The sequence below is a fragment of the Modestobacter caceresii genome, assembly GCF_000761485.1.
GTDB classification, from domain to species: domain Bacteria; phylum Actinomycetota; class Actinomycetes; order Mycobacteriales; family Geodermatophilaceae; genus Modestobacter; species Modestobacter caceresii.
Genome location: NZ_JPMX01000091.1, coordinates 155,275 through 212,945, shown reverse-complemented (window position 1 = coordinate 212,945; position 57,671 = coordinate 155,275). Strand labels below are relative to the sequence as shown.

The window sequence follows — 57,671 nt, the reverse complement described above, 5'->3', positions numbered from 1 at the left end:
CCGACCGGCTCGGCGACCGACCTCACCGTCACGCTGTCCCGCGAGGTCACTCTCGAGGAGGTCGACGAGGCCTACAAGGCGGCTGCCGCCGGCCCGCTGGCGCCGTACCTGGTCTACACCGACGCGCCGATCGTCTCTTCCGACATCGTCACCGACCCGGCCTCGTGCATCTACGACGCGGGTCTGACCAAGGTGTTCGGCAACCAGGTCAAGGTCGTCGGCTGGTACGACAACGAGTGGGGCTACTCCAACCGCCTCGTCGACTCCGTCGTGCTGGTGGGCAGCAAGCTCTGATGCGGTCCGTCGACGAGCTCATCGCCGACGGGGTGTCGGGTCGGCGCGTGCTGCTGCGCGCCGACCTGAACGTCCCGTTGGACTCAGACAGCGGCGCGATCACCGACGACGGCCGGATCCGGGCCAGCCTGCCCACGATCTCGGCGCTCCGCGAGGCCGGCGCCCGGGTCGTCGTCGCCGCGCACCTGGGCCGCCCCAAGGGCGAGCCCGACCCGCGGTACTCCCTGGCGCCGGTCGCCGCACGGCTCGGTGAGCTGCTCGGCACCGAGGTGCCGCTGGCCGCCGACGTCGCCGGCCCCGACGCCACGGCGAAGGTCGCGGCGCTCGCCGACGGCCAGGTGCTCATGCTGGAGAACGTCCGCTTCGAGGCCGCCGAGACCGGCAAGGACGGTGCCGCTCGCGGCGAGCTGGCCGACCGGCTCGCCGGGCTGGCCGACCTCTACGTCGACGACGCGTTCGGTGCCGTGCACCGCAAGCACGCCTCGGTCTACGACGTGGCCGAGCGGCTCCCGCACGCGGCCGGCCGGCTGGTCGCCCGCGAGCTGGAGGTGCTCACCCGGCTCACCGAGAGCCCGGAGCGGCCCTACGTCGTCGTGCTCGGCGGCTCCAAGGTCAGCGACAAGCTCGGCGTGATCGAGGCGCTGCTGCCCAAGGTCGACCGGCTGCTGGTCGGCGGGGGGATGACCTACACCTTCCTGGCCGCGCAGGGCCACGAGGTCGGGACGTCGCTGCTGGAGGCCGACCAGGTCGACAGCTGCCGGCGGCTGCTGGCCGAGGCCGGCGACCGGATCGTGCTGCCGGTCGACGTGGTCTGCACCCCGGAGTTCAGCGCGGACGCGCCGACCACCGTGCTGCCGGCCACCGAGATCCCGGCCGACCAGATGAGCCTGGACATCGGGCCGAAGAGCGTCGAGCTCTTCGCCGAGGCCCTGGCCGGCGCACGCACGGTGTTCTGGAACGGGCCGATGGGCGTGTTCGAGCTCGCTCCCTTCCAGGGCGGCACCCGGGGCGTGGCGCAGGCCGTCGGCGCGATCGACGGGCTCTCCGTCGTCGGCGGCGGCGACTCCGCGGCCTCCGTGCGCCAGCTCGGGCTGGACGAGGCGGCCTACGGGCACATCAGCACCGGCGGCGGCGCGTCGCTGGAGTACCTCGAGGGCCGGGAGCTCCCCGGGCTCGCGGTGCTCGCGGACTGAGGGGCGACGATGGCACGCACGAAGCCCAGGCCGCCCCGGGAGGGCCGCCGTCCGCTCATCGCGGGCAACTGGAAGATGAACCTGACCCACCTCGAGGCGATCGGGCTGGTGCAGAAGCTGGCCTTCTCGCTGACCGAGCCGCAGCTGGAGGACGCCGAGGTCGTCGTCGTCCCGCCGTTCACCGCGCTGCGCAGCGTGCAGACGCTGGTGGCCGGCGACAAGCTGGAGATCGGGTACGGCGCGCAGGACGTCTCGGCGCAGGACTCCGGCGCCTACACCGGGGAGGTCAGCGGGGCGATGCTCGCCGCGCTCGCCTGCCGTTACGTCCTGGTCGGCCACTCCGAGCGGCGCACGCTGCACGGTGAGGACGACGCGGTGGTCGCGGCCAAGGTGCAGGCGGCGCTGCGGCACGGGCTGGTCCCGCTGCTGTGCGTGGGGGAGGGGCTCGACGTCCGTCGGGCAGGCACCCACGTCGCGCACTGCACCGACCAGCTGGACCGGGCCCTGGACGGCGTCCCCACCGAGCAGCTCCAGGAGCTGGTGGTCGCCTACGAGCCGGTGTGGGCGATCGGCACCGGTGAGGTGGCGACGCCGGATGATGCGCAAGAGGTCTGTGCGGCGCTGCGGGCACGGCTCGCCGAGCGTCACGGCGCGGACACGGCCCCCGCGGTCCGTATCCTCTACGGCGGATCGGTCAAGGCCGGCAACACCGCCGGCATCCTCGCCGGGCCGGACGTCGACGGTGCACTCGTCGGCGGGGCGAGCCTGGACGCCGACGAGTTCGTACAGATCTGTCGTACCGCTGCCGGTGGGAGCTGACCGCCGCCGGCACTGACCGGGCGGAGCAGCACCCACGTTGACGCACAGCACGGAACGGCGACCGGCCGCCCAGCGCACCCCTCGGGGAGCGGGGCGGTCGGTCGTCGTCGTGTTCCTGGCCGCCGCCCTGGCCGTGCTGACCGGCTGTGGCAGCGAGAACAGCGGGCTGGCCGGGGTGCCGACCGTGGCGGCGGAGCCCGACAGCGGGGTCGAGGGGGTGCGCGCACCCTCGGAGGAGCCCGGCGGGACGCTGCGGCTGGTCACCGGCGAGATCGACAGCTTGGACCCGCAGCGCTCCTACATGCCGTCGGTGTGGAACCTGATGCGGCTGTACACCCGCACCCTGGTCACCTACTCCGCCGAGCCGGGCAGCACCGACGAACTGGTCCCCGACCTCGCCACCGACCTCGGCACCAGCACCGACGGCGGCCGCACCTGGACCTTCACCCTGCGCGAGGGCGTGCGGTTCGAGGACGGCCGGCCGATCACCTCGCGCGACGTGAAGTACGGGATCGAACGCTCCTTCGCCTCCGACGTGGTCGTCGGCGGCCCCACCTACGTCGTCGACCTGCTCGACGACCCGGCGGACCCCTACGCCGGGCCCTACCAGGACGAGACCGCCGACCGGCTGGGGCTGGCCTCGATCGAGACCCCCGACGACCGGACGATCGTCTTCCGGCTCACCAGTCCGGCGCCGGACTTCCCCTTCGTCATGGCCCTGCCCTCGAGCAGCCCGGTGCCGGCGGAGAGCGACACCGGCGGCGACTACGGTGCCCGTCCGGTCAGCTCCGGCCCCTACCTGATCACCTCCGTGGACCCGGTGGCCGGCATCGTGCTGTCCCGCAACCCGCAGTGGGACCCGGCCACCGACGACGTCCGCACCGCCCTGCCGGACGAGGTGGTGGTGCGCACCGGTCTCTCCGGCGTCGCCCGCGACCAGGCCCTGCTGGCCGGGTCGGCCGACGCGGACCTCTCCGGGACCGGCGTGCAGCAGGCCACCACCAGCCGGCTGGACGACGAGGACCTGGCCGCGCGGATCGACGACGTCACCACCGGCACGGTCCGGCTGCTGGCCCTGCCCACGACGGTGGCCCCGATGGACGACCCGTCCTGCCGGGCTGCCGTGGCTGCCGCGGTCGACCGGTCGGCCGTGCAGCAGGCCCTGCTGGGGGCCGGCAACGCCGTGCGGACGTCGGTGCTCTGGCCGCGCGCGGTCGCCGGAGCCCCCGAGGAGTCCGACCCCCAGCCGGATCTGGCCGCTGCACGGGCGGCGCTGGCCGCCTGCGGTCAGCCCGACGGCTTCAGCACGGTGCTGGCCGTCCCGGACGTGCCGTCCAGCGTCGAGGTGGCCGAGGCCATCGCTGCAGACCTCGCGGAGGTGCGGATCGCCGTCGAGGTGCGCCCGCTGGACCCGGCCACCTACTACGCCACGGACGTCGGCAACCCCGATGCGGTGACCGCCGCGGGATACGGGATGGTGCTCGCCACCTGGACCGCGGACTTCCCGACCTCGGCGTCCTTCCTGCTCCCACTGGTCGACGGGCGCTCGATCCGCAAGGTCGGCAACACCAACTACGCGTACCTGGACGACCCGGCCGTCAACGGGCTGGTGGACGCCGCCCGGGCAGCGACCGAGCCGGCCGCGGCTGCCGACGCCTGGCGCCAGGTCGGGTACGCGGTGCAGGAGACGTCGGCCTACGTCCCGCTGGTGGAGAACCGGGTGCAGTTGCTGGCCGGCCAGCGGCTGCGCAACGGCGTGGTCATGCAGCCCTACGGGGGCTACGACGTCGCGACGGCCGGCGTCCGCTGACCGGCCCTGGCTGAGCGGATGCCCTGGCCCCGTCGGTTAGGCTGGACCGTCGAGAGCCCCCGACCCGACGGGTGCGAGCCCACCCACCCCGTTGTGTACGGGACAGGAGACCAAGAACGATGGAGTTGTTCCTCAACGTCCTGCTGGTGCTCACCAGCCTGCTGCTGATCGTGCTCATCCTGCTGCACCGCGGCAAGGGCGGCGGTCTGTCCTCGATGTTCGGTGGTGCGGTGTCCTCGCAGCTGTCCGGCAGCTCGGTGGTGGAGAAGAACCTCAACCGGCTGACCGTCTTCGCCGGTCTGCTGTGGGCCGTCTGCATCGTGGCGCTCGGGATCCTGCTCAAGGTCTGACGAACGACCCTCTCCTCACGAGCCCGGCGCGGGCCCCCGGGAGAGGGCCGCTGTGCGGGCCGGCCCGTGCGATCGTTCCCATCGGTGCAAGGGCGCGTGGCGGCACACAGGGTGTTCACATCGTGACCCTGAACGGGCTGGTCAGGCCCTAGACTGCCCCCGCGGTGATCAACTCAGTCACCGCGACGTGGCAGCGATCAGGGGGGCCTCTCGTGGCTGGTGGGAACGCGATCCGGGGGAGCCGGGTCGGTGCGGGACCGATGGGTGAGGCCGAACGTGGCGAGGCAGCGCCTCGGAACCGGATCGGCTTCTGGTGCGCGAACAACCACGAGTCGCGGGTCGCCTTCGCGACGGACGTCGACGTCCCGGAGACCTGGGACTGTCCTCGGTGCGGGCTCCCGGCCGGGACCGATCAGCAGAACCCGCCGCCGGCGCCGCGGACGGAGCCGTACAAGACGCACCTCGCCTACGTCCGGGAGCGCCGGTCGGATGCGGACGGTGACGCTCTGCTGGAAGAGGCCCTGAGCCGCCTGCGCGCCCGTCGCGGCGCCTGATCAAGGACCCCGCTGCCCCCCGCCACTCGCGCGCTCGCGGCGGGACCCTGCAGCGGGGCCGTTCCAGCACGTCACCGGGCCCGGTCACCCCATGAGCAGCTGGGGTGACCGGGCCTTCGGCTGTCCTGGGCTCAGGCGCGGGGGAGCTGGCCGGCCGCTGCGGTGTCCAGCAGCCAGCGGGTGGCCTGCTTGCCCTGCGCCCCGGCCGCCGGGAGCTGGACCGGGTCGGCGCCGGACAGCGCCCGGGCGACGGCCTCGGCCTTGCCCTCGCCGCTGACCAGCAGCCAGACCTCCTCCGCCGCGGTGATCGCCGTGAACCCGAGGCTCACCCGGGTCGGCGGCGGCTTCGGACAGTCGCGGACCGCGACCACCGGACGGTCGTCGGTGGCCGCCGGGGACTCCGGGAAGATCGAGGCGACGTGGCCCTCCGGCCCCATGCCCAGCAGCAACACGTCGATCCGGGGCATCGTCTCGCCGTCACCAGCGACTGCGGCGAGCTGGTCGGCGTACCAGGCCGCTGCCTCCTCCGGCTCGTCGAAGCCCGCGTCGGAGGAGGGGATCGGGTGCACCCGCTCCGGGTCCAGCGCCACCTTGGTCAGCAGCGACTCGCGGGCCCCGAGCTCGTTGCGGTCCGGGTGGTCGACCGGCACGAAGCGCTCGTCACCCCACCACACGTCCACCAGGCCCCAGTCGACGACGGCGTGCTCGGGCTCGGCGGCCAGTGCGGCGACCCGCTCGAGCACCGCCGTCCCGATGCCCCCGCCGGTGAGCACGACCGACGCCGTCCCGTGCACGGCCTGGGCGGCGGCCAGCCGGGCGACCAGCGCGGAGGCCACGGAGCGGGCCAGGTGGTCGGCGTCGGGCAGCACGACCACGTCGGGCGTCTGGTCCTCCTGCTGGCTCATCGCGTGCGCGCCTTCCTGGCCGGTGCCTTGCCGCCTGCCGCCGACGGTGCGTCGGGGGCCTGGACGGCCCCCTGCTCGGCGGAGTCGTCGGCGGGGGAGTCGGGCTCGCCGGCCTCGGCCACCTCGTCGGCGTCGGCCGAGTCGTCGGGCACCGTGGGGGCCGGCGTCGCGGCCGATGCCCCGTTGCCGTTGCCGTTGCCGTTGACCGGCTCGGAGGTCTGCTGTGGCCGCATGGGGTCGTACCAGACGTGGTCACGGCAGGCCGGCCGGTCGGAGAGACCGGCCGCCCCGGTCACCGCCTCCAGGGCCTCGCTGTACGGCTCGTCGGAGTCCAGCCGGCGGAGCTCCTCACCGATCAGCTCACCGAGACTGCGGTCGGGCAGTGCGACGATCGCCTCCGGGCGGAACGGCTGGTTGATGACCGCGCCGCCCTTGCGGTCGTCCTGCACCCGGACCACCTCGTCCTGGTCCAGTCGCAGCTCGACGCTGTCGATGCCGGCGGACCCGGGCACCCGTGCCGTGCCGACCACCGGGATGTCGCAGCCGCACCGGGCGGACAGCCAGCCGGCGACCAACTGGGCGGTCGCGCTCTCCGGGTCTCCCTCGACCTGCCCACCCCGGACGCGCACCGAGTCGCCACGGCGACCGGAGACCGAGTCCAGCGTCGAGGCCAAGGTCGCCCGCCACGGGGTGCTGCGGGTCCACGCCAGGTCGGTGTCACCGGGCGCGTAGTCGTGCGCCCGGGTCCGCAGCGCGGCCACCGGGTCGGCGCTCATGGCGGAGTCGGTGATCCGGCGGTCGGCGATGACGCCGAGCGCGTCCCGGGCGATCTGCTCCGGCGGCGCCTCGTGCCACCAGGTGACGACGGGGGCGTCGGCGGCCAGCAGCGGCAGCACGACGGACTCCGCGTGCAGACCCAGCCGGCCGTACATCCGCATGACGACGGCCTCGCCCGGGCCCAGCCGGCCACCGATGAGCACCTCGGCGTCCAGCCGCGGCACCGGCGCCTCGACCTGACGGCGGACCACGATCAGCAGCCGGCAGGGGTGCACCTCGGCCGCGGCCGACGCGGCCTGCTCGGCCTCCGCCACCCGGCCCTCGTCGGCGACGACGACCAGGGTGAGTGCCACCCCGCTCATCACGGCGCCGCCGGTGCGGCGCTGGGCGGCCAGTTCCTTGACCACCGCGGATCCGGTGGTGTCCCACAGCGTGGTCATGAGGTCCCCTCCTGGGGAGTCGCGCGGGCGGTGGGTGGGTGGCCGCTCACGGTCGGCGCCACTGGCGGCCGTCGGCCTCGAGCATGGCGTCGGCGGCCCGCGGACCCCACTCGCCTGCCCGGTACGGGTGCGGCTCGGTGGACGCCCAGTACGCCTCGAGCGGGTCGATGACCGCCCAGGAGGCCTCCACCTCGGCGTTCCGGGGGAACAGCGTGGCGTCGCCGAGCAGCACGTCGAGCAGCAGCCGCTCGTAGGCCTCGGGGCTCGCCTCGGTGAACTGCTCGCCGTAGAGGAAGTCCATCGCGACGTCGCGGACCTCCATCACGCTGCCGGGCACCTTGGAGCCGAACTTCAGCGTCATGCCCTCGTCGGGCTGCACCCGGATGACGAGCTGGTTGTGGCCGAGCTCCTCGGTGTCGGTGGGCGCGAAGGGCAGGTGCGGAGCCCGCTTGAAGACCAGGGCGATCTCGGTGACCCGGCGGGGCAGCCGCTTGCCGGTGCGCAGGTAGAACGGGACGCCGGCCCAGCGCCGGGTCTCCACGCCGAGCCGGACGGCGGCGTAGGTCTCGGTGGTGGAGTCGGTGGCCACGCCCTCCTCCTGGCGGTAGCCGAACGCACGCTGACCGGCGAGCCAGCCCTGCTCGTACTGGCCGCGGATGGCGAACTGGACCATGTCGTCGTCCGCGGGGACGGAGACCGCCCGGAGGACCTTGAGCTTCTCGGTGCGGATCTCCTCCGCGGAGAACTCGACCGGCTCCTCCATGGCGGTCAGGGCCAGGAGCTGGAGCAGGTGGTTCTGCAGGACGTCGCGAGCCGCGCCGGTCTTCTCGTAGAACCCGGCCCGCCCGCCGATGCCGACGTCCTCAGCCATGGTGATCTGCACCGAGTCGACGTGGTGGCCGTTCCAGATCGGCTCGAACATCGAGTTCGCGAAGCGGAGGGCCAGCAGGTTCTGGACCGTCTCCTTGCCCAGGTAGTGGTCGATCCGGAAGACGTCGTCGGCGGTGAACACCGAGTCGACCAGCTCGTTCAGCTCGCGGCTGGAGGCCAGGTCGGTGCCGAAGGGCTTCTCCACCACGACGCGGCGCCAGCGGTCCATGCTGCTCTCGGCCATCCCGGTGCGCTGCATCTGCTTCAGCACGGTCGGGAACAGCGCCGGCGGGATGGACAGGTAGAACGCGGCGTTGCCGCCGATGCCGTGGCTGCCCTCGAGCTCGGCCAGGTTGCTGGCCAGCTCGTCGAAGGCGTCGTCGTCGTCGAAGGAGCCCTGGACGAACCGGACGCTGTTCGCCAGCCGCTCCCAGACCTCCTCGCGCCACGGGGTGCGGGCGTGCTCACGCGCGGCCGAACGCGCCAGCTCGGAGAACTCCACGTCACCCCAGTCGCGGCGGGCGAAGCCCAGCAGCGCGAAGTTGGTGGGCAGCAGCCCCCGGTTCGCCAGGTCGTAGACGGCGGGGAGGAGCTTCTTGCGCGAGAGGTCCCCGGTGATCCCGAAGACGACCAGGGCGCAGGGCTCGGGGACCCGGGGCAGCCGCCGGTCCCGTGGGTCGCGCAACGGGTTGGTGGGCATCGTGTCCGTCCTCGATCAGCTCGCAGGGTGCCGCCGTCCGGTGCGGCGCCGGACCGGACGGCGGACGGTGTCCAGAGGGTGGTGCACAGGCGGACCTGCGCGGGGCCCGGGCGACGGGTGTGCCGCCCCCCGGGCCCCGGCGGGTCAGGCCTTGTCCTGCAGCTGTTCCTGCACCGAGCCGGTCAGCTCGTCCCAGGCGTCGACGAACTTCTGCACGGCCTCGTCCTCGAGGACGCGGAACACGTCGTCGAGGTCGACGCCGGCGTCGGCCACCGCCTGCATGACCTTCTCGGCGTCCGCGTAGGCCGACTGCACCGGGGTGCCGGCCTGGCCGTGGTCGGCGTAGGCCTGCATCGTCTTCTCCGGCATGGTGTTCACCGTGTCCGGGGCGATGAGCTCGGACAGGTACAGGGTGTCGGAGTAGTCGGGGTTCTTGACCCCGGTGGAGGCCCACAGCGGGCGCTGCTTGCTCGCACCCTTGGCCTCCAGCGCCTTCCAGCGGTCGGAGGAGAAGACCTCCTCGTAGGCCTGGTAGGCCAGCTGGGCGTTGGCCACGCCGGCCTTGCCCTTGAGCGAGGCGTCCGCTCCGCTGGCGTCCAGCCGCTTGTCGATCTCGCTGTCCACCCGGGACACGAAGAACGACGCCACCGACTCGATGCCCTCGAAGGAGGCCTCCGGGTCCTCGGCCAGCCGCTGCTCCAGGCCGGAGAGGTAGGCGTCCATGACGGCCTTGTAGCGGTCGAGGCTGAAGATCAGCGTCACGTTGACGCTGATGCCCTTGGCGATCGAGGTGGTGATCGCCGGGAGGCTCGCCTGCGTCGCCGGGATCTTGATGAAGAGGTTCGGCCGGTCGACGAGCCACCACAGGTGGGCGGCCTCGGCGGCGGTGGCGTCCTCGTCGTGCGCCAGGCCCGGCGCGACCTCGAGGGAGACCCGGCCGTCGCGGCCGGTCCGGGCCGCGACCGGCGCGAGCAGGTCGCAGGCGTCGCGGACGTCGGCGGCCGTGATGGTCCGCAGGGCCTCCTCGACGCTGACCTTCCGGACGGCGAGCGCGTGCAGCTGGTCGTCGTAGGACTTCGAGCCGCTGATCGCCGCGGCGAAGATGCTCGGGTTGGTGGTGACGCCGACGACGCTCTGCTCGTCGACCAGCGACTGCAGGTTGCCGCTGCGGATGCGGTCCCGGGAGAGGTCGTCGAGCCAGACGGCGACCCCCGCCTTCGACAGCTGTGCCAGGTTCTCGTTCTGGGCCATGTCATGCCCTCCTGTCGGTGTGGTCAGGCCCCTCGGTGGGGGGCCCGTTCGGGAGTTGTCGACGGGTGGTGGACCCGGCCCGGGTCCCGCCTCGAGTGTGCGGCGGTGGGACCCGGGGCGGGGTCACGTGCTCAGTGGTCGGCGGTGGCGTCGGAGCCGAAGACCCCGCCGCGGGAGACGCCGCCACCGCTCGGCGGGTTGGCGCCGGAGGCAGCGGCCTGGATGCTCTCCCGTGCAGCTGCGACGACGGCGTCCTCGGTCAGCCCGAACTCCTCGTACAGCTTCGAGTAGGACGCGCTGGCGCCGTAGTGGTTGAGCCCGACGATCCGCCCGGCGTCGCCGACGAACTCCCGCCAGCCCATCGGCACCCCGGCCTCGACGCTGACCCGCGCCTTGACCGACGGGGGCAGCACCTGCTCACGGTAGGCCTGGTCCTGCTCGGCGAACCACTCCCAGCAGGGCAGGGACACGACCCGGGTGGGCACGCCCTGCGCCTCGAGCTGCTCCCGCGCGGCCACCGCGATCTGCACCTCGGAGCCGGTGCCCATGAGCACCACCTCCGGCTGGCCGTTGGACGCCTCGGCCAGCACGTAGCCGCCCTTGGCGGTGCCCTCCGCCGAGGCGAACTGGGTGCGGTCGAACACCGGCAGGTTCTGCCGGGACAGCGCCAGACCGGCGGGCCGGTCGTTGTGCTCGAGGATCGTGCGCCAGGCCACCGCGGTCTCGTTGGCGTCGGCCGGTCGGACGAAGTCCAAGCCCGGGATGGCGCGCAGCGCGGCGTAGTGCTCGATCGGCTGGTGGGTCGGGCCGTCCTCGCCCAGGCCGATCGAGTCGTGGGTCCACACGTAGGTGACCGGCAGCTGCATGAGGGCGGCCAGCCGCACCGCGCCACGCATGTAGTCGGAGAACGTGAGGAAGGTGCCGCCGTAGACGCGGGTGCCACCGTGCAGCGCGATGCCGTTCATGACCGCGCCCATGGCGTGCTCACGCACACCGAAGTGCAGCGTGCGGCCGTAGGGGCCACCGGACCACATCTTGGTCTGGCGGCTGGCCGGCAGGAACGAGGGCTCGCCCTTGACCGCGGTGTTGTTGCTCTCGGCCAGGTCGGCCGACCCGCCCCACAGCTCGGGCAGCTCGGGGTAGAGGGCGGCGAGGACCTCACCGGAGGCCTTGCGGGTGGCGACGCCCTTGGGGTCGGCGTCCCAGGACGGCAGCTTCTCCGCCCAGCCCTCGGGGAGGGTGCGGGTGCTCATCCGCTCCAGCAGGGCGGCGCCCTCGGGGTTGGCCGCGGTCCAGGCGTCGAACCGCTGCTGCCACTCGGCGTGTGCCTGCTGGCCGCGGGTGACGGCCTTGCGGGTGTGCTCGATGACCTCGGGGGCGACGTCGAAGGACTTCTCCAGGTCGAACCCGAGGATCTCCTTGGTCGCCTTGACCTCGTCGTCGCCGAGCGCCGAGCCGTGCACGGCGCCGGTGTTCTGCTTGTTCGGCGCCGGCCAGCCGATGACCGTGCGGAGCACGATGATCGACGGGCGGGTGGTCTCGGCCTTGGCGGCGGCGAAGGCGGCGTCGACGGCCGCGAGGTCCTCGCCGTCGTCGACGTGCTGGACTTGCCAGCCGTAGGCGGCGTAGCGGGCGCCGACGTCCTCGGTGAAGGCGACGGTGGTGTCGTCCTCGATCGAGATCTTGTTGTCGTCGTAGACCAGGACGAGGTTGCCCAGCTGCTGGGTGCCGGCCAGCGAGGAGGCCTCGCCGCTGACGCCCTCCTCCAGGTCACCGTCGGAGGCGAAGGCCCAGATGGTGTGGTCGAACAGGCTCTCGCCCTCGGCGGCGTCAGGGTCCAGCATGCCGCGCTCGCGGCGGGCGGCCATGGCCATGCCGACCGCGTTGCCGACGCCCTGGCCCAGCGGGCCGGTGGTGGTCTCGACGCCGGCGGTGTGGCCGACCTCGGGGTGGCCCGGGGTCTTCGAGCCCCAGGTGCGCAGCGCCTGCAGGTCCTCCAGCTCCAGGCCGTAACCGGCGAGGTAGAGCTGGACGTAGAGGGTCAGGCTGGAGTGGCCCATGGAGAGCACGAAGCGGTCGCGGGCGGCCCAGTTCGGGTCGCTGGGGTCGTGCTCGAGCCACTTCTGGAACAGCAGGTAGGCGACCGGGGCCATGCTCATCGCGGTGCCGGGGTGGCCGTTGCCGACCTTCTGCACTGCGTCCATGGCCAGGACGCGCGCGGTGTCGATGGCCGCGCGGTCCAGGTCACCGAAGCCCTCGGGGAGGGTCGGGCTGGGCTGGCGGGGCGAGCCGGTCGAGGAGTCGGTGGCGGCCTCGGCGGGGGCCTCGGCTGCGGTGCTCTTGGTTCCGTTGTCGCTGGTCATGTGGCGCTCGGAGCTCCCTCGGGGATCGGTCGGTGTCGGACCCGCCCGGGGGCGCGGGGGGCAGTTCACCCCGGGCGGACGACGATGCGCACCACGGCCGCCCCGGTCGGCGCGGTCGGAGGTCGTGAGCGTGGGCGCGCCGTCGTCCTCGACGTCCGCCCTACCCGCATCACGCGCAGAGTCAACGTGATCAAACCCTAGTGGTGTCCGGCCATTCCCCGTAGGTGGGCCGGGCTACAGTGGGCGGGCTACCCCATCCCCGGCGGAGAAGGACCTCGTGGTGCCCTGCTGCCCGCGCGACGCTGCGCTCCTGGGCCCCCGGTGACGGCGATCGCCGACCGCTCCGTCGGTCGCGCCCGGCCGGTGCGTTCCGCCCGCGCGACGGTGGCGGCCTACGTGTCGCTGACCAAGCCGAAGCTGGTCGAGCTGCTGCTGGTCACCACGCTGCCGGCGATGATGCTCGCGGCCGGGGGCTGGCCGGGCACCGGCCTGGTCGTGGCCACCCTGGTCGGCGGCATGCTCGCCGCCGGGGCCGCCAACACGATCAACTGCTGGTACGACCGGGACATCGACCGGCTGATGTCGCGCACCCGCGACCGACCGATCCCCAGCGGGGTGATCGCGCCCCGCAACGCGCTGGTCTTCGGTGTGCTGCTGGCGTGGGTCTCCCTGGTCCTGCTCGGGCTGTTCACCACTCCGCTGGCCACGGCCCTCGCGGCGGCCGCGGTGCTCGCCTACTCGGTGCTCTACACGATGGTGCTCAAGCGCCGCACCAGGCACAACACCGTGTTCGGTGGCCTGCCGGGTGCCGCTCCGGTGCTCATCGGCTGGGCCGCGGTCACCGGTTCGCTGGACTGGCCCGCCTTCGTCTTCTTCGGGATCGTCTTCTGCTGGCAGATGCCGCACTTCTGGGCGCTGGCCAGCCGTTTCCGCTTCGACTACTTCCGGGCCGGCGTGCCCATGCTCTCGGTGGTCGCCGGGCCGGTCACCGTCGGGCGCCAGTCCGTCGCCTGGGCCTGGGGCACGCTGGGCACGTCGCTGCTCATGGTCCCGGCGACGCCGCAGCTGGGTTGGGTCACCGGCGTCGCCACCCTGGGCCTGGGCGCCTGGTACGTCGCGGAGTCGCACGCCTGGCTGCGGCGGATCAAGGCCGACGTCCCGGACCGTCCGATGCGGCTGTTCTCGGTGTCGATCACCTACATGACGCTGCTGTCGATCGCCTTGGTCGCCGACGTCCTCGTCTGACGGAGGACGCACCCACCCACCGCGCGGCCAGCGGTGGCGTGCCCAGCGGGTGAGGCGATGTGCACCCACGGCCGGTTCTGGCCACTGGACCAGCCGCAGCTGCACATCACCGGAGCCGAGGGCCGAGCACGCGCGGGTGTGGGCGGGGCCGGGCTCGCTCCGTCGCGCCCGCTCGGCGCCTGCTCGACGCCGAGCTGGCCCCGTCAGTGGGTGGCGGCGGCGCGCTCCAGCGAGGCCTCGACCGGCAGCTCGGAGGCGGGACCACGCACCGACCACACCAGCCGGGCGGCGTAGGCGGAGGTCAGCACCGCGCCGGCCATGTGCAGCAGCACCAGCAGGATGGGCAGCTGGGTGAAGTACTGCACGTAGCCGACGACCCCCTGGGCCAGCAGGACGGTCAGCAGGTCGCGGGCGGCCCGGCGGACCCGGCCGGGGGAGTCGGTGGCGTACAGCGCCACCAGCAGCGCGATCGTCAGCCCGAGCAGCAGGAAGACGGCGTCGGCGTGCAGCTGGCTCATCAGCGCCGGGTCGAAGCCGGTGCGGCCGGCCTCGGGGTCGCCGCTGTGCGGGCCGCTGCCGGTGACCACGGTGCCGAGCACCAGGACCACCGCCGTCGTGGCCGCGATGCCGTACACCAGCAGGGCGAAGGGGCGGCGCACGACCAGCTGACCCACCCCCGGCTCCCGGGACCGCAGCCACATGACGGTCGTCAGGGCCACGAGAGCGGTGGAGACCAGGAAGTGTGCGGCGACCGTGTACGGGTTCAGGCCGGTGAGCACGGTGATCCCGCCCACCACGCCCTGTGCGGGGATGCCCAGGAACGCCAGCACGGCCAGCAGACGGAGGTCGCGGCGGGCGGACCGGAGGACCGCGATCAACGTGGCCGCGGCGATGGCCACCAGGACGAACGTCAGCAGCCGGTTGCCGAACTCGATGACGCCGTGGGCGGCGAGCTCCGGCGTCGTGGTGAAGCTGTCCTCGGTGCACCGGGGCCAGGTCGGGCAGCCCAGCCCCGAGCCGGTCAGCCGGACGAACCCGCCGGTGAGGACGATCAGGCCGTTGGCGACGACGCTGGCCAGCGCCAGCCGGGAGACCGTCGAGTTGCGCACCCGCGAGGGAAGGACCGACACGGCACCGATGCTACTGACCGTGGGGCCCCTCGCCGCTGGTCCGATCGATCCGGCAGCGGCCCCCCTGGGCGGTTCCGCCGCCGTGTGACGCGCCTCTCCGGCAGCCCGCAGGTAAGGCCGACCTTCCTTGCGGGCTCGCCGATTAAGCACACAATCGTGTTGTGGAATCCGCTGCGGCCCGAGCCGCCGTCCCCTCCGCCGGTGCGCCGGCCGAGGACGGGCGCACCCGTGACCGGGTGAGCAGCCTCCTCCTCGAGCACGGCCCGCAGACCGCCGCCGAGCTGGCCGGCCGGCTGGGCATCTCCCCGGCCGCGGTGCGCCGGCACCTCGACGGCCTGGTCGCCGCCGGCCACGTGGCTGAGCTGGCGAAGCCACGCAGTGGACAGGGCACCTTGGGAGTCGCGGTGGCCGAGCGCCAGCGAGGACGCCGTGACACCGAGCGCGAGGCGCCCGGCGGTCAGCGGGGGAGGGGCCGGCCTGCCCGCCGGTTCGCCCTCACCGACGCCGGACGGGAGTCCTTCCCGCACGCCTACGACGACCTGGCGCTCACCGCCCTGCGGTTCGTCGCCGAGCACGGCGGGCCGGACGCCGTCCGCGCCGTCGCCGAGCAGCAGCTCTCCGGGCTGGCGCAGCGGTGCTCCACCGCCGTCGAGTCCGCGCTCGAGGAGGCCGCACCGGGCGCCGGTGAGGTCGACCGGGCACAGGTGCTCGCCGTCGCGCTGACCGCCGAGGGCTACGCCGCGACCGCCTCGGCGATCTCCAGCGGCGGGCAGCTGTGCCAGCACCACTGCCCGGTCGCCCACGTCGCGGCCGAGTTCCCGCAGCTGTGCGAGGCTGAGACGGCGGTGATCAGCCGGCTGGTCGGCACGCACGTCCAGCGGCTGGCCACGATCGCCCACGGCGACGGGATCTGCACGACCCACATCCCCGCGCAGCTGGCCCTCCGGGCCGGACTCCGCGCCGGCTCCCAGGCCGGGAACAAAGCCACCCCCGCACGCCCTGTACCTGCTGGTCGCGCCACGCCCTCCGGCGCCGGCGCCAGCACTCGCACCACCCCCTCGATCGACCGGGAGAGGACCCCCGCATGACCACCACGCAGCCGGTGCCCAGCGCGCCGATGACGCAGGACGAGACGATCGATGCGCTCGGCCGTTACAAGTACGGCTGGTCCGACACCGACGCCGCCGGTGCCTCGGCCACCCGCGGCATCAACGAGGACGTCGTCCGCGACATCTCGCGCCGCAAGAACGAGCCCGAGTGGATGCTCGAGCGCCGGCTGAAGGCGCTGAAGATCTTCGGGAAGAAGCCCATGCCCGACTGGGGTTCCGACCTCTCCGGCATCGACTTCCAGAACATCAAGTACTTCGTGCGGTCGACCGAGGCGCAGGCCACCTCGTGGGAGGACCTGCCCGACGACATCAAGAACACCTACGACAAGCTGGGCATCCCCGAGGCGGAGAAGCAGCGGCTGGTCTCCGGTGTCGCGGCCCAGTACGAGTCCGAGGTCGTCTACCACAAGATCCGCGAGGACCTCGAGGAGCAGGGCGTCCTGTTCCTGGACACCGACACGGCGCTGCGCGAGCAGCCCGAGCTGTTCCGTGAGTACTTCGGCTCGGTGATCCCGGCCGGTGACAACAAGTTCTCCGCGCTGAACACCGCCGTGTGGTCGGGTGGCTCGTTCATCTACGTCCCCAAGGGCGTGCACGTCGAGATCCCGCTGCAGGCCTACTTCCGGATCAACACCGAGAACATGGGCCAGTTCGAGCGCACCCTCATGATCATCGACGAGGGCGCCTACGTGCACTACGTCGAGGGCTGCACCGCGCCGATCTACAAGACCGACTCGCTGCACTCCGCGGTCGTCGAGATCATCGTCAAGAAGAACGCGCGCTGCCGGTACACGACCATCCAGAACTGGTCGAACAACGTCTACAACCTGGTCACCAAGCGGGCCGTGGCCCACGAGGGCGCGACCATGGAGTGGGTCGACGGCAACATCGGCTCCAAGGTGACGATGAAGTACCCGGCCGTCTGGATGACCGGCGAGCACGCCAAGGGCGAGGTCATGTCCATCGCCTTCGCCGGCGAGGGCCAGCACCAGGACGCCGGCGCCAAGATGGTGCACGCCGCCCCGCACACCTCCTCGACGATCGTGTCGAAGTCGGTGGCGCGCGGTGGTGGCCGCACCTCCTACCGCGGGCTGGTCCAGGTCGACGAGGGTGCCTACGGCTCGAAGTCGACGGTGAAGTGCGACGCGCTGCTGGTCGACACCATCAGCCGCTCGGACACCTACCCCTACGTCGACGTCCGCGAGGACGACGTGTCGATGGGCCATGAGGCGACCGTCTCGCGGGTCAGCGACGACCAGCTCTTCTACCTGATGAGCCGAGGGCTCTCCGAGGACGAGGCGATGGCGATGGTCGTGCGCGGCTTCGTCGAGCCCATCGCCCGGGAGCTGCCGATGGAGTACGCCCTCGAGCTCAACCGCCTGATCGAGCTCCAGATGGAAGGTGCCGTCGGCTGATGTCGGCTCCACAGAACACCGGTACTGACGACCAGACCACCCTGACCACGGACTCGGCCACCCTCGCCGGCGAGCTCTTCGCTCCCGGCGTGGGGGCCCAGGCCGGGCCGCCGACCACCCCGGCGGCCGGCACCGGCACCGCCGGCGACACGCCCCCCGGGTCGCACTCGCACGGCGGGCCGGCGCCCACCGGCTCGCCGGCCGAGCGGCTCACCTCCACCGACCCGGACGCCTTCGGCGCACCGACCGGTCGCGAGGAGGAGTGGCGCTTCACCCCGATGCGCCGCGTCCGCGCGCTGCTGGACGGCGCACCGTCGGACGCCCACCTGACGTGGGAGTCCGACCTGCCCGAGGGTGCGGAGCTGACCTCGGTCGAGGCCGGTGACCCGCTGCTCAAGGGCCTGCCCGAGCCGGTCGACCGGCTGGCCGCGCTGACCCGTCAGCGCAGCGGCGGCGCAGCCGTGCTCCGGATCGCCAAGGAGGCCGTGCTCGACCGCCCGGTCACCCTGGGTCTCGCCGGCACCGGCCGCGACGACGTCGTCTGGGGCCAGCTGGTCGTCGAGGTGGGGGCGTTCGCGCAGGCGACCGTCGTCCTCGACCACTCGGGGCTGGCCCGCTACTCCGGCGGGGTCGCCTTCCTGCTCGGTGACGGTGCGCAGCTGACCGTCGTCTCGGTGCAGGACTGGGCGCCGGGCACGGTGCACGGCGGGCAGTTCGACGCCGTCGTCGGCCGGGACGCCTCGCTCAAGCAGGTCGTGGTCACCCTCGGCGGTGACCTGGTCCGGCTGGTCAGCAACGTGCAGTACGCCGGCCCCGGTGGCTCGGCGGACCTCTACGGCGTGTACTTCGCCGACGAGACCCAGCACCAGGAGCACCGGCTCTGGGTCGACCACGGCACGCCGAACTGCCGCAGCAACGTCGTCTACAAGGGCGCGCTGCAGGGGGAGAAGGCGCACACCGTCTGGGTCGGCGACGTGCGGATCCGGCCGGCCGCGACCGGCACGGACACCTACGAGCTGAACCGCAACCTGGTGCTCACCGACGGCGCCCGCGCCGACTCGGTGCCGAACCTGGAGATCGAGACCGGCGAGATCGTCGGCGCCGGTCACGCCAGCGCCACCGGCCGGTTCGACGACGAGCAGCTGTTCTACCTCTGCTCCCGCGGGATCGACGCCGAGACGGCCCGCCGGCTCGTGGTGCGCGGCTTCTTCGCCGACGTCGTGCAGCACATCGGCGTCCCAGCCCTGCAGGACCGGCTGATGGGCACCATCGAGGCGCGCCTCGGTGCCCTGCCGGACCTCGAGGAGCAGCCGGTCGAGGTCGGCGCGTGACGTACGAGCGGGTCTGCGCGCTGTCCGAGGTGCCCGAGGAGGGTTCCCTGCGGATCGAGCTCGCGGACATCGATGTCGCCGTCGTCCAGCTCGACGGTGAGGTCTACGCGATCCAGGACGTCTGCTCGCACGCCGACGTCCCGCTGACCGACGGCGACGTCGACGACGTCGACGGGGCGCCCACCATCGAGTGCGCCCTGCACGGCTCGTGCTTCGACCTGCGCACCGGCCAGCCCACGAACCTCCCGGCCACCGAGCCGGTCCCCGTCTACCCGGTCCGGGTGGAGGGTGACGACGTCCTGGTGGACGTCGACGCCCCCCTCGCCGCGACCAGCATCTGAGGAGCGACACACCCGTGACCAGCCCCACCGCGACCCCCGCCGCCACCGGCCTCTCGGCCGGGAGCGTGCTCGAGATCCGCGACCTGCACGTCACCGTCGGCGACGGGGACGAGACCAAGGAGATCCTCCGCGGCGTCGACCTGACCGTCCGCGCGGGCGAGACCCACGCGATCATGGGCCCCAACGGGTCGGGCAAGTCGACCCTGGCCTACTCGATCGCCGGGCACCCCAAGTACACGATCACCGGCGGCACCGTCACCCTCGACGGCGAGGACGTCCTCGCGATGACCGTCGACGAGCGCGCCCGGGCCGGCCTGTTCCTGGCCATGCAGTACCCGGTCGAGGTCCCCGGCGTCTCGGTGTCGAACTTCCTGCGCACCGCGGCCACCGCGATCACCGGCGAGGCGCCGAAGCTGCGCACCTGGGTGAAGGACGTCCGGACCGAGATGACCGCGCTCGAGATGGACAGCGCCTTCGCCGAGCGCAACGTCAACGAGGGCTTCTCCGGCGGTGAGAAGAAGCGCCACGAGATCCTGCAGATGCGCCTCCTCAAGCCCAAGGTGGCGATCCTCGACGAGACGGACTCCGGCCTGGACGTCGACGCGCTCCGCGTCGTCTCCGAGGGCGTGAACCGGGCCAAGGCCGACAGCCCGGTCGGCGTCCTGCTGATCACGCACTACACGCGGATCCTCAAGTACATCAAGCCCGACTTCGTGCACGTCTTCGTCGCCGGCCGGGTCGTCGACGAGGGTGGCCCGGAGCTCGCGCAGAAGCTCGAGGACGAGGGCTACGCCGCCTACGTCAAGGACTCGAACGAGCAGGCCGCCAGCGAGGCTGCATCCGCATGACCGAGACCGTCTCGCGTCCCGCCGGGGCGCACCAGGTGCCGCTCCCGCTGGACGTCGAGGCGATCCGGGCGGACTTCCCGATCCTGTCCCGCACCGTCCGGGACGGGAAGCGGCTGGTCTACCTCGACTCCGGCGCGACCTCGCAGAAGCCGACCAGCGTCCTGGACGCCGAGCGGTGGTTCTACGAGAACGTCAACGCCGCTCCGCACCGCGGTGCGCACCAGTTGGCCGAGGAGGCCACCGCGGCCTACGAGGCGGCGCGCACCACCATCGGGGCCTTCATCGGGGCGCCGGAGAACGAGGTCGTCTTCACCCGGAACAGCACCGAGGCGATCAACCTGGTCGCCTACGCGCTCTCCAACGCGGCGACGGCCAAGGAGCCGGAGTTCCGCCGGTACGCCGTCGGTCAGGGCGACGAGATCGTCGTGACCGAGATGGAGCACCACGCGAACCTGCTGCCCTGGCAGCAGCTGTGCGAGCGGACGGGGGCGACCCTGCGCTGGCTGGGGCTCACCGACGACGGCCGGCTCGACCTGTCCGACCTGGCCACCGTGGTGAACGAGCGCACCAAGCTCGTCGCGGTGACCCAGCAGTCGAACATCCTGGGCACGATCAACCCGCTGGGCGACGTCGTCGCCCGGGCCCGGGAGGTCGGCGCCCTGGTGCTGGTCGACGGCGCCCAGTCCGTGCCGCACCAGCGGGTCGACGTCACCGAGCTGGGTGCGGACTTCCTGGTGTTCTCCGGTCACAAGATGCTCGGCCCCACCGGGGTCGGCGTGCTGTGGGGCCGCTACGACGTGCTCGACGCGCTGCCGCCCTTCCTCACCGGCGGCTCGATGATCGAGGTCGTCCGGATGGAGGGCAGCACGTTCATGCCCCCGCCGCAGCGTTTCGAGGCCGGCGTGCCGATGACCGCACAGGTCATCGGGCTCGCCGCCGCCGTGGAATACCTGCAGCGACTCGGCATGGACGCGGTGCAGGCCCACGAGGAGGCCCTCACCGAGTACGCGCTGCAGCAGCTGCAGGCCATCCCCGGCGTCACCGTGATCGGCCCGCCGGACACCGTGGCCCGCGGGGGCGCGATCAGCTTCACCGTCGAGGGCATCCACCCGCATGACGTCGGGCAGGTCCTCGACGACCTGGGCATCGCCGTCCGGGTCGGGCACCACTGCGCCTGGCCGGTCGTGCGTCGCTACGGCGTCCCGGCCACCACCCGGGCGACGTTCTACGTGCACACGGGGTACGACGACGTCGACGCACTCGTCGAGGGCGTGCGGGAAGCCCAGCGCTTCTTCGGTGTTGCACCCAGCGAGGTGAAGTGATGCAGCTGCAGTCGATGTACCAGGACATCATCCTGGACCACTACCGCAACCCCCACGGGCGCGGTCTCCGCAACCCGTTCGAGGCCGAGGTGCACCACGTCAACCCGACGTGCGGTGACGAGGTCACCCTGCGGGTGCACCTGGACGGCGAGACCATCGCCGACGTCTCCTACGAGGGCATGGGCTGCTCGATCAGCCAGGCCTCGGTCTCGGCGATGTACGACCTCGTGATCGGCAAGAGCGTGACCGAGGCGATGCGCACCGGCGAGCAGTTCATGACGCTGATGCAGAGCAAGGGCAACGCGACCGTGGCCGAGGAGCTCGAGGACGACCTGGAGGACGCCGTCGCGTTCGCCGGCGTCTCGAAGTACCCGGCACGGGTCAAGTGCGCACTGATGAGCTGGATGGCGCTGAAGGACGCGAGCGCCCGCGCCCTCTCCACGACGAATGAGGCGAACTGAGATGACCGAGCCCACCACCCCCGACGCCGGCCTGTACGGCGGCAAGTCCGCCCTGATCGAGGACCTCGAGGAGGCCATGCGCGACGTCGTCGACCCTGAGCTGGGCGTCAACGTCGTCGACCTCGGTCTCGTCTACGGGCTGGACGTCGACACCGACGCCAACGTCGCGATCATCGACATGACGCTGACGTCGGCGGCCTGCCCGCTGACCGACGTGATCGAGGACCAGGCCCGCCAGGCCCTCACCGGCGGCCCCGGCCCCGGCCTGGTCGGCGACATCCGGATCAACTGGGTCTGGATGCCGCCGTGGGGCCCGGACAAGATCACCGACGACGGCCGCGAGCAGCTGCGGGCCCTCGGCTTCCGGGTCTAGTCCTGCAGCTCCGCACCTTGTTCGACCAGCTGGCTGTGGGGGAGACCCCGCCAGCTGCCGCGACCGTCACGACAGTGCCGGCGCCTGCCCTCCTCGACGGACGGCGGGCGCCGGCACTCGTCGTCGGGGGGACCGGCTGGCACGTCGTGGCCGCCGACGTCGACCCCGGCTGGGTGGCCGCGCAGGTCGCGCGCGAGCCGATCGAGGCACCGCTGGGCGCCCGCTTCCTGTCGGCGCTGGCCGACCAGGTGGGCGCGGAGCCCGGGGTGCTGGACGCGCTGCTGATCGCTCCGCCGGCCCCGGTGCGCCCGAGCCTGGAGCTCGCGGAGGTCGCGCCCGGCGAGCACCCGAGGGTGCGGCGGGCGCTGTGGCACCGCTCCGGCGTGCGGGTGTGGACGACGCCGGACAGCGCCGCCCTGCTGGTCCTCGGCCGTGGTGTCGCCGGCCGGTGGGAGGCCAGTGTGGAGGTCCACCCGTCGGCCCGGGGCCGTGGCCTGGGCACCGCGCTGGCTGCTGCCGCCCCGGCGCTCGTACCCGGCGGCGAGCCGCTGTGGGCGCAGGTCGCCCCGGCCAACACCGCCTCGCTGCGGTCCTTCCTCGCGGCCGCCTGGCGCCCGGTCGGCGCCGAGGTCCTCTTCGGCTCCTGACCCTGGGGCTCATCGTGCTCGGAGTCCGGGGGTCCTTCGCCGGTGGGCCCGGGATGGGCGCTTACAGCCGCTGTAGCGGGGGAGTCAGCGCAGGTCAGCGACGCGGGCGAAGGCTGCGCGGGCTCGGGTCCGTCGCTGCTCGTAGACCGCGCCAGCGGCGAGCATGACGGCGCCGGCCGCGCCGACGGCGAGCAGACCGGTCAGGGGCAGGTGGACGACGAGCCGACCGAGAGCCACTGCGGTCAACGACGCAGCCCCGACCACCAGCGGGGCCTGCACCTGCCAGCGACTGCCCGCGGTCGCGCAGGACGTGGCGGCGAGGACGACCAGCACCAGCCGCAGCAGGTCCGGTTCTGTGGCCGCCAGCCAGACCGACGGGACGAAGGCGACCACCAGCCCCGGGCCCCAGGCCGGCCAGGACGCGCCGCTGGCCAGCCGTCGTCCTGAGTACAGCCACAGCACCGTGGCGGCCGGGAGCGTGTAGGCCTCCGGCACCCCGATCCCGGCGCTGCCGGCGGCCAGCCAGGCGGCCACGACCAGCGCGGCGCACCCACCGGCCCGGACGCGTGCCCGGTCGGTGACCGCGCCCGAGGCGATGAAGCCCGCGCCGACGACGCCCAGGGCGAGGGCCAGGCCGGTGAGGTGTCCGGTGCCGACCAGCTGCGCCAGCCCGGCAGCGGCGACCGCCGCGGCCGTCCAGGTCAACGGCAGCTCCGCCGGCTGCCCGCGCAGGGCGGTCCCGGCGCCGAGGGCCAGGAGGCACAACAGCACCAGCAGCTGACCGGCCGGCGCAGACCCGAGACCGCCGTCGGCCTCGGTCAGCAGCACGGCGGCGGCCAGGCAGCCCACCACGGCCGGCAGCGCCCAGCGGCGGTCGCTGGGCCGCCGGGCGGCGACCACCAGCGCGGGGACGGCGGCGACCGCGACCAGGGCAGCCAGCGCCGACCAGCGCCCCGACCCGAGCAGCTGGACGACGGCCAGCCCGGTGAGCACCGCGGCGGCGGCGAGACCCGACGGGCGGAGCGGGCCGGCGGGTCCCGGGGAGGCCACCGCACCGACCACCGTCGCCAGCGCCAGGCCGAGGTAGCCGCTGGTCATGACCCCGACGGGCCCCGAAGCCTGCAGCAGCCCGGCGACGGCCGCCCCGGCCACCAGCCCGGCCAGGACCGGGACGGCGGCCGGGGGGCCCAGCAGGGGCAGCAGGTCCGCTCGGCGGCGCAACGCGAGCAGGGCGCCGGCCGCCAGCAGCATCAGCGCCGAGGGCACCAGCGCGGCGGCGACCGACTCCGTCGTCCACACGTGCGCGGCGGCCTCGACGACCCCCGTCACCCACCAGGCGGCCGCGGTGACCAGGGTGACCGCCGCGACGGCCCGGCGGACGGCCAGCGTGACGACCAGCCCGGCGACGGCGGTGGCCAGCACGGCGGAGGCGTGCGGGGCCAGCGACAGCCCGGAGCCGGTCAGCGCGCTCAGCACCGCCCCCTGCCCGGCTCCCCAGGCGGCGATCGGCCAGGTGAGCGTCGTCCGCGTGATCAGGCCGAGGACGACGAAGACCGCGGCGAGCAGGGACAGCAGCACCGCGCTCGGGCCGCCGGGGCCGTCCCCGGCCGACCACGCGGCCACGGCGGCGAGCACCACGGCGGCGGAGGCGAGCGCCTCCTCGCTGCTGCGGAGGCCCCGGTGCCCGGCTCGCAGCGACCCCAGGGTCGCGGCGACGGTGAGCAGGGCGACCACGAGGAGGCCCGGGACGGAACCGGCGTCGGTGAGCGTGGCCGCGCCGGCGGCGACCACGGCGACCGCGCCGGCACCCAGGAGCACCTGCTGGGGGGCGACGTCGCCCGTGCCGGTGTCCGTCGGCGCCGTGGCCGGCGGGGCCGTGGTCGGCGGGGGACTGCCCAGCGGCGGTGGGTAGACCACCTCGGGGCTGCCGGGCACCGCTCACCTCCGCTCTCTGGACCGTCGCGTGCGACCACGGCTGGTGTCCTGCGTACCCCAGGTGACGTGCAGGTCACCCGGCAATCCGGTCGGCCGATGGCGGTCGAGCGCCTATCATGGGGTCAGTGATCACGACGACCGGCCTCGAGCTGCGTGCCGGCGCCCGGATCCTCATCAGCGACGCCGATCTGCGGGTCCAGCCCGGTGACCGCATCGGGCTGGTCGGGCGCAACGGTGCTGGCAAGACGACGACCCTGACCACCCTCGCCGGGGAGCGCGTGCCGCACGCCGGCAAGGTCGAGGTGACCGGCGAGCTCGGCTACCTCCCGCAGGACCCGCGCAGCGGCGACCTCGACATCACCGCCAGCGACCGGGTGCTGTCCGGCCGCGGCCTGGACGTGCTGAAGGCGAAGCTGACCAAGGCGCAGGTGGCGATGGCCGAGCCCGCCGACGACGCCGAGATGGACCGCGCCGTCCGGCAGTACGGGCGGCTGGAGGACCAGTTCGCCGCACTCGGCGGGTACGCCGCGGAGAGCGACGCGGCCCGGATCTGCACCAACCTGGGCCTGCCCGACCGGGTGCTCCAGCAGCCGCTGCGCACCCTCTCCGGTGGTCAGCGCCGCCGCGTCGAGCTGGCCCGGATCCTCTTCTCCGACGCCGACACGCTGCTGCTCGACGAGCCCACCAACCACCTGGACGCGGACTCCATCGTCTGGCTCAAGGGCTACCTGGCCAGCCACCGCGCCGGGCTGGTCGTCATCAGCCACGACGTCGAGCTGCTGGCCGCCGTCGTCAACAAGGTGTGGCACCTGGACGCCAACCGCGCCACGGTCGACGTCTACAACCTCGGCTGGAAGCGGTACCTGGACGCCCGGGAGACCGACGAGCGACGCCGCCGGTCCGAGCGCGCCAACGCCGAGAAGAAGATCGACGCACTCTCCGCCCAGGCGGACAAGATGCGGGCCAAGGCCACCAAGGCCAAGGCCGCACAGAGCATGGACAAGCGCGCCCAGCGACTGGCCGCGGGCCTGGAGCAGGTCCGGGTGCAGGACAAGGTCGCGAAGCTGCGCTTCCCGACGCCGGCCCCGTGCGGCAGGACGCCGCTCACCGCCGAGCACCTCAGCAAGAGCTACGGCTCGCTGGAGATCTTCACCGGCGTCGACCTGGCCATCGACAAGGGCACCCGGGTCGTCGTCCTCGGCTTCAACGGCGCGGGCAAGACCACCCTGCTTCGCATGCTGGCCGGCACCGAGCAGCCCGACACCGGCGAGGTCAAGGCCGGGCACGGGCTGCGGGTCGGGTACTACGCGCAGGAGCACGAGACGATCGACATGGACCGCACACTGCTGGAGAACATGCGGTCCTCGGCTCCGGGCAGCACCGACACCGAGCTGCGGAGGATCCTCGGTGCCTTCCTCTTCTCCGGCGACGCAGTCGACCAGCGGACCGGCACGCTGTCCGGTGGTGAGCGCACCCGGCTGGCGATGGCCACGCTGGTGGTCTCCGGCGCCAACGTGCTGCTGCTGGACGAGCCGACCAACAACCTGGACCCGGCCAGCCGCGAGCAGGTGCTCGAGGCGCTGCGCACCTACCAGGGTGCGATCGTGCTGGTGACCCACGACGAGGGCGCGGTGCACGCACTGAACCCCGACAAGGTGATCATCCTGCCCGACGGCACCGAGGACACCTGGAGCGCCGACTTCGCCGATCTGGTCTCGCTCGCGTAACGACGGGGGCCGGTCGCCCCACGGTGACCTGCAGATTCGGCGGTGCGCGGTCTTGTTGCGGTGGCCGACCCTCCCGGCCTGGGTGATCATGGCCAGTGGGACGCCGAGGTCACCGGGACATCGGCGCCGGGGGATCAGCGGGATGTCGTCGGCAGGAGTCGGCAGCACCCCTGACACGGAGGGGAGTCATGGCCGACTCGAGCACTGCGGACCTGAGCAAGGGCAAGAGGATCACCGGGGACGACCGGACGTCGCTGGCCGGCGAGCTCCGTGAGCGGTACGACAGCGGCGAGAGCATCCGCTCGCTGGCGACCTCGACCAACCGTTCCTACGGCTTCGTGCACCGTCTGCTGTCGGAGTCGGGTGCCACCCTCCGCGGTCGGGGTGGGGCGAACCGGAACGCCAAGAAGTCTGCGTGAGTGAGCGGGCCGACGGCTGGGTGAGGACGGCGCGCGAGGGCGCCGTCCTCACCGTGACCCTCGACCGGGCCGACCAGCTCAACGCGCAGACCCCGGCCACCTGGGCGGCGCTGCGCGCGGTCGGGGAGTCACTGGACGACGGTGTGCGCGTGGTCGTCGTCCGTGGCGTGGGCCGGGCGTTCTCCGCCGGCCTGGACCGCACGCTCTTCAGCGCCGACCCCGGCGTGCCCGGCGGGCTGGCCGAGCTGGGCTCTCTCCCGACCGAGGCGGCCCAGGAGCGCATCCGGGGCTACCAGGCGGCGTTCCGCTGGCTGCGCTCGCCCGGCGTCGTCTCGGTGGCGGCGGTGCAGGGGCACGCCATCGGTGCGGGCGCCCAGCTGGCGCTCGCCTGCGACCTCCGGGTCTTCACCGAGGACGCACAACTGCGGCTGCCCGAGGCCGGCCTCGGGCTGGTGCCCGACCTCACCGGCACCAGCACGCTGGTCGAGCTGGTCGGCTACAGCCGCGCCGTGGAGATCTGCCTGACCGGCCGGGCGGTGGGCGCGGCCGAGGCCGTGACCACCGGGCTGGCGAACCTCGCCGTCCCGACCGCCGAGCTCGACGGGGCGGTGGCCGACCTGGTCGCCGCGCTGCTGGGGCCGGACACCGACGCCGCCCGGGAGACGCTGGCGCTGGTGCGCTCGGCCGTCCGCAACGGCCCCGACGAGCAGGACGCCGCCGAGCGGGCGGCCCAGGTGCGGCGGCTGCGGAGACTGGCCGGGCGGGACTGACCGGACGGAACAGGACGGCCGCCCCGGCTGTTCGGCTCGGTGATCAACCGGATCCAGCAACAGGGGGCGTGTCGTGGACTCACCGATGACGTCCATGGCGGCGATGCGGTCGTTCAGCACCGACCGCTCGGTGACCTCGCGCGGCGTCCCCAAGGGGACGGTGCGCCGGATCCTGGGAATCGCCGGTCCCTACCGGCGCGAGCTCATCGGCTTCCTGGCGCTGGTCGTGTTCTCCGCGGTGATCGGGGTCGTCACCCCGTTGCTGGCCGGCGACATCGTCAACCGGATCGCCAACCTGACCGGCACGGCCGGCGACATCGTCCGGATCGCGCTGTTCATCGCCGGGCTGGCCGTGCTCGACGCTGCCAGCTCGCTCGTGCAGCGCTGGTACTCCGCCCGGATCGGCGAGGGCGTCATCTACGACCTGCGCACCCGGGTGTTCGAGCACGTCCAGCGGATGCCGGTCGCCTTCTTCACCCGCACCCAGACCGGTGCCCTGGTCAGCCGGCTGAACAACGACGTCATCGGCGCGCAGCGGGCCTTCACCTCCACGCTGTCCGGCGTCGTCTCCAACGTGATCGCCCTGGTGCTGACCGCCGGGGTCATGTTGAGCCTCTCCTGGCGGATCACCCTGCTGTCGATCGTGATGGTGCCGCTGTTCGTGGTGCCGGCCCAGCGGATCGGCAAGAAGCTGCAGACGATCACCCGGGAGTCCTACGGGCTCAACGCGTCGATGAACGCCACGATGACCGAGCGGTTCAACGTCGCCGGGGCGCTGCTGGTCAAGCTCTTCGGCCGGCCCGAGGTCGAGGCGGACTCCTTCCGCGGCCGGGCGTCGCGGGTGCGCGACATCGGCGTGCTCTCGGCGATGTACGGCCGCACCTTCTTCACCGCGCTCACCCTGGTCGCCGCGCTGGCCACCGCCCTGGTCTACGGGCTCGGTGGCTGGCTGGCGTTCACCGGGTCGCTGTCGGCCGGTGACGTCGTCGCCCTGGCCCTGCTGCTGGCCCGGCTCTACGGTCCGCTGACGGCGCTGGCCAACGTGCGGGTCGACGTGATGAGCGCGCTGGTGAGCTTCGACCGGGTGTTCGAGGTGCTCGACCTGGCGCCGATGATCGCCGAGGCCCCGGACGCGGTGCCGATCCCCGCCGAGGACCGGTCGCTGGAGTTCGAGTCGGTCTCCTTCCGCTACCCGTCCGCCGCCGAGGTGTCGCTGGCGTCGCTGGAGGACGTCGCCGTCCCCGAGCACGGGCTGCCGGCCGAGGTGCTGCACGACGTCTCCTTCCGCGCGGAGCCGGGCCAACTGGTCGCCCTGGTCGGCACCTCGGGCGCTGGGAAGTCGACGATCGCCGCCCTGGTGTCCCGCCTCTACGACGTGACCGAGGGGGCGGTGCGGGTCGGCGGGGTCGACGTCCGGCAGGCCACCGCCGCCTCGCTGCGTGACGCGATCGGCGTGGTCAGCCAGGACGCCCACCTGTTCCACGACACCATCGGGGCGAACCTCCGGTACGCCAAGCCCGATGCCACCGAGGACGAGCTGTGGTCGGCGCTCACCGGGGCACGGATCGCCGCGCTGGTGCACTCCCTGCCCGACGGGCTGGACACCGTGGTCGGCGACCGTGGTCACCGGATGTCCGGTGGGGAGAAGCAGCGGCTGGCGATCGCCCGGGTGCTGCTGAAGGCGCCCGGCATCGTGATCCTGGACGAGGCGACCGCGCACCTGGACAGCGAGTCCGAGGTGGCGGTGCAGCACGCGCTGGACGCGGCGCTGGCCGGGCGCACCTCACTGGTGATCGCGCACCGGCTCTCCACCATCCGCGGCGCCCACCAGATCCTGGTGGTCGACGACGGCCGGATCGTCGAACGCGGCACGCACGACGAGCTGCTCGTCGCCGGCGGCCACTACGCGGACCTCTACCGCACCCAGTTCGCCGCAGGGGGCGCACTGGACACTCAACCCGCTGCCGTGTAGCCGGGCGGCGCCCTGCTGGCGTGAAACGGTCTTCTCGAACGCGATGAGCGCCGTATCTCCGGTCGCGTATGGGACTCTCAGTGCAACGGCGGATGTCGTCGCACTTCCACGAACTGAGGTCTCCCATGACTGCTCAGCAGTCGCACTCGATCGCTTCCGGCAAGCCCTACCTGGTGACGGGGCTCCTCGCCGGGAGCGCCGCGTCGCTGGACCAGTTCCTCGGGGACACGGAGTTCACCATCGACGGCGTCGACGGCCCGGTGCTGGTCTGCGGCCACGGGGTGACGCTGGGCGAGATAGTCCGGTTCCACGAGAAATCAGCAGCCGGCGGCGGCAAGGACGTTCGGGTCTGGCACGTCTGCCAGAAGGACGACTTCTTCATCGCAGAGTCCATCGGGGCGTACTGACGCCAGGCCGCGCACCCGTCCTCGGGTGGGTAGGCAGGGGACCAGCGGAGCGGCGCCCGGGCTCCTCGATCGTCGTCCGACGGCTCGAACGTGCCCGGCCTGCTCCTGGTCGACCCGCTGCGGCCGCCGGGTGGCCGGCACGCGCTGACGGTGCCCAGGCTGGTCTGGCTGGGCGTCGCCACGATCACCGGGATGGCCGTCAACTGCCCTCGTCGCCGGTGTTGCTGGGGTGGACCTCCGGCTACCCGACGCGGGTGAACCACTAGATCCCCGCCGACCCCGGGGGCGGGGTCGGCGGGCGCCCGGGTCGGCGCACTAACGTCACTCCTGACCCAGTCGTACCACCCGCAGGAGCACCCCCGTGAGCGCAGGTCATCCGCAGGACACCCAGATCCGGGCGCTGTACGCGCGGTACCTGGCGGGGTGGAACCAGCGCAGCGGCGTGACGGTGTCCTCGGTCTTCGCCGACGACGGCGAGCTCATCGACCTCGACGGCACCCTGCGCAGCGGCCGGCTCAGCATCGCCGCCGACATGCGCCGGATGTTCACCGAGCACGCCACACCCACCTTCGTCGGCGTGGTGCGCTCGGTGCGCAGGCTGACCGACGGCGTGGTCGTGCTGCACGCGGTGGCCGGGATGGTGCCGCCCGGGGGCGACGCCGTCGACCCGTCCCGGCACACCGTCCACGCGCTCACCGCCGTCGAGGACGGGGGGCGCTGGAAGGTCGCCCTGCTGCAGAGCACCCCGGCCCGCTACGGCGGCCGGGCCGGCGCCCTGAACGCGCTGACCGAAGAACTGGAGGCGGCGCGGCACGAGGCAGCACGGTGACCGTGTTGATCGCGGCCGAGGAGCTGCTCGACCGCACCGGGGACGTCGTCCTGCTCGACGTCCGCTGGGCGCTCGGGAGGTCGGACGGCCGGGACCAGTACCTGGCCGGCCACCTGCCGGGCGCCGTCTACGTCGACCTGCCCACCGAGCTCGCCGCCGACGCGTCACCCGAGGCGGGGCGGCACCCGCTGCCCTCGGTACAGACACTGCAATCAGCGGCCCGCAGGTGGGGGATCTCCACTGGCTCGCGGGTCGTCGTCCACGACGCGACGGGCGGCCTGGCGGCGGCCCGGGCCTGGTGGCTGCTCCGCTGGGGCGGCCTCACCGACGTCAGGATCCTCGACGGCGGGCTGGCGGCCTGGACCGCGGCCGGTGGCGAGCTGGAGGCTGGTGACGTCGTCCCCGACCCCGGCGACGTGGTGCTGACCGGCGGCGGGATGCCCGTGCTCACCGCGGACGAGGCGGCTGCGCTGCCCGCGACGGGCGGGGTGCTGCTGGACGCCCGGGCCGGTGAGCGCTACCGCGGCGAGGTCGAACCGGTCGACCCGCGGGCCGGCCACGTGCCCGGTGCGGTCAGCGCACCGACCACGGAGAACCTGGTCACCGGCGGTCGCTTCGCTACAGCGGCTGCACTGACCGAGCGGTTCGCCGCGCTGGGCGTCCGACCGGGGACGACGGTGGGCGTCTACTGCGGCTCCGGCGTCACCGCCGCACACGAGGTGGCTGCGCTCGCCGAGGCCGGCATCGAGGCGGCCCTGTGGCCCGGTTCGTGGTCGCAGTGGTCCGCCGACCTCGACCGCCCGGTCGCCACCGGCCCCTGAGGGGCCAAGATCGCGATTGTGGCCGTGCGGGGGTGGACAGCGTCGTGGGGGATCGTCCCGGGTCGGTAGCGTGCGCCGGGTGATCATGGTCGCCGCGGTCGTGGGTGTCGTGTTGCTGGGCTGCCTGGCCGTCTTCCAGGTGTCGCTGATCGCCGGTGCGCCACTGGGCCGGTTCGCGTGGGGCGGGCAGCACGTCGTCCTGCCGACGGCGCTGCGGATCGGCAGCGCGGTGTCGCTCGTGCTCTACGGGCTCTTCGCCGCGCTCATCCTGCAGGTGGCCGGTGCGCTGGACGTCCTCCCGCGCGGCGTGGCCGACGTGGCCATCTGGGTGCTCACCGCGTACTTCGCCGTCGGGGTGTTGATGAACGCCGTCTCGCGCAGCGTCCCGGAGCGCCTGGTGATGACGCCGGTCGCGCTGGCGCTGGCCGTCGTCTGCCTGGTGCTCGCCCTGCAGTGACGCCGGATCAGGCCGGGGTGAGGGCCGCGTCGTAGCGGTCGAGCAGGACGGCGGCGATCCGCTCGTCGGGCAGCAATGGCGCAGTGACGCAATCCGCGCCGGCGCCCTGGAGCTTGTCGTGGAAGTGCCCGGGCGCGAGCAGGTAGGCGGCGACGACGACCCGCTGGGCGCCGGCCGCGCGCGCGGCAGCGACCGCGTCGGGCACGGGGGGCTGGGCGGCCGATCCGTAGCCGGTGGTGACGGGGCCGGCCCAGTCGCGCTGGAGCAGCGCCGCGGTGTCCTCGACGTCCTTCACCGACCGCGGGTCGCTGGACCCGGCGGCGGCCAGGACGATCGCGGTGGCCGGGTCGGCGCGGTCGGCGCCCGCAGCGACCAGCCGGTCGGTGAGCACGCCCACCAGCCGGGCGTCGGGGCCCAGCGGCCGGGCCGCCACTGCGGACGGGTGGTCGGCGACGGCACCGGCGATGTCGACGTGCACGTGGTAGCCGCCGGACAGCAGCAGCGGGACGACGACGGCCGGGGTGGCCGACTCGCCCAGCCCGCGGACGACGTCGACGACGGTGGGCGGCTGCACGTCGACGAAGGCGGCGGTGGTGGTGAGCCCGGGCCGCAGCGCGCGGGCGGCGAGCGCGAGCTGACCGATCAACCGCCGGCCCGTGGGGTTCCGGGTGCCGTGGGCGCAGGCGACCAGCACGGGCTGCGAGTGGTCGTTCATGGCTGCCTCCTGGGCATCGAGCCCGCCGTCAGCGACCAGTGGGAGAGCGTCACAGAGCGCGGGTGACGCCGCCGTCGACGGCGAGCATGGTGCCGGTGACGTAGGAGGCGGCGGGGGAGAGGGCGAAGGCGGCGACCGCGCCGAACTCCTCCGGGCGGCCGACCCGGCGGAGCGGGATGGACGCCTCGGTGCGGGCGCGCGCGGCCGACGGGTCGCCGGAGGCCGCCTCGATCTCGGTGACCCGGTCGGTGGCGATCGTGCCGGGCAGCAGCCCGAAGACCCGGATGCCGCGGGGCCCGAGCTCGTCGGCGAGCGCCTTGGTGGTCATCGCCAGCCCGGGCCGCAGGCCGTTGGAGATGGCCAGGTGCCCGATCGGCTGGCGCACCGAGGTGGAGAGCACCAGCCCGATCGCGGCGTCGGGGGACAGGTGCGGCAGGAGCGCCCGGATCAGCCGGAGCGGCCCGAGCAGCACGCTCTCGACCCCGGCCCGCCAGGCGTCCTCCGGGACCTCGAGCACACTGCCCGGTGTCGGCCCGCCGACGGAGATCAGTGCGCCGTCGACCCGGCCCAGCCGGTCGACCGCCGCGCCCACCAGCTCCTCGGCGGCCGCGGGGTCGGCCAGGTCGGCGGCCAGCCCGGACGCCGCCGGTGCCCCGCCGAGCGAGGCGACGGCGGCGTCGACCGACTCAGGGGACCGGGAGCTGATCAGCACCCGGGCCCCGTCGTCGACGAGGGCCCGGGCGGTCGCGAACCCCAGCCCCCGGCTCGCGCCGGTGAGCAGGAGCCCGCGGCCGCCCAGGCCCAGGTCCATCAGGCGGAGACGGTGCCGCGGAGCGAGCGCAGCACGTACTGCATGATCCCGCCGTTGCGGTAGTAGTTCGCCTCGCCGGGGGTGTCGATCCGGACGCGGGCGTCGAACTCCACGTCGCCCGCCTTGACCTTCACCGTGCGGGGGATCGTGCCGTCGTTCAGCGCGGTGACCCCGGTGATGGTGAACTCCTCGTCCCCGGTCAGGCCGAGCGACTCGGCCGACTCGCCCTCGGGGAACTGCAGCGGCAGCACGCCCATGCCGATCAGGTTCGACCGGTGGATGCGCTCGTAGCTCTGCGCGATGACCGCCTTGACGCCGAGCAGCGCCGTCCCCTTGGCCGCCCAGTCACGGGAGGACCCGGAGCCGTACTCCTTGCCGGCCAGCACCACCAGCGGCACGCCGGCCCCGGCGTAGGCCCGCGAGGCGTCGTAGATCGACGTGGTCTCGCCGGTCAGGTGGTTCTTGGTGACGCCACCCTCGGTGCCGGGCACCAGCAGGTTGCGCAGCCGGATGTTGGCGAAGGTGCCGCGGATCATCACCTCGTGGTTCCCGCGCCGGGAGCCGTAGGAGTTGAAGTCGCGACGCTCGATGCCGTGCTCCTGCAGGTACTTCCCGGCGGGGCTGTCGGCCTTGATGGAGCCGGCCGGCGAGATGTGGTCGGTGGTCACCGAGTCACCCAGCACCGCCAGGGTGCGCGCCCCGGAGATGTCCTCGACGGGGTCCGGCTCGGCCGGCATCCCGTCGAAGTACGGGGGCTTGCGGACGTAGGTGCTCTCCGCATCCCACTCGAAGGTGTCGCCCTCCGGCGTGGGCAGCGCCTGCCACTGCTCGGTGCCGGCGAACACGTCCTCGTAGCTGCGGCCGAACTGCTCCGCGGAGACGGCGTGGTCGATGACCCGCTGGACCTCCTGCGGCGAGGGCCAGATGTCGCGCAGGTACACGTCGTTGCCGTCGGTGTCCTTGCCCAGCGAGTCGTTGTTCAGGTCGACGTCCATCGACCCGGCCAGCGCGTAGGCGATGACCAGCGGGGGGCTGGCCAGGTAGTTCATCTTGACGTCGGGGTTGATCCGGCCCTCGAAGTTCCGGTTGCCCGACAGGACCGAGACGACGGCGAGGTCGGCCTCGTTGACGGCGGCCGAGACGGGCTCGGGGAGCGGGCCGGAGTTGCCGATGCAGGTGGTGCAGCCGTAGCCGACCAGGTAGAAGCCGAGCTTCTCCAGGTAGGGGGTGAGCTCGGCCTTCTCGTAGTAGTCCATGACCACCTTGGACCCCGGCGCCAGCGTCGTCTTCACCCAGGGCTTGCTGGTGAGGCCCCGCTCGACGGCGTTCTTCGCCAGCAGTGCGGCGCCGATCATCACCTGGGGGTTGGACGTGTTGGTGCAGGAGGTGATGGCGGCGATCACCACGTGCCCGTGGTCGACGTAGGTCTCGGTGCCGTCCTCCATCACGACCTTGGTCGGCTTGTTCGGCCGGTCGGGGAGGACGTGGTCGGCCACGAACGGGTGCGGCTTGCCGGCCTCGCCGTTGCCGTGCCCGAACGGGCTCACCGGGTCCGAGGCCGGGAAGGACTCCGCGGACGCCTCGTCGGCGGCGGACTCGACGCCGTACGGCTGCTCGTTGGACGGGACGCCGGGCTTCCGGTCCTCTCCGCCGACCTCGCCGTCGGAGACGTAGGCCGGCAGCGCCTCGCGCCAGGCCTCCTTGGCGTCGGTGATCGCGACCCGGTCCTGCGGGCGCTTCGGGCCGGCGATGGAGGGGACGACGCTGGCCAGGTCCAGCTCGAGGTACTCGGAGAAGACCGGCTCGCGGGACGCGTCGTGCCAGAGGCCCTGCTCCTTGGCGTAGGTCTCGACCAGCTTGACCTGCTCGGCGCTGCGGCCGGTCAGCTCCAGGTAGGTGATGGTCTCCTCGTCGATCGGGAACATCGCCGCGGTGGAGCCGAACTCCGGGCTCATGTTGCCGATGGTGGCGCGGTTGGCCAGCGGGACCGCGGAGACGCCGGCGCCGTAGAACTCGACGAACTTCCCGACCACGCCGTGCTCGCGCAGCATCTCGGTGATCGTGAGGACCAGGTCGGTGGCGGTCGCGCCGTCGGGCAGCTGGCCGGACAGCTTGAAGCCGACGACCCGGGGGATGAGCATCGACACGGGCTGGCCGAGCATCGCGGCCTCGGCCTCGATGCCGCCGACGCCCCAGCCCAGCACGCCCAGGCCGTTGACCATGGTGGTGTGGCTGTCGGTGCCCACGCAGGTGTCGGGGTAGGCCAGGGTGCGGTCGCCCTCCTGCCGCGGGAAGACCACGCGGGCCAGGTGCTCGATGTTGACCTGGTGCACGATGCCGGTGCCCGGGGGGACGACCTTGAAGTCGTCGAAGGCGCCCTGGCCCCAGCGCAGGAACTGGTAGCGCTCGCCGTTGCGCTGGTACTCGATCTCGACGTTGCGCTCGAAGGACTCCGGCGTGCCGAAGACGTCGGCGATGACCGAGTGGTCGATGACCAGCTCGGCCGGGGCCAGCGGGTTGATCTTCTGCGGGTCGCCGCCGAGGTCGGCCATCGCCTCGCGCATGGTGGCCAGGTCGACGATGCAGGGGACGCCGGTGAAGTCCTGCATCACCACGCGGGCCGGGGTGAACTGGATCTCCTGGTCCGGCTCCGCGGACGGGTCCCAGTTCGCCAGAGCGCGGATGTGGTCGGCGGTGATGTCCGCGCCGTCCTCGGTGCGGAGGAGGTTCTCCAGCAGGACCTTCAAGCTGAAGGGCAGCTTGTCGGCGCCCTCCACCGCGTCGAGCCGGAAGATGTCGTACTCGGTGCCGTCGACGTCGAGCGTCGTACGGGCTCCGAAGCTGTTCTTGCTGGCTGCCACTGCTTGCGCCTCACCCTCGCTGGTCCTGCGCGCGTCCTGCGCCTCGATGTGCCACCCCCGATCATCCCAGCCCCCGGCCGGGTCTGTGGAGCAAGGCCACCCTTTCCTCACCCTCGGTGAGCAGTCTCATGACGGACGGCGGTCGGCGCGGGGTGCGGCGGCGACCTCACGTGTCCGGCCCGTCACCGCAGCCCCGAGGGACCCGCACCCGCGGTGCGCCGTGCACCGGCGGCCCCCACGCGTGCGCTGGGTCACCTAGCGTGCCGCGCCATGACCCCCGCGGACACCACTGGGACGACGACGTCCGCAGTCGAGCTGCCGGTCCCGGCCGACCGGTACCGCGGCGCTCGCCTGCTGGGGACCGGTGGGCTGCTGGCCACCTTCCTCGCCACCTGCCTCGTCACCGGCCTGCCGACCGACCGCCTGGTGCTGCTGGGCTGGGTGCTGGCGGTGCTGGCGGTGCAGTCCCTGGGCCGGGGGTGGCCGGTGCTCCTGCGGCTGCTCGCCGACTGGCTGCCGCTGGCCGGGGTCCTGCTGCTCTACGACCTCAGCCGCGGGTTCGCCGACGGACTGGGCGTGCCGGTCGCCGTCGGTGAGCTCGCAGCCGCCGACCGCTGGCTCGCCGGTGGCGTGCTGCCCACCGTCTGGCTGCAGGAGCACTGGGGCGGCGAGGCGTGGGCGGTGTTCGCGTCGCTGGTCTACAGCAGCCACTTCGTGGTGACGCCGGTGGTCCTCGGCATCCTCTGGCTGCGCGACCGGAGCCGCTGGACGGCGTACGCCCGGCTGGTGGTGGGGCTGTCGGCGGCCGGGCTGGTCACCTACGTGCTGTACCCGGCGGCCCCGCCGTGGCTGGCCGCCAAAGACGGCGTCATCGAGCACGTGGACCGGCTGAGCAACTCCGGCTGGGCCGTGCTGGGGCTGCAGAAGGCCGGTGCCGTGCTGTCGGCCGGGCAGGGGCAGGTGAACCAGGTGGCGGCGGTGCCCTCGCTGCACACCGCCTTCGCCGTCCTGACCGTGCTGGTGCTGCTGCCGGTCGCGCAGCGGGTCTGGCAACGGGTGGCGCTGGTCGGCTACGCGGTGGCGATGCCGGTCGTGCTGGTGTGGTCCGGCGAGCACTACGTGGTCGACACGCTGCTCGGGGCGGTCTACGCCGGGGCGGTGTGGCTGCTCGTGCCGCGGCTGGTCGCGGCGGCGTCCCGCGCGGTCCGGCGCCCGGCGCTGCCGCCCGAGGCCGCCGCGTCACCGCGGTCGGAGCTCGGCGCGCCGCTGCCGGAGGCGGTGGCTGCCTAGCCTGGGGAGGTGACCCCTCCCGCCTGGCTCACCGAGGCGCGCCGGATCTGCGTGCTCACCGGGGCCGGCATCTCCACCGACAGCGGCATCCCCGACTACCGCGGCCCCAACGGCGTCTGGACCCGCGACCCGGACGCGGAGAAGCTGGTGACCCTCTCGTACTACGTGGCCGACCCGGAGATCCGCCGCCGGGCCTGGCTGATGCGCCGGGACACCGCCCCCGACGCGCGACCCAACGCCGGCCACGCCGCGCTGGTCGAGCTGGAGCGGCAGGGCCGGCTGCGGGCGCTGCTCACCCAGAACGTCGACGGGCTGCACACCGACGCGGGCAGCAGCGGAGTGCTGGAACTCCACGGCACCGTCCGCGAGGTCGAGTGCCTGGCCTGCGGTGCGCGCACGCCGATGACGGCGGCGCTGGCCCGGGTGGACGCCGGCGAGCCCGACCCCGCCTGCGCCGACTGCGGCGGCGTCCTCAAGTCGGCGACGATCAGCTTCGGCCAGGCGCTGGACGCCGACGTGCTCGACGCCGCCGCGCAGGCCGCCGCCGACTGCGACGTCTTCCTGGCCGTCGGCACCTCCCTGGGCGTGCACCCGGCGGCCGGGCTGGTGGAGGTGGCCGCCGCCTCCGGTGCCCGGGTGCTCATCGTCAACGCCGAGCCGACCCCCTACGACGGGCTCGCCGACCTGGTCGTGCGGGAGCCGATCGGCGAGGCGCTGCCCCGGTTGCTGGCCGCCGCGGACTGAGCGGCTCGTGGTCGCGCGCCGTGGCCGTTAGCGTGACGGCGACCACGTTCGGACAGCGGCCGGCACCGCAGCCGGCCTCGGCCCCGGGGAGCCCGGCATGCGCGTGCCCTTGACCACCCGTGACTTCCTCGACCGGGCGGAGCTGGTCTACGGCGACCGGCTCGGCGTCGTCGACGAGCCGACCCAGCCGGCTCCCTCGCTGGGGGAGCTGACCTACCGCGACGTGGCCCGACGGGCAAGGGCGGTCGCCGCCGGGCTGGACGCGCTGGGCATCGCCGAGGGGGAGCGGGTGGCGGTGGTCAGCCACAACTCGGCCCGGCTGCTGGAGCTGCTCTACGCCGTCCCCTCGTTCGGCCGGGTCCTCGTGCCGGTCAACTTCCGGCTGGCGCCCGCGGACTTCGCCTACATCGTCGAGCACTGCGGCGCCCGCGTGCTGCTGGCCGACCCGGAGGTGGAGTCGCAGCTGTCCGGCATCGACGTCCCGCACCGCTTCCTGCTGGGCGAGGAGTACGAGTCCGGGCTGCTCCGGCACGACGCGGAGCCGCGGCCGTGGTCCGCGCCGGACGAGGACGCCACCGCCACGATCAACTACACCAGCGGGACGACGGCGCGGCCCAAGGGCGTGCAGATGACCCACCGCAACCTCTGGGTCAACGCCACCACGTTCGGCCTGCACATGCAGGTCAGCGACCGCGACGTCTACCTGCACACGCTGCCGATGTTCCACTGCAACGGCTGGGGGCTGCCCTACACGGCGGCCGGGGTGGGGGCCACGCAGGTCGCGCTGCGCAAGGTCGACGGTGCCGAGATCCTCCGCCGGGTCGAGCGGCACGGCGTCACGCTGATGGCCGGGGCGCCCGCCGTCTGGAACGCCGTGCTCGACGCGGCCGCCGACTGGGACGGCGAGGTGCCCGGGCGGGACCGGGTGCGGATCATCGTCGCCGGGGCGCCGCCGCCCTCGCGCACGATCGCCCGGGTGGAGGAGGAGCTGGGCTGGGAGTTCAACCAGATCTACGGGCTCACCGAGACCGCGCCGCTGCTGACCATCAACCGGCCCCGGGCCGAGTACGACGAGATGGACGTGCAGACCCGGGCGAGGGCGCTCTCCCGGGCGGGGGTGCCGGCGCTGGGCACCCGGATCAGCACGAGCGAGTCCGGTGAGGTGCTGGCGCAGGGCAACACCGTGCTGGCCGGCTACTGGGAGAACCCGGACGCCTCCGCCGACGCCCTGGACGGCGGCTGGTTCCACACCGGGGACGGCGGCACCGTCGACGACGCCGGCTTCCTCACCATCTCCGACCGGAAGAAGGACGTGATCATCTCCGGTGGGGAGAACGTCTCCTCCATCGAGGTGGAGGACGCCGTCTTCAGCCATCCCGCCGTCGCCGAGGTCGCGGTGATCGGCGTGCCCGACGAGCGGTGGGGGGAGATGGTCACCGCGCTCGTCGTCCTGGCTGAGGGCGCCACCGCCTCCGAGGCGGACATCATCGCGCACTGCCGGACGACGCTGGCCGGCTACAAGGCCCCCAAGCGGGTGGAGTTCCGCGACGGCATCCCGCGCACCGCCACCGGCAAGATCCAGAAGTTCAAGCTGCGCGAGTCCTTCTGGGCCGACTCCGAGCGCCAGGTCAACTAGGACCGCCGGCGTCCGACGCGCTCCGCCCCGGGATCAGGTGACCTGGTCGTCGGGGCACCTCCCCGGTGGCAGACCGCGCGGTAGGTACCCGCACGACCAGGTCACCTGATCATGGGCGGCGTGCGGCCCGTCGCCGGCGCGTCGGTGCTCACCGTGCGTGCTGATCGACCTCACCCCGACGGGGGAGGTCCCTCCGACGGCGCTCAGCCGTTCACCCGATCCGGTCGATGACCCCGCGAGAGCACACCCCGAGGGGTGTGCCGGGACTGGTCGAGACCGGCGTCGCCGAACACCCTGGCGCCGGGCAACGGAGGAGTCGGGTTCGTGCACGCACAGGTCGATACGCAGGTCAGCACAGGACGACGAGCAGGTGCCCGCTGGGTGCAGCGTGCGCTCGCCGCCGGCACCGTCGTCGCCGCGTGTCTGGTGGTCGTCCCCGGGACGGCCGCGGCGGCACCGAGCGACAGCGAGATCTCCGCCGCGCAGCGGGACCGCGAAGAGGCCGCCGCCCGGGTCGGGGCGATCACCGGTCAGCTCGCCGGCGCGCAGGCCGCGGTCGACGAGGCACGCATCGGGTCGCAGATCGCGCTGCAGGACTACGAGGAGCGCCAGGGCGCCTACGACGAGGCGCGCGCCGCAGCCGATGCGGCGCAGGCCGCTGCCGGCCAGGCCGCCGCCGACGTCGCGGTGGGCAAGGGCGAGGTCGCCGCCTTCGCCCGGGACAGCTACAAGCAGGGCAGCACGAACCCCGGTGCGCGGGCGCTGATGACCGCCGGTGGACCGGCAGAGCTCATCGAGCGCGCTGCGCTGCTCGGCGCCGTGGGGGAGCACCGGGTCGGCGTCGTCACCGAGCTCACCGTGCTGCAGGAGCAGGCGACCGTCGCCGAGCAGGCCGCCCAGCAGGCGGTCGGCGCGGCCGAGACGCTGAAGACCGAGGCCGCCGAGCTGCTGGCCGCCGCGCAGGAGCAGGAGGTCGCCGCCCGCGACCAGGCCGCCGCCCTGGCCACCCAGCAGGTCGAGCTGGAGCAGGAGCTCGTGCAGGCGCAGCAGACGCTGTTCGGCCTGGAGGGGGCGCGGCAGGCGGCCGAGGAACGCGCGGCCGCCCAGCGGGCCGCGGCCCCGGCCCCCTCGCCGTCCCCGTCCGCTCCGTCGTCGGCTCCGTCGTCGTCCTCGGGGGGCGGCAGCTCGGCGCCCGCTCCGGCACCGGCACCGGCGCCCGCGCCGGCTCCGGCACCCGCGCCCGCTCCCGCACCCGCGCCGGTCCCGGTGGCACCCAGGCCCGCCCCGGCGCCGGCCCCGGTGCAGAACAACGCCGGTGCCCCGTCCGGGTCGGCCGTGCAGACCGCCATCGCGGCGGCCAAGACCCAGCAGGGGCTGCCCTACTCCTGGGGTGGTGGCGGCAGCAACGGGCCCAGCTACGGCATCCCGCCGGACACGGGCATCTGGGGCTTCGACTGCTCCGGCCTGACCCAGTACGCCTACGCCCAGGCCGGCATCGCCATCGGTGGCACCAGCCGGGCGCAGTGGGCCCGCTTCAGCGACCGGACGGTGGGCCGCGACGACCTGCAGGCCGGCGACCTGGTGTTCTGGGGGAGCGGCAGCAACTACAACTCGATCTACCACGTGGCCCTGTACCTGGGCGGCAACAAGGTCATCCAGGCTCCGCAGAGCGGGGACGTGGTGCGGATCAGCACCATGTGGTTCGGCAGCGACTACTTCGGTGCGGTGCGCCCCACCGCCTGAGGTCGGCCCCGGCACACGCGTTCAGGCGTCGGGCAGCCACGGGGGGAGCTGCCCGACGCGAGCGTCAGGCTAGCAGTCCAGCCGGTCTCCGGGCAGGGGACGGCGACGCCCGAACGGGGTGTCGTCGTCCCTCGGACGACGCAGCCGGGGTCGCCCGCACAGGCAGGTGTAGGACACTCGACGCGTGACCGCCGCAGGCAGCTCGCCCGCCCCCGAACAGCCCACCCCGCCCTCGGTCGACGCCGCTCGCCTGGAGCGTGCGCTGTTCGAGATCAAGCGGGTCATCGTCGGGCAGGACCGGCTGGTCGAGCGGATGCTCGTGGGGCTGCTGGCCCGGGGGCACGTGCTGCTCGAGGGCGTCCCCGGCGTCGCGAAGACCCTCGCCGTGGAGACCCTCGCGACCGTCGTCGGCGGGAAGTTCTCCCGGCTGCAGTTCACCCCGGACCTGGTGCCGGCCGACATCATCGGCACCCGGATCTACAAGTCCGGCCAGGACACCTTCGCCACCGAGCTCGGGCCGGTGTTCGCCAACTTCCTGCTCGCCGACGAGATCAACCGTGCGCCGGCCAAGGTGCAGTCGGCGCTGCTGGAGGTCATGGCCGAGCGGCAGGTGTCCATCGGCGGCGTCACCCACCCGCTGCCCGATCCCTTCCTGGTGCTCGCCACCCAGAACCCGATCGAGAACGAGGGCGTCTACCCGCTCCCGGAGGCCCAGCGCGACCGCTTCCTGCTCAAGGTGCTCGTCGACTACCCGAGCCCGGAGGAGGAGCGCGAGATCATCTACCGGATGGGCTCGACCCCGCCGGAGGCGCAGCCGGTGCTGGGGCCCGAGGACGTGCGCCGGCTGCAGCGCACCGCCTCGGAGGTGTTCGTGCACCATGCGCTGGTCGACTACGTCGTCCGGCTGGTGGTGGCGACCCGGGCGCCGCAGGAGCACGGGATGCCGGACGTCGCCAGCTGGGTCTCCTACGGCGCCAGCCCGCGCGCCTCGCTGGGCCTGATCGCCTCCAGCCGGGCGCTCGCGCTGATCCGCGGCCGCGACTACGTGCTGCCCCAGGACGTGCTCGACGTGACCGGTGACGTGCTGCGGCACCGCCTGGTGCTCTCCTACGACGCGCTGGCCGACGGCGTGCCGGCCGACCACATCGTCAAGCGGGTGGTGCAGAGCGTGCCGCTGCCGCAGGTCACCCCGCGGCAGCGCGCCGCCGGCTACGGGCCCGGTTCCCCCGGTGGTCCGTCCGTGCCCGGCTTCGGCGGCCCGTCGTTCGGCCCGCCGCAGGGCAGCCCGAACGGTGCCCCGCAGGGCGGCGGTCGTCCCGACGGCGGCTTCGGGCCGCAGTCGGTGTGACCGGCCCGGACGACACCGGCCGGGCGGCCGGGAACGGCGCGCCGCCGCACTTCGGCCCCGGCAGCAACTCGGCGGTGTTGCTGCGCCGCCTGGAGCTCACCGTCCGCCATCGGCTGGACGGGCTGCTGCAGGGCGACCACCTGGGACTCGTGCCCGGCTCGGGCAGTGAGGCCGGGGACTCGCGGACCTACCACCCCGGGGACGACGTCCGCCGGATGGACTGGCCGGTGACCGCGCGCACCCAGGTGCCGCACGTCCGGGAGACGATCGCCGACCGAGAGCTGGAGACCTGGGTCGTGCTCGACCTGTCCGCCAGCCTGGACTTCGGCACCGCTGACTGCGAGAAGCGGGACCTGGCGATCGCCGGGCTCGCGGCGGTGAGCCACCTGACCGTGCACGGCGGCAACCGGCTGGGCGCCGTCGTCACCACTGGCGAGCGTGTCGACCGGTACCCCGCCAGCCCCGGTCGGCTGGCCGCCGACCGGCTGCTGCGCGCCGTCGTCGCCACCCCGCGGGCCGCCGCCGGCCGGCGCGGTGACCTGGCCGCCGCGCTGGAGTCGCTGCGCCGCCCGCCGCGGCGCCGCGGGCTGGTCGTGGTGATCTCGGACTTCCTCGGATCCGACGCGCAGGGCACCGCCGACTGGGAGCGCCCGCTGCGGGGCCTGTCGGCGCGGCACGACCTCCTGGCCATCGAGGTGGTCGATCCGCGCGAACTGGAGCTGGTCGACGTGGGGCTGCTGACCGTCGTCGACCCGGAGACCGGCCAGACGCTCGAGGTGCCCACCGGCAACGCCGAGGTCCGCCGCCGCTTCGCCGAGGGCGCCGCGGCGCAGCGACGTGAGATCGCCGCCGCCCTTCGCCGGTCCGGTGCCGGGCACCTGAGACTGCAGACCGACCGCGACTGGCTGGCCGACGTCGTCCGCTACGTCGCCGACCGCCGGCGCGCCGGCAGCGGAGGGGCCTCCCGATGACCTTCCAGTCCCCGTGGTGGCTGGCCGCGCTGCTGGCGGTGGTGGCCCTCGTCGGGCTCTACGTGGTGCTGCAGCGCCGCCGGGCCAAGTACGCGGCCCGCTTCACGAACGTGGCGCTGCTCGGTTCGCTGGTGCCGAAGCGGGCGGGCTGGCGCCGGCACGTCGCGTTCGGGCTCGTCGCCCTGGGGCTCGGGGTGCTGGTCACCTCGCTGGCGCAGCCGAGCACCGAGGTCCGGGTGCCGCGGGAACGTGCCACGGTGATCATGGCCGTCGACGTCTCGCTGTCGATGCGGGCGACCGACGTCGAGCCCGACCGCTTCCAGGCGATGCAGGTCGCGGCCGAGGAGTTCGTCGAGGTGCTCCCCGAGCGGATCAACCTGGGGCTGGTCGCCTTCGCCGGGACGGCGGCCACCCTCGTCACGCCGACCACGGACCGGGGCGAGGTGCTCACCGCGATCGACAACCTGGAACTGGCCGAGGCGACCGCGATCGGGGACGCGATCTTCACCTCGCTCACCGCCATCACCAACTACCAGGCGACGCTGGCCTCGGAGGGCATGGAGGCGCCGCCGGCCCGGATCGTGCTGCTGTCCGACGGGTACAGCACCGTGGGCCGGGAGGCGACGCAGGCGATCGACGCGGCCAACGCCGCCTCGGTGCCGGTCTCCACGATCGCGTTCGGCACCGACTACGGCACGCTGGACATCAACGGCGAGCGGGTGCCGGTGCCTGTCGACCGGGCCACCCTGGAGCAGATCGCCGAGGAGACCGACGGCAGCTACAGCGAGGCGGCCAGCGCCGAGGAGCTGTCGGAGGTGTTCGAGGACCTGGGCAGCCAGATCGGCTACACCACCGAGCCGCAGGACATCAGCCCGTGGTTCGTCCGCGGCGGCCTGCTGTTCGCCTTCCTCGGCGTCGTCGCGTCCCTGCTCTGGACCAACCGGCTGCTGTAGGCCCCTCCCCGAATGGCTTGGGGAGGGGCCGTCGCTCAGCGGGTGGGGTCGAGGACGAGCTTGCCGGTGGTGCGGCGGGCGAGCAGGTCCTGGTGCGCCTCGCGGACGGCGGTCAGCGGGTAGCGGCCACCGGCGACCGGCTTCAGGGTGCCGTCGGCGACCATCGACAGCAGGTCGCTCATCGCGGCGTCCATCATCTCCGGCCGGGTCATGCAGTGCGCCAGCCAGAACCCGATGACGGCCCGGCTGGTGCCCATCAGCGCGGGCACGGCGACCGTGGCGGGGGCCTCACGCCCGGCCATGCCGTAGGCGACCAGCCGGCCGAAGGGGGCCAGCGCCGACAGCGACCCGTCGAACACGTTGCCGCCGGTCATCTCCAGGACGATGTCGACGCGCTTGCCGCCGTTGGCCTCGCGGAGTGCGGAGGCGAAGGTCTTCGGGTCGTCGTTGGCCAGCGCCGGGTCGACCGTGGCGTCGGCACCGAGGGACTCGGCGAGTTCGCGCTTCTCCGGGCTGGAGGCGGTGGCGATGACCCGGCCGGCGCCCCAGCGCTTGGCCAGCTGGATCGCCAGGGTGCCCACCCCGCCGGCACCGGCGATGACCACGACGGACTCGCCCTCGGCCAGATGGGCGGAGGTACGCAGCAGGTGCCAGGCGGTGGCGCCCTGCAGGACGACGGCCAGCGCCTGCTCGTCGGTCACCCCGTCGGGCACCGGCCAGGTCAGCCGCGGGTGCGCGGCGACCTTCTCCGCGTAGCCACCGCCGGGCAGCAGCCCCACCACGCGCTGGCCGCCACCGGCCGGGGTGCCGACGAACTCGGCGCCCGGGATCAGCGGCAGCTGCTGCTTGGCGAGGTAGCTGTCCTCGGTCTGGTGGGTGTCCGCGAAGTTGACTCCTGCGGCGGAGACGTCGAAGAGCTGCTGGCCCTCGCCGGGCTGCGGGTCGGGGATGTCGACGATGTCGAGGACCTCGGGGCCGCCGAAGCGGGTGATCTGAACAGCACGCATGCTGGTCAGGCTACGGCGGCGTCCCAGGGCCTCGCCGGATGTCCGGCGAGGTCAGGGCGTCGTCAGACCTCCTCGTGCCCCGTCGGTCGACGGCGCCCGAACGCCACCGGGGCCACCTCCTCGCCGGGGAGCAGCTCAGCTGACGGGCAGCGCCGCGAGCCGGGCGGCCAGTTCCGCGTTGCGCCTCAGGAAGGGCACCCATCCGTCGGGCGCCCGGCTGCCGGGCACCGACCGGGTGCAGGTCTCCTGCTCCCAGGCACGGAGTCGGCCGTTCCGGATCCGCAGCCGGACCAGGACGTCGTCCCCCCAGGCGGTGACGTCCTCGTCGCCTTCCTCGTCGGGCGCGGTGACCCGCTGCGGCGCGACCACCCACTCGACCGCCTCGATCTCCTCCTGCAGCCGGGCCGCGGCCTCGTAGGCATGGGCCCCGGCCGCGGCGTCGCGCCGAGAGGTCAGCGCCGCCAGTGCGTCGGCGACCGCCGTGGCTTCGCGGTCCAGCACGGACGCCACGGCGCTCGCCAGCTGCGCGACGGGGGTGTCCTGCCCGCCGCGCAGCCGCGCCAGCTCGCGCTCGCCGGCGGTGCGGGTCGGGCCCGCGTGGCCGATCGGGTACAGCCGTTCCAGTCCGGACACTGCCTGTCGCACCTTGCGGGCCCCGAGGTAGGGGCCGAAGTAGCGGACACCCGGTGCGGGCTGGTGTACGGAGGCGAGGCCGAGGCGCGGCGCCTCCGGCGAGGGGTCCAGTCGGATGCTGACGGGTACCTCCAGGCCGCCGACGATCCGGTTCCACGGTGGCAGCGACCGCTCGAGCAGGTTGCGTTCGGCCCAGGCGGCCTCGTGCGCGGAGTCGCAGACCAGCGCCTCGATCCGGGCGACCCGGGGCATCATCCGCCGCAGGTGGCGTCGGTCCCGCAGATCGCCCCAGTAGGAGCTGACCCGGCGGCGCAGCTCTCCGGCCCGCCCGACGTACAGCACGCGGCCGCCGGCGTCCCGGAAGCGGTACACCCCCGGTGCGGCCGGCAGCGCGGCGACGGCGTCCGGTCGGGCGGGCATGCCCCATCGTGCGCACGGCCGGAGCGCTGGTGGTGCCGCCGCGCCGCACAGCTCTCATCCGTCCCACCGGTCACGTCCGGGCGCTCGGCGCGGAGTGCGAAGCCGTCGCGTCCCCGGGAGTGCGTTGCCGGTGGCTAGAGCACGTTCCACTGATCAGCCGCGGCAACGGGCAGCCCGAACTCGCGTCCTCTGCACGCAGGTGCACGTCGGAGACACGAGCCGCACGCAGCCGTCGAGCACGACCAGCGTCGCTTCGCCGGGGTTCTCGTGCTCGGCGAGCACGCTGCCGGCGGTGAGGGCGATGACGGTCTGACGCAGCGTGTGCGGTAGCCCGGCTCGCTGCCGTCCTGCGCTACCTCCACCAAGGGGAGGGGAGCCGCGGGGATCTGCTGGTCATCCCTTCGGAGCGGCACAGCCTCGAGGCGGTCAGCGACGCCGCCGTGCTCCTGCCCGTCGCCGAGCGGCCCTGATCCTGGCGGCCGCGCCGGTGACCGGGGAGATCTGTCGTCCGCGATGGCGGGACGAACGCCCCGGCTACCTGACCGGCCTCACCCACGACGGGTGAGATGCCCGACCCGGGAGCAGCACGGCGGCCTCTCCACCACTCCGTGCCGCCCGCCGAGGACCTCTGCCGCGCTGTCATCTCACCCGCGACGGTCGAGGCCGCCCGGAGGGGCCGTCGAGCAGCGTGAGCACGGGGCTCGCGCTCCGCCAGGTACACGGAGGGCCGTGCAGGTGCGGTCGACCACCGACCCCGAGAGGGAGGGCTGGATGTCCACCCCGAAGCCAGCTGATCGCCACCAGCCGCACGACGACGGTGCTCGTCACCGCAGCCCGATCGCTCCCCGCCGGGAGCGACGCAGGGAAGCGGGGCGGTGACCGGCACGCGGGAGCGCGGACCAGGCGACGACGCCCGGGCGACCGGCTTCGACGGCGGCATCGCCGAGGCGCTCGTGCGGACGTCCCGGTTCTTCCGCAAGGACGAGGTGAGTGCCGATCTGCGCTCGTTGCACCAGATCGGCGGGCGTGATGCCGACGCCTTCTACCGGGACCGCTGGGCCCACGACAAGGTGGTCCGGTCCACGCACGGGGTGAACTGCACGGGGTCGTGCTCGTGGAAGGTGTACGTCAAGGACGGCATCATCACGTGGGAGGCCCAGCAGACGGACTACCCCTCGACCGGGCCCGACCGCCCGGAGTACGAGCCCCGTGGCTGCCCCCGAGGCGCGGCGTTCTCCTGGTACACGTACTCACCCACCCGGGTGCGCTACCCGTACGTGCGCGGCTCGCTGCTGGAGATGTACCGCGAGGCACGCCAGCGCCTCGGTGACCCGGTGCTGGCGTGGGCCGACGTCGTCGGCGACCCGGAGCGCGCCCAGGCCTACAAGTCCCAGCGCGGCAAGGGTGGGCTGGTGCGGGCGAGCTGGGACGAGGCGACCGAGATGATCGCCGCCGCGCACGTCCACACGATCAAGCAGTACGGCCCCGACCGGATCGCCGGATTCTCGCCCATACCCGCGATGTCGATGGTCTCGCACGCGGCCGGCGCCCGGTTCATGTCGCTCATCGGCGCGCCGATGCTCTCGTTCTACGACTGGTACGCCGACCTCCCCGTCGCGTCGCCGCAGATGTTCGGTGACCAGACCGACGTCCCGGAGTCCGGCGACTGGTGGGACGCCGCCTACCTGATCCTCTGGGGCTCCAACGTCCCGGTCACCCGCACGCCCGACGCGCACTGGATGACCGAGGCGCGCTACCGCGGCCAGAAGGTCGTGGTGATGAGCCCGGACTACTCCGACGCGACCAAGTTCGCCGACGACTGGCTGGCTCCACACCCCGGCACCGACGGCGCCCTGGCGATGGCGATGGGACACGTCGTCCTCAAGGAGTTCTTCGTCGACCGGCAGGTTCCCCGCTTCCAGGAGTACGTGGAGAAGTTCTCCGACCTGCCCTTCCTGCTCACCCTGACCCCGCGCGGGGACAGCTACGTGCCAGGCAAGTTCCTCACCGCGGCCGACCTGGGAGCCATGGAGGAGGGCGCGGAGTTCAAGACCGTGCTCGTCGACTCCGCCACCAACGAACCCCACGTCCCGAACGGGTCACTGGGCTTCCGCTTCGGCGAGGCCGGCAAGGGCAAGTGGAACCTCGACCTCGGGGACGTCGATCCGCTGCTGAGCCTGCACGGCGCCGCGGACGAGTCGGTGACGGTCGACCTGGCCCGGTTCGACACCCCGCGCGGCGAGGGCGCCACCATGCGCCGCGGCGTGCCGGTCCGCCGGCTCGGCGAGCACCTGGTGACGACGGTTTACGACCTGTTGCTCGCCCAGTTCGGCGTGGGCCGGGCGGGCCTGCCGGGGGAGTGGCCGACCGGCCTGGACGACGCCTCGCAGCCCTACACCCCTGCCTGGCAGGAGCAGTTCACCGGTGTCTCTGCTGCCGCCGCGGCGCGCATCGGCCGGGAGTTCGCGCAGAACGCCGACGAGTCCAACGGCCGGTCCATGATCATCATGGGCGCGGGCACCAACCACTGGTTCCACTCCGACACGATCTATCGCGCGTTCCTCACCCTGACCACGCTGACCGGCTGCCAGGGGGTGAACGGCGGCGGGTGGGCGCACTACGTCGGCCAGGAGAAGTGCCGGCCGGTCACCGGCTGGATGACCCTGGCCTCCGCGCTGGACTGGGCCCGCCCGCCGAGGCAGATGATCCAGACGGCCTACTGGTACCTGCACACCGACCAGTGGCGCTACGACCAGACGACGCTCGACGGCTTCGCCTCGCCGTTGGGCGAGGGGCGCTTCGACGGCAAGACGCCGGCCGACGTCCTCGCGCAGTCCGCGCGCATGGGCTGGATGCCGTCGTACCCGACGTTCAACCGGAACCCGCTCGACCTCGCCGACGAGGCGGCCGCCGCAGGGAAGGAGCCGGGCGAGCACGTCCTCGACGCGCTCCGCGACGGCAGTCTGCGGTTCGCCGCCGAGGATCCCGACGCTCCGGAGAACTTCCCGAGGGTGCTGACGATCTGGCGGGCGAACCTGCTCGGCTCGTCGGCGAAGGGCAACGAGTACTTCCTGAAGCACCTGCTCGGCACCGACAACGCCGTCCGCGCGGAGGAAGCACCGCCCGAGGCCCGCCCCAAGGACCTGGTCTGGCGGGAGGAGGCGCCCACCGGAAAGCTGGACCTGCTGCTCGCACTCGACTTCCGGATGACCAGCACGACGATCTACTCCGACATCACGCTGCCGGCAGCCACCTGGTACGAGAAGCACGACCTCAACACCACCGACATGCACCCCTACGTGCACTCGTTCAACCCCGCCATCGCGCCGCCGTGGGAGACGCGCACCGACTTCGACGCCTTCGGCACGATCGCCAAGGCCTTCAGCCGGCTGGCCGCCACGCACCTCGGCGTCCGCAAGGACCTGATGGCGCTGCCGCTGCTGCACGACACCCCCGACGAGCTGGCCAATCCGCGGGGGGTGGTGCGGGACTGGAAGGCCGGCGAGTGCGACCCGGTCCCCGGCAGGACGATGCCGAAGTTCGTCGTCCAGGAACGGGACTACGCGGCAGTCGCGCAGAAGTGGCAGGCGCTCGGGCCGCTGGTGGAGAAGCTCGGCCTGCAGGTCAAGGGGGTGACCACCACGCCGGACAAGGAGGTCGAGTACCTCCGGCACAAGAACGGGGTCATCCGGGACGGCGTCGCGGCCGGCCAACCGGCCCTGGCCCGGGACGTGCACTGGTGCGAGGCGATCCTGGCGCTGTCCGGGACGACGAATGGCCGGCTGGCGACCCAGGGCTTCCGGTTCGCCGAGGAGCGAACCGGGGTGCGGCTGGCCGATCTGGCCGCCGAGCACGAGGGCAAGCTGATCACCTTCGCCGACACCCAGGCGGCACCCACGCCGGTGATCACGTCCCCGGAGTGGTCGGGCAGCGAGCACGGCGGACGGCGGTACTCGCCGTTCACCATCAACGTGGAGCGGCTCAAGCCCTGGCACACCCTGACCGGGCGGATGCACTTCTTCCTCGACCACGACTGGATGACCGAGGCGGGGGAGAACATGCCGGTGTTCCGGCCACCGCTGGACCTGCACACCCTGTTCGGGGAGCCGCAGGTCGGTGACCAGGGGGAGCTGGGCATCACCGTCCGGTACCTCACACCGCACAACAAGTGGTCGATCCACTCGGAGTACCAGGACAACCTGTTCATGCTGTCGCTGTCCCGGGGTGGGCAGACCGTCTGGATGAGCACCCAGGACGCCGCCAAGGTCGGGGTGCGCGACAACGACTGGATCGAGGCGGTCAACCGCAACGGCGTCGTGGCCGCCCGGGCCATCGTGTCCTCCCGCATGCCGGAGGGGACGGTCTACATGTATCACGCGCAGGACCGGCTGATCGACGTCCCGCTCACGGAGACCAACGGCAGGCGCGGTGGCATCCACAACTCGCTGACCCGGCTGTTCCTCAAGCCCACGCACCTCATCGGTGGTTACGCGCAGCTGTCCTACGCCTTCAACTACCTCGGCCCGACCGGGAACCAGCGCGACGAAGTGACCGTCATCCGGCGCCGGGACCAGGAGGTGCAGTACTGATGCGCGTCATGGCCCAGATGGGCATGGTGATGAACCTCGACAAGTGCATCGGGTGCCATACCTGCTCGGTCACCTGCAAGCAGGCGTGGACCAACCGCAGCGGCGTCGAGTACGTGTGGTTCAACAACGTGGAGACGCGGCCGGGGCAGGGGTATCCGCGGACGTACGAGGACCAGGAGAAGTGGCGGGGCGGCTGGCAGGTCGGCCGCAACGGCAGGCTGCAACTGCGCACCGGCAGCCGGCTCAAGCGCCTGCTCCAGATCTTCTCCAGCCCGGTACAGCCGTCCATCAACGACTACTACGAGCCCTGGACCTACGACTACGAGACGCTGACCAACGCCCCGGTCCAGGAGCACACCCCGGTCGCCCGGCCGCGGTCGCTGCTGACGAACAAGCCGATGAACATCGAGTGGAGCGCCAACTGGGACGACAACCTCGGTGGGGCTCCGGAACTCACCCAGGACGACCCGGTGCTGAAGAAGATCTCGGCGGAGATCAAGGACAAGTTCGAGCAGACCTACATGTTCTACCTGCCGCGGATCTGCGAGCACTGCATCAATCCCTCGTGCGCAGCCTCCTGCCCGTCGGGCGCGATCTACAAGCGGGAAGAGGACGGGATCGTCCTCGTCGACCAGGACCGTTGCCGTGGCTGGCGGCAGTGCGTCACGGGGTGCCCGTACAAGAAGATCTATTTCAACCACCGCACCGGCAAGGCCGAGAAGTGCACGTTCTGCTTCCCGCGCGTGGAGGTGGGCATCCCGACGGTCTGCTCGGAGACGTGCGTCGGCCGGCTGCGCTACATCGGCATCGTGCTCTACGACGCCGACAAGGTGCTGGAGGCCGCGTCCACTCCAGATGATCGGGACCTGTACGCCGCCCAGCGTTCGATCCTCCTGGACCCGCACGACCCGGAGGTCATCCGCGCCGCCGAGCAGGCCGGGATCTCCCGCGACTGGATCGAATCCGCACAGCGCTCGCCGATCTACGCGCTGATCAACCGCTTCGAGGTCGCCCTGCCGCTGCATCCGGAGTACCGGACCATGCCGATGGTCTGGTACATCCCACCGCTGTCGCCGGTGGTCGACGCGCTCACCGACACCGGGCACGACGGCGAGGACGTCGGCAACATCTTCGGCGCCATCGAGTCGCTGCGGATCCCGGTGGAGTACCTCGCCGAGCTGTTCACCGCCGGTGACACGAACCTGGTCACCGGCGTGCTCAAGAAGCTCGGCGCGATGCGTTCCTACATGCGCGACCTGAACCTCGGCCGGCCGGCCGACGAGTCGATCGCGACCGCGATCGGCATGACCGGCCGCGACATCGAGGACATGCACCGGCTGCTGGGCGTCGCCAAGTACGACGAGCGGTACGTGATCCCACTGGCACACGCCGAGCAGGGCCCCGGCCAGGAGGAGTTCGACAGCGGCTGTTCCCTCGACTACGACGAGGGCCCGGGCATGGGCGGCTGGGGACCCTTCGGCGAGACCTCAGGTGGCTCGACCCCGATCGCGGTGGAGAACTTCCACATGCTCGCCGCACGGCAGACGGCCGACACCATGGCGGCGCCGGGGTCGAAGGACCAGCGGGTCAACCTGCTGAACTGGGACGGCAAGGGCGCGCCGGAAGGACTCTTCCCGTCCCGTCCCGAGGATTCCGAGGCCCTGCACGGCCCGGACGGCGGCGGTGTGGGCGACGACTCGCCCGCGGTCAGGGACCCCAGGCCATGAGCCGCCGGCTTCTTGGGCGTCGGTCCGGACCGGCCGCTGCCCAGCTGGCCACCGCCCGGCAGGCGGCGTCCCTGCTGCTCGGGTATCCGGACGAGGAGCTGATCGCGCGGCTGCCACTGCTTCGCGCCTCGATCGCGGCCCTGCCGGTTGCGTTCGCCGGTCCGCTGGGCCGCTTCCTCGACCACGTGGAGACCACGCCGCTGGGCCGGCAGCAGGCCGAGTACGTGGAGACGTTCGACCTGCGGCGGCGCTGTTGCCTCTATCTCACGTACTTCACGCACGGCGACACCCGCAAGCGCGGCATGGCGCTGGTCCAGTTCAAGCACCTGTACTCCCGGGCGGGCATGACGTTGTCGGACGAGGAGCTGCCCGACCACCTGGCCGTCGTGCTGGAGTTCACCGCGACCGGTGACGCGGCGCGGGGGGAGCGACTGCTGACGGAATACCGCCCGGGGCTGGAGCTCATCCGGCTGGCCCTGGAGGAGCGGCGGTCGCCGTACGCGTCGGTGGTGCAGGCGGTGTGCGCGACCCTGCCGCCGGTCGAGGCCGCCGACCGGGCGGCGGTCCTCCGGCTGGCGCAGCAGGGGCCGCCCGGCGAGGACGTCGGCCTCGACCCCTACGGCGCCCTGCCGTTCGCGCCCCCGGAGTTCATCCCCCAGCCCACCCCCGGAGCGTCCGCATGAACGCCCTCGACATCCTGCTCTGGGTCGTCGTCCCGTACGTCAGCCTGGCGATCTTCGTCGTCGGCCACTACTGGCGCTACAAGTACGACAAGTTCGGCTGGACGACGCGCTCCAGTCAGCTCTACGAGAGCAGGCTGCTGCGCTGGGGCAGTCCGCTGTTCCACTTCGGCATCCTCTTCGTGCTGCTCGGCCATGTCGCCGGGCTGGGGATCCCCAAGTCGTGGACGAACGCGGTCGGACTCTCGGAGGAGGGCTACCACGCAATGGCCGTCGTCACCGGCGCCATCGCGGGGTTCTGCACCCTGGTCGGGCTGGCCATCCTGATCTACCGGCGCCGCACGGTCGGGCCGGTGTTCTCGGCGACGACCAGGAATGACAAGTTCATGTACGTCGTACTGACCGCGACGATCCTGTTCGGGTTGAGCAACACGGTCCTCGGCGCCTTGGGGCAGGAGGGGGTCGACTACCGCGACACGGTGTCCCCGTGGTTCCGCAGCATCTTCTACCTCCAGCCCCGGCCCGAGCTGATGGCCGAGGCCGGGGTCGGGTTCCGGCTGCACGCGCTGTCGGCTCTGCTGCTGTTCGCGATCTGGCCGTTCACCCGGCTGGTGCACGTCTTCAGCGCGCCGCTCGGCTACCTCACCCGGCCCTACATCGTGTACCGCAGCAGGGACGCCCAGCTGGGCACCCGGCCCGTGCCGCGCGGCTGGGAGCGGGTCGGCGGGGGCCGGCGGTGACCCGCTCGGAGGAGGGGGCCGGAGCCCGGCCGGCCGGCCGGGCCACCGGAGAGGCCGTGCCGCGTCAGGCCTGGACGATGCTCGCCGTGGCCACCCTGGGCTTCGCGATCAACTTCTGGGCCTGGGCCCTGATCAGCCCGCTGGGCGCCTTCTTCGCCGCCGAGCTCGGGTTGAGCGCCGTGCAGAAGTCCCTGCTGGTGGCCGTTCCCGTGGTGGTCGGCTCGGTCGGCCGCGTGCCGGTGGGCGCCATGACCGACCGCTTCGGGGCCCGGGTCATGTTCCCGTTGATCAGCGCCCTGACCATCCTGCCCGTCCTCTTCATCGGGTACGTCGGCCGCGACTCCTACGGCATGCTGTTGCTCGGCGGCTTCGTCCTCGGTCTGGGCGGTACCACCTTCGCCATCGGTGTCCCGCTGGTGAACGCCTGGTTCCCGCCGGCCAAGCGGGGGAGTGCGCTGGGCGTCTTCGGGGTCGGCATGGGCGGGACTGCGATCTCCTCGTTCAGCACCGTCCAGCTCGGGGAGGCGTTCGGGTTGTCGTTCCCGTTCGCCCTGGTGGCGGTCCTCCTGGGGCTCTACGCGGTCGTCTCCTACGTCGTCCTGCGGGACGCTCCCGGGCGGACGGTGCCGACCGGGAGCGCCGTCCGTCGGGCGTGGGACACCCTCCGGATGCCCGTGACGGTGCAGCTGTCCTTCCTCTACGCGGTGGGCTTCGGCGGGTTCGTGGCCTTCAGCGTCTACCTCCCCACCTACCTGCGTGACGCCTTCGGCCTCTCACCCGGGGACGCGGCCCTGAGGACGGCCGGCTTCGTCGTGTTGGCCGTCGTCATGCGCCCGGTCGGGGGGTGGCTGTCCGACCGGTTCCACCCGGTCCCCGTGCTGGTCGTCTGCTTCGCGGTCGTGGCGGTCTTCGCGGGGGTGTCCGCGGTCGAGCGGCAGCTCGACTGGACCGGCACCGTCGCGTTCCTGGCGATGGCTGCGGCTCTGGGAGCCGCATCCGGCGCCGTCTTCGCACTGGTGGCGATCGCGGCGCCGGCCGGCACGGTCGGGGCGGTGACCGGCATCGTGGGCGCGGCCGGCGGCCTGGGCGGTTTCGCGCCTCCGCTGGTCATGGGTGCGATCTACGGGTGGGTGGGCAACTACGCGGCCGGCCTCTGGCTGCTGGCGGGGACCGCGCTCGTCGCCAGCGTCTACACCGCGCGGCGCATGCGCTCCGTGGGCCGGAGCGGCGCCGCCACCGCGTGAGCCGGCGCTGGTCGTCGGGCAGGCCGTGAGGCTGGTCCGCGACCGGGGCCCCGCTGCTGGAGCCGGCGCGCACACCCGCCTGGGCGGGCTCGTCTCAGTGGCACCCGGCGGGGCCGGATCCGCAGTGGCGGGAGGCGCTCGGCGGGACGTCCAGCGCCGGGTTCCGGTCGAAGAACCCGACCGGCTTCAGCTGGAAGGACACGGCGTCCACCGGCATGACCGGCCAGTCCTCGGGCCGGGTGACGTGGTGGATGCCGAACACGTGCCACAGCACGATGTCGGTGTCGGCGATGGACCGGTCGGCCTCGATCCATCGCGGCAGCCCGGCGTCCTGCCGGCTCTGGTTGCAGAACTCGCCGGCCGGCCAGCGTTCGTCCTCGGCGTACCGGGTGACCCACAGCGGGTGCGCGACCACCCCGGCGCGCTGGATGATCGGTGAGGAGGCGTCGGCCAACGCGGGGATGCCCGCGGAGGAAACCAGCTTGTAGCCGGTCGGGGTGCCCAGCCGGTTGAGCCGGGCGCGGTTGACCACCGTCCAGCTGCGCTGGGTGCGCCAGTCGGGGTCCTGCCCCCCCTCGGACTCGCGCTCGAGAGCACGGGTGCGGTGCACCACCGCGAGGCCGTACGGGTTCTCCGGTGAGGTGGGCGCCACCTCGCTCTCCGAGACCAGCACCGTGTTGTCCGGACCGTCGACCTCCATGTCCAGGCGGGCGACGACGAAGTGCTGGTGGAAGGGGGCGTACGTGCGCTCGTCGACCACCGTGCCGTGGGGCGGCGGGGTGTCCCCGTACGACGTCGTCACCAGGATCCCGGTGGCGCGGACCTCGCACTCGATGGTGCCGTCCTGGTAGAAGCGCCAGTAGGTCAGGTACTCGTAGTTGGCCACCGTGGCGTGGAAGGAGACGACCATCCGCCGCGACCGCCTCACCTCGGTGCCCGCCTTCTGGTCGACGTGCTTCCACAGCACGCCGTCGTCCTCTTCGTGCAGGCAGATCGCGTTCTTGATCGTGTAGGGCTCGCCACGGGAGTCGTGCAGCACCGCGTCGACGTAGGTGATCTCGCCCAGGCAGTCACACCCCAGCTCGAGCGACGTGGTCATGAAGCCCAGTCCCCACTCGCCGATGTCGAAGGCGGTGCGGCGGTAGTGGTCGGGGCCGGGGTCGCGGTAGGGGACCACCATCTCGGCGAAGGAGAGCCGGTGCGCGATCGACCGGGTCCCCGTGCCGTCGTCGTAGCCGACCCGGTGGATCACCAGACCTTCGCGGTGGTTGAAGCCCAGCCGCATGGTCCAGTTCTGCCAGCGCAGCTCGTAGCCGTCCAGGCCGAAAGAGACGCCCTCGGGCTGGGTGATCTCCAGCGGCGTGATGTCCCCGCGCTGCACGAGCCCGGGGACCAGTGCCGGTGCGTACTCGCCCATCGCCAGATTCGGGCCGGCCGGTGGGGTGTCCTCGACCTGGAGCAGTTCCATGGTGTCGAGGTCGATGACGGCGTGCAGGCCGCTGACCGGGTTGGCGTACGGGTTCCCGCCGGGCACCGAGCGGCGCCACACGTCGGTCCAGCCCACCCGCCGGCCGTGCAGCCCCTCCGGGATGAGCGAGTGACCGTAGGCCCAGGTGTCGATGAGCACCAGGTCCAGATCGGTGATGCCGCGCCCCGCGAGCGCCTCGATGACGG

At 72.9% G+C, this 57,671-nt stretch carries 49 protein-coding genes (2 of these 49 only partly in view); 36 read left to right on the top strand and 13 right to left on the bottom strand.

From position 1 onward, the window contains the following. The 6 genes from gap to IN07_RS19020 all read left to right on the top strand — a co-directional run. Positions 1-294, top strand: the end of a protein-coding gene (gene gap, locus IN07_RS19045; protein ID WP_036338706.1) for a type I glyceraldehyde-3-phosphate dehydrogenase. The gene continues 711 nt to the left of window position 1, outside the view; 294 of the gene's 1,005 nt are visible here — the last part of the coding sequence; the start codon falls outside the window, past its left edge; it ends in the stop codon at positions 292-294. Beyond that, positions 294-1,487: a phosphoglycerate kinase gene (locus tag IN07_RS19040; RefSeq protein ID WP_036338703.1), complete on the top strand. Its 1,194-nt coding sequence runs from the start codon at positions 294-296 to the stop codon at positions 1,485-1,487. Before gap ends, IN07_RS19040 begins: the two co-directional genes overlap by 1 nt. Before the next feature lie 9 nt (positions 1,488-1,496). Then, on the top strand, positions 1,497-2,306 hold the full coding sequence (gene tpiA, locus IN07_RS19035) for a triose-phosphate isomerase (protein WP_036338700.1): 810 nt from the start codon (positions 1,497-1,499) through the stop codon (positions 2,304-2,306). Between the two features lie 37 nt (positions 2,307-2,343). Further along, a complete protein-coding gene (locus IN07_RS19030; protein ID WP_231558473.1) occupies positions 2,344-4,116 on the top strand; it encodes an ABC transporter substrate-binding protein in 1,773 nt (590 codons plus the stop codon). Between the two features lie 119 nt (positions 4,117-4,235). Continuing rightward, a complete protein-coding gene (gene secG / locus IN07_RS19025; RefSeq protein WP_036338697.1) occupies positions 4,236-4,466 on the top strand; it encodes a preprotein translocase subunit SecG in 231 nt (76 codons plus the stop codon). A 164-nt stretch (positions 4,467-4,630) separates the two neighbouring features. Continuing rightward, positions 4,631-5,020: an RNA polymerase-binding protein RbpA gene (locus IN07_RS19020; RefSeq protein WP_442929016.1), complete on the top strand. Its 390-nt coding sequence runs from the start codon at positions 4,631-4,633 to the stop codon at positions 5,018-5,020. A 131-nt stretch (positions 5,021-5,151) separates the two neighbouring features. Here IN07_RS19020 and pgl read toward each other — a convergent pair whose 3' ends face one another. The 5 genes from pgl to tkt form a co-directional block, all read right to left on the bottom strand. Beyond that, a complete protein-coding gene (pgl, locus tag IN07_RS19015) occupies positions 5,152-5,925 on the bottom strand; it encodes a 6-phosphogluconolactonase (protein ID WP_036338692.1) in 774 nt (257 codons plus the stop codon). After that, the gene (locus IN07_RS19010) at positions 5,922-7,142 is read right to left on the bottom strand and encodes a glucose-6-phosphate dehydrogenase assembly protein OpcA (RefSeq protein WP_052091496.1); all 1,221 of its coding nucleotides are present in this window, start codon (positions 7,140-7,142) and stop codon (positions 5,922-5,924) included. Before IN07_RS19010 ends, pgl begins: the two co-directional genes overlap by 4 nt. Before the next feature lie 46 nt (positions 7,143-7,188). Then, a complete protein-coding gene (gene zwf, locus IN07_RS19005) occupies positions 7,189-8,712 on the bottom strand; it encodes a glucose-6-phosphate dehydrogenase (protein ID WP_036338690.1) in 1,524 nt (507 codons plus the stop codon). A gap of 144 nt (positions 8,713-8,856) precedes the next feature. Continuing rightward, entirely contained in the window at positions 8,857-9,963 is a 1,107-nt protein-coding gene (gene tal, locus IN07_RS19000) for a transaldolase (protein WP_036338686.1), read from the bottom strand. A gap of 131 nt (positions 9,964-10,094) precedes the next feature. Next, a complete protein-coding gene (gene tkt / locus IN07_RS18995) occupies positions 10,095-12,326 on the bottom strand; it encodes a transketolase (protein WP_036338683.1) in 2,232 nt (743 codons plus the stop codon). Between the two features lie 321 nt (positions 12,327-12,647). On the opposite strand from tkt, the gene IN07_RS18990 reads away from it, so the two are divergent. Continuing rightward, positions 12,648-13,571, top strand: coding sequence for a heme o synthase (locus IN07_RS18990; RefSeq protein WP_036338680.1), 924 nt, complete (start codon positions 12,648-12,650; stop codon positions 13,569-13,571). Between the two features lie 203 nt (positions 13,572-13,774). On the opposite strand, the gene IN07_RS18985 is transcribed toward IN07_RS18990, so the two are convergent. Continuing rightward, the gene (locus IN07_RS18985) at positions 13,775-14,701 is read right to left on the bottom strand and encodes a COX15/CtaA family protein (protein WP_036338678.1); all 927 of its coding nucleotides are present in this window, start codon (positions 14,699-14,701) and stop codon (positions 13,775-13,777) included. Between the two features lie 161 nt (positions 14,702-14,862). On the opposite strand from IN07_RS18985, the gene IN07_RS18980 reads away from it, so the two are divergent. From IN07_RS18980 to IN07_RS18940, 9 genes are all read left to right on the top strand, one after another. Next, positions 14,863-15,789 (top strand): helix-turn-helix transcriptional regulator, encoded by a 927-nt coding sequence (locus IN07_RS18980; protein ID WP_036338675.1) that lies wholly within the window; start codon positions 14,863-14,865, stop codon positions 15,787-15,789. Then, positions 15,786-17,225 (top strand): Fe-S cluster assembly protein SufB, encoded by a 1,440-nt coding sequence (gene sufB, locus IN07_RS18975; protein WP_036338674.1) that lies wholly within the window; start codon positions 15,786-15,788, stop codon positions 17,223-17,225. The genes IN07_RS18980 and sufB overlap by 4 nt, the downstream gene beginning before the upstream one ends. Next, on the top strand, positions 17,225-18,556 hold the full coding sequence (gene sufD / locus IN07_RS18970; protein WP_036338671.1) for a Fe-S cluster assembly protein SufD: 1,332 nt from the start codon (positions 17,225-17,227) through the stop codon (positions 18,554-18,556). Before sufB ends, sufD begins: the two co-directional genes overlap by 1 nt. Then, positions 18,553-18,897 carry a Rieske (2Fe-2S) protein gene (locus IN07_RS18965; protein ID WP_036338668.1) on the top strand — a complete coding sequence of 115 codons (345 nt, stop codon included), beginning with the start codon at positions 18,553-18,555 and terminating at the stop codon, positions 18,895-18,897. The genes sufD and IN07_RS18965 overlap by 4 nt, the downstream gene beginning before the upstream one ends. A 14-nt stretch (positions 18,898-18,911) precedes the next feature. Continuing rightward, positions 18,912-19,745 (top strand): Fe-S cluster assembly ATPase SufC, encoded by an 834-nt coding sequence (sufC, locus tag IN07_RS18960; RefSeq protein WP_052091494.1) that lies wholly within the window; start codon positions 18,912-18,914, stop codon positions 19,743-19,745. Next, a complete protein-coding gene (locus IN07_RS18955; RefSeq protein ID WP_052091493.1) occupies positions 19,742-21,067 on the top strand; it encodes a cysteine desulfurase in 1,326 nt (441 codons plus the stop codon). Before sufC ends, IN07_RS18955 begins: the two co-directional genes overlap by 4 nt. Then, complete coding sequence (gene sufU / locus IN07_RS18950; protein ID WP_036338665.1) at positions 21,067-21,528, top strand: Fe-S cluster assembly sulfur transfer protein SufU; 462 nt, start codon at positions 21,067-21,069, stop codon at positions 21,526-21,528. The genes IN07_RS18955 and sufU overlap by 1 nt, the downstream gene beginning before the upstream one ends. 1 nt (position 21,529) lies before the next feature. Then, on the top strand, positions 21,530-21,901 hold the full coding sequence (locus IN07_RS18945; RefSeq protein WP_036338662.1) for a metal-sulfur cluster assembly factor: 372 nt from the start codon (positions 21,530-21,532) through the stop codon (positions 21,899-21,901). 74 nt (positions 21,902-21,975) lie between these two features. After that, positions 21,976-22,548 carry a GNAT family N-acetyltransferase gene (locus tag IN07_RS18940; protein WP_052091492.1) on the top strand — a complete coding sequence of 191 codons (573 nt, stop codon included), beginning with the start codon at positions 21,976-21,978 and terminating at the stop codon, positions 22,546-22,548. Positions 22,549-22,632: 84 nt separating this feature from the next. Here IN07_RS18940 and IN07_RS18935 read toward each other — a convergent pair whose 3' ends face one another. Beyond that, positions 22,633-24,483, bottom strand: coding sequence for an SCO7613 C-terminal domain-containing membrane protein (locus tag IN07_RS18935; RefSeq protein ID WP_036338659.1), 1,851 nt, complete (start codon positions 24,481-24,483; stop codon positions 22,633-22,635). 125 nt (positions 24,484-24,608) lie between these two features. Here IN07_RS18935 and IN07_RS18930 point away from each other — a divergent pair, with 125 nt between their 5' ends. The 8 genes from IN07_RS18930 (at position 24,609) to IN07_RS18895 (ending at position 31,885) form a co-directional block, all read left to right on the top strand. Next, positions 24,609-26,210 carry an ABC-F family ATP-binding cassette domain-containing protein gene (locus IN07_RS18930; RefSeq protein WP_036338656.1) on the top strand — a complete coding sequence of 534 codons (1,602 nt, stop codon included), beginning with the start codon at positions 24,609-24,611 and terminating at the stop codon, positions 26,208-26,210. Positions 26,211-26,398: 188 nt separating this feature from the next. Further along, positions 26,399-26,629, top strand: coding sequence for a helix-turn-helix domain-containing protein (locus tag IN07_RS18925; protein WP_036338653.1), 231 nt, complete (start codon positions 26,399-26,401; stop codon positions 26,627-26,629). Next, on the top strand, positions 26,626-27,399 hold the full coding sequence (locus IN07_RS18920; protein ID WP_036338650.1) for an enoyl-CoA hydratase/isomerase family protein: 774 nt from the start codon (positions 26,626-26,628) through the stop codon (positions 27,397-27,399). The genes IN07_RS18925 and IN07_RS18920 overlap by 4 nt, the downstream gene beginning before the upstream one ends. Before the next feature lie 85 nt (positions 27,400-27,484). Next, positions 27,485-29,371, top strand: coding sequence for an ABC transporter ATP-binding protein (locus IN07_RS18915; protein WP_052091491.1), 1,887 nt, complete (start codon positions 27,485-27,487; stop codon positions 29,369-29,371). A gap of 125 nt (positions 29,372-29,496) precedes the next feature. Next, positions 29,497-29,778, top strand: a complete 282-nt coding sequence (locus IN07_RS18910; RefSeq protein ID WP_156119280.1) for a hypothetical protein — start codon at positions 29,497-29,499, stop codon at positions 29,776-29,778. 361 nt (positions 29,779-30,139) lie between these two features. Then, positions 30,140-30,607, top strand: coding sequence for an SgcJ/EcaC family oxidoreductase (locus IN07_RS18905; RefSeq protein ID WP_036338644.1), 468 nt, complete (start codon positions 30,140-30,142; stop codon positions 30,605-30,607). Further along, positions 30,604-31,428: a sulfurtransferase gene (locus IN07_RS18900; protein WP_052091490.1), complete on the top strand. Its 825-nt coding sequence runs from the start codon at positions 30,604-30,606 to the stop codon at positions 31,426-31,428. Before IN07_RS18905 ends, IN07_RS18900 begins: the two co-directional genes overlap by 4 nt. A gap of 85 nt (positions 31,429-31,513) precedes the next feature. Continuing rightward, positions 31,514-31,885 carry a hypothetical protein gene (locus IN07_RS18895; protein ID WP_036339008.1) on the top strand — a complete coding sequence of 124 codons (372 nt, stop codon included), beginning with the start codon at positions 31,514-31,516 and terminating at the stop codon, positions 31,883-31,885. 7 nt (positions 31,886-31,892) lie between these two features. Here IN07_RS18895 and IN07_RS18890 read toward each other — a convergent pair whose 3' ends face one another. From IN07_RS18890 to IN07_RS18880, 3 genes are read right to left on the bottom strand one after another with little or no spacing between them, the layout of a single operon-like run. Next, positions 31,893-32,600 (bottom strand): sirohydrochlorin chelatase, encoded by a 708-nt coding sequence (locus IN07_RS18890; RefSeq protein ID WP_036338640.1) that lies wholly within the window; start codon positions 32,598-32,600, stop codon positions 31,893-31,895. Positions 32,601-32,649: 49 nt separating this feature from the next. After that, on the bottom strand, positions 32,650-33,411 hold the full coding sequence (locus tag IN07_RS18885; RefSeq protein ID WP_036338637.1) for an SDR family oxidoreductase: 762 nt from the start codon (positions 33,409-33,411) through the stop codon (positions 32,650-32,652). Continuing rightward, the gene (locus tag IN07_RS18880; protein WP_036338634.1) at positions 33,411-36,272 is read right to left on the bottom strand and encodes an aconitate hydratase; all 2,862 of its coding nucleotides are present in this window, start codon (positions 36,270-36,272) and stop codon (positions 33,411-33,413) included. The genes IN07_RS18885 and IN07_RS18880 overlap by 1 nt, the downstream gene beginning before the upstream one ends. Before the next feature lie 270 nt (positions 36,273-36,542). Here IN07_RS18880 and IN07_RS18875 point away from each other — a divergent pair, with 270 nt between their 5' ends. The 7 genes from IN07_RS18875 to IN07_RS18845 all read left to right on the top strand — a co-directional run bounded on the left by IN07_RS18875 (position 36,543) and on the right by IN07_RS18845 (position 44,957). Continuing rightward, on the top strand, positions 36,543-37,562 hold the full coding sequence (locus tag IN07_RS18875; protein WP_081975548.1) for a phosphatase PAP2 family protein: 1,020 nt from the start codon (positions 36,543-36,545) through the stop codon (positions 37,560-37,562). Positions 37,563-37,571: 9 nt separating this feature from the next. Further along, complete coding sequence (locus tag IN07_RS18870) at positions 37,572-38,306, top strand: SIR2 family NAD-dependent protein deacylase (RefSeq protein WP_036338632.1); 735 nt, start codon at positions 37,572-37,574, stop codon at positions 38,304-38,306. A 97-nt stretch (positions 38,307-38,403) separates the two neighbouring features. Continuing rightward, positions 38,404-39,942 carry an AMP-binding protein gene (locus IN07_RS18865; protein ID WP_036338630.1) on the top strand — a complete coding sequence of 513 codons (1,539 nt, stop codon included), beginning with the start codon at positions 38,404-38,406 and terminating at the stop codon, positions 39,940-39,942. Positions 39,943-40,323: 381 nt separating this feature from the next. After that, positions 40,324-41,685 (top strand): C40 family peptidase, encoded by a 1,362-nt coding sequence (locus IN07_RS18860; RefSeq protein ID WP_052091489.1) that lies wholly within the window; start codon positions 40,324-40,326, stop codon positions 41,683-41,685. A 184-nt stretch (positions 41,686-41,869) separates the two neighbouring features. Continuing rightward, on the top strand, positions 41,870-43,033 hold the full coding sequence (locus IN07_RS18855; RefSeq protein ID WP_081975547.1) for an AAA family ATPase: 1,164 nt from the start codon (positions 41,870-41,872) through the stop codon (positions 43,031-43,033). Next, positions 43,030-44,004 carry a DUF58 domain-containing protein gene (locus IN07_RS18850; RefSeq protein ID WP_036338627.1) on the top strand — a complete coding sequence of 325 codons (975 nt, stop codon included), beginning with the start codon at positions 43,030-43,032 and terminating at the stop codon, positions 44,002-44,004. The genes IN07_RS18855 and IN07_RS18850 overlap by 4 nt, the downstream gene beginning before the upstream one ends. Beyond that, positions 44,001-44,957: a VWA domain-containing protein gene (locus tag IN07_RS18845; protein WP_036338624.1), complete on the top strand. Its 957-nt coding sequence runs from the start codon at positions 44,001-44,003 to the stop codon at positions 44,955-44,957. Before IN07_RS18850 ends, IN07_RS18845 begins: the two co-directional genes overlap by 4 nt. Before the next feature lie 35 nt (positions 44,958-44,992). On the opposite strand, the gene IN07_RS18840 is transcribed toward IN07_RS18845, so the two are convergent. Both IN07_RS18840 and IN07_RS18835 read right to left on the bottom strand, forming a co-directional pair. After that, positions 44,993-45,964 carry a quinone oxidoreductase family protein gene (locus tag IN07_RS18840; RefSeq protein WP_036338621.1) on the bottom strand — a complete coding sequence of 324 codons (972 nt, stop codon included), beginning with the start codon at positions 45,962-45,964 and terminating at the stop codon, positions 44,993-44,995. 135 nt (positions 45,965-46,099) lie between these two features. After that, on the bottom strand, positions 46,100-47,017 hold the full coding sequence (locus IN07_RS18835; protein ID WP_036338618.1) for a nucleotide excision repair endonuclease: 918 nt from the start codon (positions 47,015-47,017) through the stop codon (positions 46,100-46,102). Between the two features lie 875 nt (positions 47,018-47,892). Here IN07_RS18835 and IN07_RS18830 point away from each other — a divergent pair. Genes IN07_RS18830 through IN07_RS18810 form a run of 5 tightly spaced genes read left to right on the top strand, consistent with a single transcriptional unit; the run spans position 47,893 to position 55,997 of the window. Beyond that, positions 47,893-51,606, top strand: coding sequence for a nitrate reductase subunit alpha (locus IN07_RS18830; protein WP_036338615.1), 3,714 nt, complete (start codon positions 47,893-47,895; stop codon positions 51,604-51,606). Then, positions 51,606-53,333, top strand: coding sequence for a nitrate reductase subunit beta (gene narH / locus IN07_RS18825; protein WP_036338612.1), 1,728 nt, complete (start codon positions 51,606-51,608; stop codon positions 53,331-53,333). The genes IN07_RS18830 and narH overlap by 1 nt, the downstream gene beginning before the upstream one ends. Continuing rightward, positions 53,330-54,016, top strand: coding sequence for a nitrate reductase molybdenum cofactor assembly chaperone (narJ, locus tag IN07_RS18820; protein ID WP_036338610.1), 687 nt, complete (start codon positions 53,330-53,332; stop codon positions 54,014-54,016). The genes narH and narJ overlap by 4 nt, the downstream gene beginning before the upstream one ends. Next, positions 54,013-54,753 carry a respiratory nitrate reductase subunit gamma gene (gene narI / locus IN07_RS18815; RefSeq protein ID WP_036338607.1) on the top strand — a complete coding sequence of 247 codons (741 nt, stop codon included), beginning with the start codon at positions 54,013-54,015 and terminating at the stop codon, positions 54,751-54,753. The genes narJ and narI overlap by 4 nt, the downstream gene beginning before the upstream one ends. Beyond that, a complete protein-coding gene (locus IN07_RS18810) occupies positions 54,750-55,997 on the top strand; it encodes an MFS transporter (protein WP_231558472.1) in 1,248 nt (415 codons plus the stop codon). Before narI ends, IN07_RS18810 begins: the two co-directional genes overlap by 4 nt. A 94-nt stretch (positions 55,998-56,091) precedes the next feature. Here the strand turns inward: IN07_RS18810 and IN07_RS18805 are convergent, their stop codons facing one another. Beyond that, positions 56,092-57,671, bottom strand: partial view of a primary-amine oxidase gene (locus tag IN07_RS18805; protein ID WP_036338604.1) — the 3' portion only. The gene runs 337 nt beyond the window's last position; 1,580 of the gene's 1,917 nt are visible here — the last part of the coding sequence; its start codon lies off the right edge, out of view; the stop codon is at positions 56,092-56,094.

Bases quoted from the DNA above. Each gene is read 5' to 3' on its own strand.
- IN07_RS19040 (WP_036338703.1), top strand. From the start codon at position 294: ATGCGGTCCGTCGACGAGCTCATCGCCGACGGGGTGTCGGGTCGGCGC.
- tpiA (WP_036338700.1), top strand. From the start codon at position 1,497: ATGGCACGCACGAAGCCCAGGCCGCCCCGGGAGGGCCGCCGTCCGCTC.
- secG (WP_036338697.1), top strand. From the start codon at position 4,236: ATGGAGTTGTTCCTCAACGTCCTGCTGGTGCTCACCAGCCTGCTGCTG.
- pgl (WP_036338692.1), bottom strand. From the start codon at position 5,925: ATGAGCCAGCAGGAGGACCAGACGCCCGACGTGGTCGTGCTGCCCGAC.
- IN07_RS19010 (WP_052091496.1), bottom strand. From the start codon at position 7,142: ATGACCACGCTGTGGGACACCACCGGATCCGCGGTGGTCAAGGAACTG.
- zwf (WP_036338690.1), bottom strand. From the start codon at position 8,712: ATGCCCACCAACCCGTTGCGCGACCCACGGGACCGGCGGCTGCCCCGG.
- tal (WP_036338686.1), bottom strand. From the start codon at position 9,963: ATGGCCCAGAACGAGAACCTGGCACAGCTGTCGAAGGCGGGGGTCGCC.
- tkt (WP_036338683.1), bottom strand. From the start codon at position 12,326: ATGACCAGCGACAACGGAACCAAGAGCACCGCAGCCGAGGCCCCCGCC.
- sufB (WP_036338674.1), top strand. From the start codon at position 15,786: ATGACCACCACGCAGCCGGTGCCCAGCGCGCCGATGACGCAGGACGAG.
- sufD (WP_036338671.1), top strand. From the start codon at position 17,225: ATGTCGGCTCCACAGAACACCGGTACTGACGACCAGACCACCCTGACC.
- IN07_RS18955 (WP_052091493.1), top strand. From the start codon at position 19,742: ATGACCGAGACCGTCTCGCGTCCCGCCGGGGCGCACCAGGTGCCGCTC.
- sufU (WP_036338665.1), top strand. From the start codon at position 21,067: ATGCAGCTGCAGTCGATGTACCAGGACATCATCCTGGACCACTACCGC.
- IN07_RS18945 (WP_036338662.1), top strand. From the start codon at position 21,530: ATGACCGAGCCCACCACCCCCGACGCCGGCCTGTACGGCGGCAAGTCC.
- IN07_RS18925 (WP_036338653.1), top strand. From the start codon at position 26,399: ATGGCCGACTCGAGCACTGCGGACCTGAGCAAGGGCAAGAGGATCACC.
- IN07_RS18915 (WP_052091491.1), top strand. From the start codon at position 27,485: ATGACGTCCATGGCGGCGATGCGGTCGTTCAGCACCGACCGCTCGGTG.
- IN07_RS18910 (WP_156119280.1), top strand. From the start codon at position 29,497: ATGACTGCTCAGCAGTCGCACTCGATCGCTTCCGGCAAGCCCTACCTG.
- IN07_RS18895 (WP_036339008.1), top strand. From the start codon at position 31,514: ATGGTCGCCGCGGTCGTGGGTGTCGTGTTGCTGGGCTGCCTGGCCGTC.
- IN07_RS18890 (WP_036338640.1), bottom strand. From the start codon at position 32,600: ATGAACGACCACTCGCAGCCCGTGCTGGTCGCCTGCGCCCACGGCACC.
- IN07_RS18885 (WP_036338637.1), bottom strand. From the start codon at position 33,411: ATGGACCTGGGCCTGGGCGGCCGCGGGCTCCTGCTCACCGGCGCGAGC.
- IN07_RS18875 (WP_081975548.1), top strand. From the start codon at position 36,543: ATGACCCCCGCGGACACCACTGGGACGACGACGTCCGCAGTCGAGCTG.
- IN07_RS18865 (WP_036338630.1), top strand. From the start codon at position 38,404: ATGCGCGTGCCCTTGACCACCCGTGACTTCCTCGACCGGGCGGAGCTG.
- IN07_RS18845 (WP_036338624.1), top strand. From the start codon at position 44,001: ATGACCTTCCAGTCCCCGTGGTGGCTGGCCGCGCTGCTGGCGGTGGTG.
- IN07_RS18840 (WP_036338621.1), bottom strand. From the start codon at position 45,964: ATGCGTGCTGTTCAGATCACCCGCTTCGGCGGCCCCGAGGTCCTCGAC.
- IN07_RS18835 (WP_036338618.1), bottom strand. From the start codon at position 47,017: ATGCCCGCCCGACCGGACGCCGTCGCCGCGCTGCCGGCCGCACCGGGG.
- narH (WP_036338612.1), top strand. From the start codon at position 51,606: ATGCGCGTCATGGCCCAGATGGGCATGGTGATGAACCTCGACAAGTGC.
- narJ (WP_036338610.1), top strand. From the start codon at position 53,330: ATGAGCCGCCGGCTTCTTGGGCGTCGGTCCGGACCGGCCGCTGCCCAG.
- narI (WP_036338607.1), top strand. From the start codon at position 54,013: ATGAACGCCCTCGACATCCTGCTCTGGGTCGTCGTCCCGTACGTCAGC.